Raw genomic sequence first — 56418 nt, 5'->3', positions numbered from 1 at the left:
AGTAACCCAGATACTAATAGTTTAGCGATTGTTCCTTTTGCGCGAGATGCTAGTACAAAGGAGGAGGAGGAATGAATTTATTTGTCAATCAAACAATTACCATTTATCAATTAAAAGTTCAAGGCATTCAGAACTCCTCCGTTATGCAAATCGGAAGTGCGGGTATGATTCGTCCGGTATCTAATCTTTACAATACGGGGGCTTATACAGGAGCAGCTCCACCAATATCGCCGCCATTGCCACAAACCGTTCAGCTTCCAGCTCCTTCATAATGACAAAGAAAGGAGGTACTGGATATGGATTCTTGGAAACAAATGATGGAGTGGAAGAAATTTGCTGATCAATATCTTGGACAAAACTTTTTTGGACCGTATCAGCAACCGGAGCAAGCACAATCGGAGCATAGAAATGAAAAAGAAGACGTTGATTTTCCGGCTGTTAATATATATGAAGCAGGTAATGAATTGTTATGTATTGCTGCAATCCCGGGGCTAGATAAAGCAGAAGATGTTGACGTATATGTGGATGATCGCTCTATCCATCTAAAAGGTAAAACACATTTAGTCGGAGGTAAGTATAAACCTACGAGAGAGGAATTTGGATCCGGGGCCTTTAATCGTGAGGTAGTTCTTCCTTATCGCGTGCGTAGCGATGCAATTGGAGCTACGTATAAGAAAGGATTTCTATACGTTAAGTTGTTACGTGTACCTGAAGAACAACAAAAGCCTCGAAAGGTGGACATTCGCCGTTTTGACGACTAAATCACCCTATAAAAAAGCGAAAATTGCTTTTTTATAGGGTGATTTTCGCTTCACATCTCATAGGGCACTATTCTTGTTTAATGGGAGGTTCTTCCTCGGGACCAACTTCTGGAGAATAGGTAATTTGTTTTAAATCATGTTCGTTTGCAATGGAGCCTCCTCCCATACCCTCATTAATCATTCGATCAATGTCTACATAAAATTCTTTTCGGCCTTCACAATCTTTATCATTTGTCATTTGAATCCCTCCTTTATCACCTATAATTTCCAAAATGGAAAGTGATTACACTGGTAAAAAAAAGAGAGAACACGTTGTATAAGGTTTGCCTTTTCCATAAATTCTCTAAATTCATAACATTTTATTAAATTTGTAAGAAACAAAGGAAATACTTAAGAATGTATCGTATAGTTTAAGTAAAAAATGATAGAGTATGAAAAAAGCGAAGGAGCTAAATGATGAATAATCACGAAATAGATTACAAAATATATGGCAGTGATATGCAATTTGTTGAAGTTGAATTAGATCCTAGTGAAACTGTAATTGCTGAAGCTGGAGCTGTCATGATGTTGGAAGAAAATATCGTTATGGAAACGATTTTTGGAGACGGATCTGCTCAAAAGTCTGGTTTTATGGGGAAACTTTTTTCGGCAGGTAAACGATTGTTAACAGGAGAAAGTTTATTTATGACAACGTTTACGAATGAGGGCAGTGGGAAAAAGCATGTCTCGTTTGCGGCGCCGTATCCAGGTAAAATTATTCCGATGGATTTAAGTGTTTACAATGGGAAAATCATTTGTCAGAAAGATGCTTTTTTAGCAGCAGCTAAAGGCGTTTCAATCGGCATTGAATTACAACGAAAAATTGGTGCAGGTTTCTTTGGTGGCGAAGGCTTTATTATGCAAAAGCTCGAAGGAGATGGCATGGCGTTTGTGCATGCGGGAGGAACTTTGCATGAAAAGAAACTCCAACCAGGAGAAGTATTGCGGGTCGATACAGGTTGTCTTGTCGCTATGACTCAAGATGTGGAGTATAATATTGAATTTGTAAAAGGAGTAAAAACAGCACTGTTTGGTGGCGAAGGCCTCTTTTTTGCGACATTGCGCGGACCAGGAACCGTTTGGGTACAATCCCTTCCATTTAGCCGCTTAGCAAGCCGTGTATTTGCTGCGATTCCTCAATCTAAGGATGAAGGAAGTGCTTTAAAAGGAATTTTCAATATTGTAGATGGTGATTAAATGTAAGACAGCACTGCTAAGGAGCAGTGCTGTTTTTTTATTCGTTTGGTTTATTGTCCTGTTCTTTGGCTAACTCTACACTTGGGTTTTCTGAACTTTGTTGAGCTACAGGGGGAGTGTTGGTAATCGTATTATTATTTTGCTTTGCCTGAAGCTCTACTAATTGTTGTAAGAGGGCATTACGTATGTGATCGTGGTGGTTTTTTCGTTTCATATAACCAAAAGATTTAAAGATAAAAATAATGACTAATACGGTAATAAAAAGTGCTACTAAAAGATAAAAAACGGTAAACAAGCCGAAAAAAGCGCCCAATAACTGCCCGGTAGTATCTGTTTTTTCTACAGTATCCATTTGTTCACAACCTTTCATTATTATACTATTTAATTAAATCATATTTTTAAACGTTTTTGGAGGTTTTTTCCTACCGGAAGTGCATTTCTTTATAAGATTTTAGAAGAGTTATTTTTGCCTTTTGCTGAACTTTGATACAATAGGACGTATAACTAATAGTATGAGGCAGGAATGACAATGAGTATATTATCTATAGAGCATCTTTCGAAAAGTTACGGCGATAAAGTATTGTTTCATGATTTATCATTTACAATCAGTGAGAAACAGCGGATTGGTGTCATAGGTGTAAATGGAACGGGAAAATCAACGTTATTAAAAATTATTGCAAATATTGAATCGGCAGATGCTGGTGAGCTTCTACATGCAAAAGATTTTCAAATCGAGTATTTACCACAATCTCCTTTTTTTGAAACAGAGGATACTGTACTTGAGGCGGTCTTTTTTGGGGATGCCCCTCTCATGAAACTTCAAAGAGAATATGAGCGTGCGATTGTAAAGTTAGAGAGAGATTCAATGAATGAAAAGCTTCAAAATCAATTGTTTCGTTTGCAACAACAAATGGATGCAATGAATGCTTGGGATGCGAACACAACGGCAAAAACCATCCTAACAAAACTTGGTATTACAGACTTAGAGCAAAAAGTTCGAACGATGTCAGGTGGTCAACAAAAACGTGTTGCGATTGCTAAAGCATTAATTCAACCGGTTGACTTGTTAATCTTAGATGAGCCAACCAACCATATTGATAACGATACAGTTGAATGGTTAGAAGATTTTCTAGGAAAGTATCGCGGAGCACTTCTTATGGTGACGCATGATCGCTATTTTTTAAATCGAGTGACCAATCGTATGATTGAACTTGATCAAGGAATGCTGTATAGCTATGAAGGGAATTATGAAACGTTTCTTGAAAAGAAGGCAGAACGACAAGAGCGTGAAGTCAGTTCCGAACAAAAACGACAAAATTTGTTGCGAAGAGAGCTAGCTTGGCTAAAGAGAGGTGCCAAAGCACGTACGACGAAACAAAAAGCAAGAATTCAACGTGCCCATACCCTGCAAGAACAAACAGGCCCTGAAGATAAAAAAGTAGTAGATGTTTCCATTGGTTCTACTCGTCTTGGCAAAAAAGTATTAGAAATTGAAGGTATTTCAAAATCATTTAACAATAAGTTGTTATTTAAAGACTTTAGTTATCTCGTTATGCCTCAAGATCGTTTAGGGATTATCGGCAAAAACGGTACAGGGAAGTCGACCTTATTAAATGTGCTGGCTGGAAAAATCCAACCGGATGAAGGGACAGTTGAAACAGGAAGTACTGTGCAATTAGGTTTTTACACACAAAATCATGAAGAGATGGATGAGAACTTACGGGTTATTGAATATATTCGTGAAGTGGCTGAAGTTATTCATACAAAAGATGGCCAAGCGATTACAGCTTCGCAAATGTTAGAGCGCTTTTTATTTACACCGAGTGCACAATGGACGTACATTTCTCGCCTTTCTGGTGGAGAAAGACGACGGTTGTATTTGTTGCGTGTGTTAATGAGTGAACCGAACGTATTGTTTTTAGATGAACCGACAAATGACTTAGATATTGAAACATTGTCCGTCTTAGAAGATTACTTAGAACAGTTTCCGGGCGCAGTCATTACAGTTTCGCATGATCGGTATTTTTTAGATCGTACCATGGACCATCTGTTTGCGCTTGAAGGCGATGGGGTTGTCCGTCGTTTTGATGGCGATTATTCCTCCTATCTAGAGCAAAAGCAGCAAGAAGAGGCACAAGAAATTCGTCCACAGAAAATTAGCGAAATTGAAAAACCAAAAAAAGAGAAACAACAGAAATTATCCTACAAAGAGCAAAAAGAATGGGATACGATTGAAGATCGAATTGCTTCTTTAGAAGAGAAGCATGAAGCGATTCAACAGCAAATTGATGGTGCGGGTAGTGACTTTGGAATTGTTGATGGCTTGTTCCGTGAACAGCAAGAAGTGGCTAAGGCGCTTGAAGAAGCTATGAATCGATGGGAAGAGCTCTCTGAGCTTGTTGAAGAAATTGAACGGAATAAGCAATGATTTTTTGCAAAGAAGAACACGGTTGTAAAAGACCGTGTTCTTTTTTTGAGCTTGGCTTGTAAGTCCGCTGCGCTAAGATGAGCGTCCGCGAAAAGTTCCAACCTGTCTTTTAAAGAAGAGAAGTCACTCAACCCACAAGCGGCCGCATGCCCATTGAATCCTTCCATCAGATCGGTTTGTTTCATCAGCAATTAAAACAGATTGAACCCTGTGATGCTGTGTCCGTGAGTTTGAAAACAGTGACGTTGAATCGTTGTTTATCGATCTCAAAAAACAGGTATAGTTCTCTAAAAAAATATGGAGGAGATCAAACTGGACGCATTCGTGAAAGCAATTGAATCTATTATAATGGATTTACCCTTAACCCTTATAGTACTGACTTTTACGTCGTTCTATATTGCAATGCGTTCAATCTATTTCTTTAGAATGTATAAACATAATCGAACGGCTAAGTTAGTCACATCCATTCTTTTTTTTCTCAATGCGATCTTGACGATTTTCTTTCTAATAATGGTTATTAAACGTACTTTTTATTTTTAATAGTTTCAAATCCATCCATAGGGGCTGATAAGATCATCTTATCAGCCCTTATTTGCGTGTTCTAGAGAGCTCGTCCGATGGTCCATTCTTCTCAGAGTCTTAGAATAGCACCAACGTGTATACGACGATAGAAATTAATAATAGAAAATATTTCATAACGTCTCCGCGTTAGGGGTCATTTATTTCGTTCGTCTTCTAGTTTCTTGAGTTTTGTCTCAAGATCTTTTTTTTGCATGGCGAGACAGAAAGGAACTTATTTTGAAATAACAGTAAACATCCCGGTCATAGTAGGAGTGTAATTTTTAAAATGATATTTTTCGTAGAAGGCTTCTTTGCCTTCTGATGCAAATAAACCGACAAAGGCTTGATTAGGGGCCTTTTGTTGAAGGTACGTCATCAAGCTATTCATAATTTCTTTACCGATTCCTTGTCCTTGATATGCTGGATGCACGACGACGTCTTGAATATAAAAATAGATTGCGCCATCTCCTACAATTCTCCCCATACCTATAATTTGCTTCTCATAATAAACGGTATAACTATATAGAGAGTTTTGCAGTGATTGCTCTGCTGCCTCAAAATTCATAGAGTCTGTCCACCCTACAGCATCACATAAATACTTATATTCTTCTAGGGTGGGTGGTGTTGTCTGATAACTATAGTTTTGCATCGTGATTCTCCTTTAACGTGTGATCGTAGTCTTAAGAAAATAGATTTTGAAGCCGATAGACAGGTAGAGTGTACTTTAAGTATAGATGATTTAGAAATAATGGTAAATGTAGGGTGCGGATGCCTCGTAAGTGAAACAAGTCATTTGAACAACGACGTACTTTTTTTCAAATATGACGTCTTAATCACTCTTTTTTCAAGGGTTGCATTCGCTACACAGTGTAAAAATGTAATTAAACCAAGTGAAGAACTTGGTGAAAGAAGGACAAAAGTCGGCATACTTTCTAAAAGAAGTAACTTTACAGCAAAGGTATTAATAGTAATTATTTACTATTAATTGAATTTATGCATATATTTATTTTGTTTTAAAGTGCCTTTAATACTGTTTAAATTTTGTAAAATTCACTTATTTTTAGTCCTAAAGTACAATCCTCAATCTCTGTTGGATATGCTATCTTATGTAAAGACAGAAAATTCACGCGGTTTAAAAAACAGGAGGGGTTACATTGGGGAAATGGTCAAAAAAAGCAGGGTCTTCACTCCTAATTACAGGATTAGCACTAGGAGTAATGTCACCAGCAGTGCATGCAAGTGAAGTATCACCTAGTAGTAATGGCGGAGAAAAAGTATTACCATCAATCGGGATTGATATGAATCTTGTTGATCAAGATGCGTTAGCAAAAGCATTAAAAAATCAAGGTCTTGTTGCAAAAAATGCTTCCAAAGAAGAACTGAAAGCTGCTGTTCAAAGATACATAGCGAAAAAGAACGCTAAAACAAGTGCAGATGCTTTTCAAATTAATAACAGCAAGAAAAACTTTGATTTAAAAGCAAAAGACTTTATGCGTAAGCAAAAAGAAAAGCTATCGAAATCATTGAATAAATCACACACTAAGATGAAAAGCGCACCACAATTTGCGGGATCATCTGATGGCACGATGAAAGTAGAGCCTGCAAAAGCGAAACCATACAATGGCGAAGTTCGCAAAGACAATGTACTTGTTTTGTTAGCTGAGTTCTCAGACTTCAAACATAATAATATCGTTCAACAGCCAGGATATATGTTCTCCAAAGATTTTAACCGTGCACACTATGAAAAAATGTTATTTGGCAATCAACAATTTGAGTTGTTTGATGGTTCAAAAGTGGACACGTTTAAGCAATTTTACGAAGAACAATCAGGTGGTAGCTATACTGTAGATGGAACGGTAACAGATTGGGTAACAGTTCCAGGGAAAGCAGCGGATTATGGTGATGATGCTGCAAGTGGTCATGATAATAAAGCGCCACTTGGACCGCGTGATTTCATTAAAGATGCATTAAATGCTGCTGTTAAAAAAGGACTTGATGTTTCACAATTTGATAAATTAGATCCAAAAGACCTTGATGGCGATGGAAACATTAATGAGCCAGACGGCATCATCGATCACTTAATGGTTATTCATGCAGGTGTTGGTCAAGAAGCAGGCGGCGGAAAGTTAGGTAATGATGCGATTTGGTCTCATCGCTCCGTAATCGGGAACCAACCTTATAAAATTCCTGGTACGAATATGAGTGCGTATGATTATACGGTAGAGCCTGAAGATGGCGCTGTTGGTGTATTTGCTCATGAATATGGTCATGACCTAGGTCTTCCGGATGAGTATGACACACAATACACAGGCGATGGTGAGCCAGTAGCTTCTTGGTCTATTATGAGTGGCGGAAGCTGGAATGGTCGCATTGCTGGTACAACACCAACAAGCTTCTCTCCACAAAACAAAGAATATTTCCAAAAGTTAATGGGTGGAAACTGGGCGAACATTCAAGAGATGAATTTTAATGATCTTGATAGCTTAGGGACGGTAGCGACGATTGATCAATCCGTTACAAAGTCTGATAAACCAGGCATCGTTCGTGTTAACTTACCTAATAAAAAGGTGAAAAACATTGAGCCGAAATTTGGCCAAAAGTATTACTACAGCACAAAAGGTGATGATCTTCATACTACGATGACAACACCTGAGCTTGATTTAACAAACGCTACGAAAGCTTCATTGAACTTTAAATCGCTGTATGAAATTGAAGCTGATTACGATTACTTGAACATTAAAGTTGTAAAAGCAGACGGTTCTGCAGATACGCTTGATGTATATGGTGACGAGCATACGGATAAAACTGCTGATTCTACAAAAGGTGAGTGGGTAGATAAAGCATACGATCTTTCTAAATATAAAGGTCAAAAGATTAAAGTAGTATTTGAATACGTAACAGATGGCGGTTTAGCGATGAAAGGTTTCGCAATGGACAACCTATCTGTAACAGCTGATGATAAAGTGATCCTTGCTGATGATGCTGAAGGTACACCGAAATTAACTTTAGCAGGTGCGATCGTTTCTGACGGATATGATTTAAAAGAAAATAACTACTATTTAGAATGGCGTAACTATGCAGGGGCAGACAAAGCACTTGAAGAGTCACGTGGGGTAAAATATAACACAGGTATGATGCTTTGGTACGCAGATTCTAGCTTTACAGATAACTGGACTGGTCCACATCCAGGTGAAGGTTTCCTAGGAGTAGTAGACTCACATCCAAAAGCAATTGTTGGAACATTAAATGGCAAACCAACTGTAGAAGATTCTACACGTTACCAAATTGCTGATGCTGCTTTCTCTTTTGACAAAGCACCAGCTTGGAAAATCAATTCTCCATCACGCGGTCTGTTTGACTATAAAGGACTTGATGGGGTAACGACATTTGATGATGGTCGTCAATATATTGACGAAACAGATTATAACGGTAGTTTAGAAGACGGCGTTATTAATGATGCTGGTCGCAAAGTGCCAAACCTTGGATTACAAATTCGTATTCTAGGTGAAGCGAAAGATAATTCTGCTGGATCTGTGTGGATTCGTAAAAAATAATACACATAAGAAAAGCGCTCCTATTGTGCAATAGGAGCGCTTTTCTTAGTGGATGGTTTCATGAAAAGGAATCTTTTTCAAAAAACGGTTTACTTTTATAGTTTTGTGGCATATACTGTAAATAGATTATATGGAGGAGGGATGTTTTATGATTTTTATTAGAGTGAACGACGCAAATAATTTAATAAAACAGCCCACTCATCGGAGCAGTTACGCTTTTTAGTGTATGTTGTCACTTCCATGAGAGATCGGTGGGCTGTTCATTACAGTACACGGGTGTCAAAATCGACAGTACAGATTAAAGGACCGATGTGAACGGTCTTTTTTTGTTTGTCTCAAATATGGGAGGAATAACTATTGGATTTACAACAATTAGGATGGACAACAGAGTTAGAAGAGAGATTTTCCATTGAATACGAAGGCGACTACATTGTCGGTCGAGTAGCCTTAGAGCATAAAAGAATGTATCGCGTGTTTACGGCCTATGGAGAGCTATTAGCAGAGGTTACAGGGAAGCTTCGGCATGAGGCAGCGACACGCAATGATTTTCCAGCTGTCGGCGATTGGGTTGTTTTAGCTCCTCGTTTACAGGAAGGAAAAGCAACCATCGTAGCAATTTTGCCTCGAAAAAGTAAATTTTCAAGAAAAATGGCAGGTGTTACGACGGAAGAACAAATTGTGGCGGCGAATATAGATACAGTATTTCTTGTGAATGCACTCACGCTAGATCTAAATGTACGCAGGATTGAACGCTATTTATTACTAGCTTGGGAAAGTGGTGCCAATCCCGTTATCATTTTAAGTAAAGCGGATCTTTGCCCTAATGTTGAAGAAAAGGTGCAAGCTGTAGAAGCGGTAGCTTTAGGTGTGCCTATTCATGTGATTAGTGCGGAACAAAATCAAGGGATAGAGCATTTAAAAACGTATGTTGAACCAGGGCAATCTGTTGCACTGTTAGGTTCTTCTGGTGTTGGTAAATCAACCCTTGTTAACGTTTTGTTCGGTGAAGAAAAACAAGCGGTCAAGCAAGTGCGCGAGGACGATGATAAAGGACGCCATACGACGACCCATCGAGAACTCGTCGTCATAAAAAATGGCGGTGTGGTTATAGATACACCGGGGATGCGAGAACTTCAGTTATGGGAAGCGGATTCGGGTATTAGTCAAAGCTTTCAAGACATTGAACAATTCATAGTACAATGTCGCTTCTCGGATTGTCGACATGAACACGAGCCAGGATGTGCTGTCATTGCGGCTATAGAGTCAGGAGAATTAGAACAACAGCGCTATTTTAGCTATCTTAAATTGCAGCGTGAATTAGCTTATCTTGCTCGAAAAGAAGATAAACGAGCCGAGCTTGCTGCTAAAAAGAAATGGAAAAAAATGACCGGTGATCGAACGCGACTCAATCGCCCATAAAAAAACGAGTAAGGCTCATTAACTGTAGCCTTACTCGTTTTTTTATTGAAGTTGATCCATTTCATGAACGACGCCGTCTAGCATAATAATGCGTGCTTCAAAAGCATCGCGAATAGCATTAGAAGCTTCCGTTAGTTTTTCAGGATCGCCACCGCATAAAGTATTCAAAAGGTTTTCTATTTTTTGTAAGTCGGGTTTGATAATAAAGTCTGAATGCTCTAGCCACGGTTTTAAGTTATGCTTCTTAAGAACAGCATTGATCTGCGAGAAAAAGTGTGGAAGAAACTTTTCGCGAGTAATACAAAATACAGCGGCTACTTCATGCGTTTTTCCGTGCATTGCCAGTTTTAATATTTTCTCTGTAAACGTAGCAATGCTGTCTGGTATTTCTTGTGCATGTAGCGAAAGAATCGGATCCTCAAGTTCTTGGAGACGTGTAATATAAGTAACGATGGGCATTGTATCCACACCACGTTCCTTACTTAATCGAACATATTCTTTAAAGGAATTCAAGTTACCATGCGTTTCTTTTTGGGCAACTAGTTCATTTATATAAGTGGTGTGCTCTGGATAAGGATGTGGCAGCCAAGGAAGGGTAACACAGCTCAAGTCCATTTGCAGCCTTTTTAATAAAGACATATAGTTCCATGTGCCGAATACTTGATGCTTTAAAAAAATTTGAAGGTGTTCGTCTTTCGAGAGCTTCTGAAAAAATGAATGCTGTAAAATCGTATCTTGTGTTGAATCAAATTGATCCATGGGAAAAGTCTTCATAGTTATGTCCTTTCTTTCCATAAGGTTTGATGTACAATAAGAGTGGTAATCACTACAGTAACGACAAATACGTAAAGGAGAGTTCGTATGCTTCAGAAATTCACAATTCAAAGCCACGCACGCGATGAAATGCTTGATATAACAGAAACGGTTAGAGCATACATTCAAGAGCAAGGCGTTACAAGTGGGTTAGTAACCGTATATTCTGTTCATACTACGGCTGGCATAACTATTAATGAAAATGCCGATCCAGATGTAAAGCGTGATATGTTGATGAGGTGGGATGAGGTATATCCGTGGGAACACCCTAATGACCGTCACGCTGAAGGAAATACGGCTGCGCACCTCAAAGCTAGTACCGTTGGCAGTTCGCAAAGTGTTATTATTCATGACAGTGAATTATTGTTAGGCGTTTGGCAAGGCATTTATTTTTGTGAATTTGACGGACCGCGTACTCGCTATTATTATGTCAAAGTAACAAAAGATGATGCGTAAGATGGAGGGGTTAGATGGTTAACGTTTTATTTGTTTGTCTAGGAAATATTTGCCGATCACCAATGGCAGAGGCAGTCTTTAAAGATTTAGTTGCCAAAAAAGGATGGTCTGAGTCAATTGCAGTTGATTCTGCAGGAACTGGAAGTTGGCATATCGGGGAACCTCCTCATAAAGGTACACAACAATTACTGAAAGAAAAAAATATATCAACACAAGGCTTGAAAGCCCGTCAAGTAAAGAAGGAAGATTTAGAGACGTACGATTACGTTATTGCGATGGACGCCAAAAATGTTGGTGACCTACAGCAATTGGCTGGTACGATTTCTGCAAAACATGTTGCGCGCCTTCTGGACTTCGTTCCTTCTTCACATGTAGAGGATGTACCGGATCCGTATTATACGGGAAATTTTGAAGAAGTATATGAACTTGTCGTCTCCGGATGTCAGGAACTATTAGCTGTTATTGCTCAAGAACACCAATTGTAGGAGGTGAGTTATGGCAATCATTACAGAATTAAGTGAGCGACCTCAATGGATAGAAGCTTTTTCGGTCATGAAACAATTACGTCCACATTTAACGGAAGCTTTGTTTTTAAACTTAGTAGAGGAAATGCATCATTCTGGATATACAATGTTTGGACTGTATGATCATTCGCGCTTGGAAGCTGTAATAGGTTTTACCATAACAACCAATCTTTATTATGGAAAGCATGTATGGGTTTACGATCTTGTAACAGAAGAGCGTTCGAGAGGAAAGGGCTATGGCTATGAATTGTTATCTTTTGTTGAGGCATTTGCTGTTCACAATAATTGCGAATGTCTTGCTCTTTCTTCAGGGGTACAGCGCTATGATACACATCGCTTTTATACAAAGAAAATGAACTATAAAGAAGTAAGTAAGGTGTTCAAAAAAGATTTTGGATAAAAAAAGAAGCGACCTTCCATGTTAGGAACGTCGCTTCTTCTCTCTCATTACGTATGCTTTCTCGTTCTACCCATAATCCAACTAACGATTGCAACAACGATAATCGCACCGATGATTGCTGGAACAATCGCAAAACCAGCTGCACTTGGTCCCCATGTTCCTAATAGCATACTACCGAGCCAAGCTCCTACAAAACCTGCTATAATGTTTCCTATAATTCCACCAGGAACGTCACGTCCAATAATAATTCCAGCTAACCAACCAATAATTCCGCCAATAATAAGTGCCCATAAAAATCCCATTTTTCGTTTCCTCCTTTTGTTTGATGAGGCTGTACCGTTAAGTTACCCCAGTACTTTTAGATTTAAACAAATAGAAAAATATGTTTTTTGCACTAAAGACAAGGGAATGTAGTAATTATTCTTTATCTCTAGATATAGATATTCTTGAAGGGAGTACAAGGTGATGGAAAAAACACAAAAAAAAGAAAGTGGCAAGCTTTTTCGTGGCATGCTAATGGGGGCAGCTGTTGGAGCTGCAATTGCAATGTTCGATCGTTCTACTCGTCAAAGGGTTAAAGATACAACGATGCGGCTGAAAGATCGTACACTTTCATTAGCATCTCAAATTAAACAGGACCCTAAGAGTGTTGCCAATGATGTGAAGCAAACGCTTCAAACAGCACAATCTGCGGTTGAAACAGTCGTTGAAGAAGTAAAGCAACTAGCTACTACTGTAGAAGATGTAAAGAAAAATTCGCGTGGTGTGCTTCAACAGGTACAGTCCGCTTCATCAGAAATTAAAGGTATGGGCGAAAGGCTCACAACAAAAGAACGAAGTTAGAGGAAATTATAAGGCGCGAGGTGGGAGATGAGACTTTATCAAGAGTTGAAGCATTTGTCGTGGAAAGCCTTCTTTTTAGAAATGAAGGAGAGTTTTATAAAAAGTAAAATTACAGGTTTAGCTGCTCAGCTCGCCTATTACTTTCTTTTATCGCTTTTTCCGTTTTTGATTTTCTTATTAACATTGGGCGGAATTTTTATTTCTCCTGAGGACGCCTTATCTATTTTGAATCACGTCATTCCTGGGCAATCGAGTAAACTCATTCAAGACAATATTTACGCGGTGCTGGAAACGAGAAATAATGGTTTGCTGTCCTTTGGAATCATTGCAGCTTTATGGTCTGCTTCAAACGGAGTTAACGCTTTAATCATGGCTTTAAATGAAGCATACGGGGTAAAGGAATGTCGCTCATTTGTGAAAACGCGGCTGTTGGCAATCCTCTTAACAGTAGGTGTTATTATTGCGATTGTAGTCGCCCTCATTCTTCCGGTTTTTGGGAAGGCTATTGGAATGTTTATTTTTTCTTATTTAGGACTGGATACGTATTTTTTAAATATGTGGGCATTGTTACGATGGGCTATTAGCTTTGTGATTATTGCTATTGTCTTTTCAATTTTATATTATACGGGACCGTGTAAGCGTCTCTCCTATAAAGATGTGTGTTACGGAGCAGTAGTGTCTACGTTGCTATGGCAACTCGTTTCTTTATGTTTTGCTTATTATGTGGACCATTTTGGCAAGTTTACATCTACCTATGGAAGTTTAGGCGCGATTATCGTCTTAATGCTTTGGTTTTACTTAACAGGCATTGTTATTTTAATTGGGGGATTAATAAATGCTATTCTCCATAAATTTAAAGTCGATCGCGTTTATGCTAAAGGGCTTTTAGAGGAAAAAGTGGATTGAGATCCTTTAGTATATTGCATGTGCTTTCTTCATAGAGATGATAGTGGAGTATATGAAGAAATGAGGAAAGCTTCATGCTTGCTAGTAAAAAACGAATGCTTTGGATTTTTGTCGTCGTTTATGCTGTGATGGTCCTTTATATAACCCTTTTTTCTTTTAACACGTACGTATACGGAAAAGCAACGAATATTGTACCGTTTGCGAGTATTCAGTTAATGTGGAGAAGTCAAAGTGTCCTATTAGTTTTAAAAAATATTGTCGGAAATCTTCTTCTTTTTTTTCCATTTGGTCTGTTATTACCGCTTATCTTCTCTAGTTTTCAACGCTTGAAGACGATTTTATTCGTTGGCTTCGGTGGTAGTTTCCTTATTGAAGTGATTCAGTATCAATGGGCAAAACGGATTTTTGATGTGGATGATATTATATTAAATGGCTTAGGGGCACTTCTAGGATGGTTGCTCGTAATGAGTATTCGTTCCATTCATACATTGATCGTGATCAATTCAAAAAAAGGCTGAAAAGGAACGCTCCTTTTCAGCTTTTTCATTATTTCGTTTCTTTTCCAAGAACACGGTTCACGCGTTTTGTTAGCATTTTCATCCCATCGCCACCTGCTTGGAAGTGACGGAGTTTTCCTTCTGCATCAAATACGTAGTAGGCTGGCACATATTGGTTCTCAAATGCATCCGTTAATGCATGTTGATTATCAACGAAAATAGGTTGGCTAATATCATGTTCCTTAGCCACTTCTTTTACTTGCTCAAGATCTAAATCTTTTTCAGAACGTGGCATGTGCACAGCAATAACATTCAATTCATCTTTATAGTCATCACGAAATTGATTAATGTTTGGCATTGCTTCTTTACAAAGTCCGCAGCTTACAGACCAAAAATGAATCAATGTTGGTTTATCACCGATTAAGTCTGCTTTTGTCACTTCTCCATTTAACCATTCAGTTGCACCTTTGAGTTCAGGCATATCCGCGCGTAATCTCATATTCCTATCTCCTTTATTGTGTATTAATTAATAATTATTATCATGTAAGTTCCATTATTATTATAAGGAATCTTCTCCAATAATGCAAAGAAATTGATTAGACTAATTTTTTAATGGTTTTGGTGCTGAGTCACCTTTATGCAGCCACGTCACGATAAATAATACGGCTAACATTCCACATATAGCATATACAAATGCGCCTGCATCAAAGGTTGCAATAAAGGTACCCCCGATGAGCGGTCCTGACATGCTACCGGCACTAAAAGCAATTCCGGCGAGAATATTCCCAACAGGCAATAAGTATGGAGGTAATAGATCGCTTAAATACATCATTCCTAATGAGAAAAGAGAGCCGATAAACATCCCAGCAATAAAAAATAGTACTAAGTAGATTAGCATATGTTTATTTGCTAATAGTGTAGAGGCAAATGCCATAAAGCCAATAACTAAACATATAAGCAATACTTTTCGTCTCCCGAATCGATCACTCCAAATACCAAGTGGTAACTGAAAAATAAGGCTTCCCATGATAAAAGACGGGAGTAGTATGGATACCCACTCTACAGCAATTCCTTGTCGCAAAGCGAAAACTGGGAAAGAACCATTTAAAAATGATTCAAGAAAGCCGTATCCGAAGGCGGGAAGTAAGGCTACCCAAGCGATCTTTAACACTTCTAAATAGCGTGTAAACACATTCATGCCAGCTTCTGTCGGTGTTCCTGTATCGGGAAGTTCATTTTTAATACATGTCATGATAAACAAGGATAGAAGGCAAAAGGCCCCAGAAATAATAAAAGGTAATGACTCATTCCAAGAAGCGAAACGGGTCATAAGCGGCCCAACACCAAATCCTGCTCCAAAGGCAATTCCATAAATGGCGATGTTACGTCCACGCTTTTCTTCTGGACTTTTAGATGTAACCCAAACTTGAGTAGAGAAATGTAACATATGATCTCCGACTCCGACAATCATTCGTAACGCAAACCAAAACCAAAAAGCTTTATACCAAGGAAATAAAAATAAGGAGAGCGTTACGAGAATAAGCCCCGTAACAATAATCTTTTTATAACCATATGTTTGTAAAGGCTTTTCTACAAAAGGTGCTACAAACATTATTCCCAAATAAAGAGCAATGGCATTTAGGCCATTTAAGGTCGCTGATGTACCAGCTTGTTCTAACAAAATAGCAATTAAAGGCAATAACATGCCTTGGGTAAAACCAGAAATAAATACGATACTGACGAGTACAGTGAATTTTGAACGTGTTAATACAGCCATGTAGTCTCTTTCCTTTTTTCAAGTTTCTTGTCCTATTTTACAATGAAAAAATGTACCATGGCTGTTTTTTTAAAGAAAAACTTTTCTCTTGCTGTTATAGAAAAAGGAAGCTGTGAAATGACAGCTTCCTCTATCTTTACATTTTTACTGTGACTGGTTCTTTTTCTGAAGAATTCATTAGGCGATAAACGGTCGGGGTAATTTCTAGCAAAATGTAAGTAGGATCGTCTGGACCACTAAACCAATGTTCCATTTTCTCATTCCACATTTTGTGCTTAAGCGCTTTGTCATCACGAATGGTGACCGTTCCTTGCATTTCAATATAAGGATCTGTGATTTTCTCATATCCTAAAAGAACGTGTACATGCGGATTTTCTTCAATTTCGTCCACCTTATGTGTTTCGCTACTAGTAGCTGTTAGCAATGTTGTCTGATTTTCTTCACGCCAAAATGTCATATAACGGGAATGTGGTTTGTTTTGAGAAACAGTGGAAAGTGTTCCAATTGGGTTCGTATCGATAATTTGTTTAATCTGATCTTTAAACGCTTGTTCATTCATCGTTCTTTCCCCTTTCAATTGGTTATAGTACATATCGTTCCACTAAAAGAGCAAGTGTAAACACATTGCTTTCATTGTGCTAAAAATTGTTAGCTTCTAGAGGGATAATTATTGTAAAAAGGAAAAAAATACGATTATAAAAGGAGGTAACGATGTGAAACGAAAGTTCATCATGTTTGGCTTAATTTTGTTCTTTTCTTTACCACATTACACCGAAGCTAAGGAAGCTCCAACTTCCATTAAAGTTCCAGCTTCTGTAGCTGATATATCAAAAGAGAATACTTACCCTAACTCGGCTCAAGATTTACCTTACCTACAACCGAGTAGCTTGGCGAAAGATATGTTAAAGACTTCTAGGGTTCCGATTGCTAATCCAGATCTTATTCGTCTTCTTAATGAATCAGTGATTCATCCGTCAAAGTTAGCAATTGGTTATCGCGCTCGCATCTTTTTGGGAGAATGGCCACTATCTTACGAGTCGACGAAAACAAGTGTGAATTGGGAATATAAGCAAGTGAACAGCAATCGAGTCGATAATCGTGGTGGGCAGCAAACAGCGCAATTACGCTATTATCAGCAAGAACACAAAAGAGTCAATGGGGGATTAACAGCAGAAATCCCTAATAGTGAAGCTGTTAAGAAAATGATGATGATAGCAGCAGAACAAAAAACGGACTTACCACTTGCATTTCAAACGAATATTGGAGCAGGCACGCGTAAAGGTAATGTGTATAACGTCTCTACAAGTCGTGTAGGTTATTTAACTGGGTACGTTCCAGCTGTTAATGAACGAGGACGAGTCACGTATGGCGAAGTTTATATTGTCTTAAAAGGAAGTAAAAAACGGATTGAAGTGAAAAATGTGACGCAACAAGGAATTGGTGCATGGATTCCGGTCCAAGAACATGTAGCGTTACGTTTTCATTCTTCTCATATGTAAAAGAAAAAACCTCTTAAAAAAGAGGTTTTTTCTTGTATACCTTACGTTGTTAATCAACCCATTCTTCGCTCCATTGTTGAATGGCAGTTATAACATTGCGTAAGGCAGTTCCTTTTTGGGTTAATTCATATTCTATGCGTACGGGAGTTTCTGGATAAACATGGCGAATGACAATTCCTGCTGCTTCTAGCTCTTTCATTCGTTCAGTGAGCATGCGATCACTCATGTCAGGAATTTGTTTCTTTATTTCTTTAAATCGCTTCGCTCCTCCCAATAGCACACGGATGATGAGGCCTGTCCATTTTTTGCCGATAATTTCAATGGCTACCTCGTATTTTGGACACATTGTGTTGTAATTCATATGACTTCACCTCAACGTAAGTTAGGATCACCTATAAAAAATGATACCCCTACGACTTACTATTGTAAAGTATATAACTTTTTAACCTAACTTAATTTTGGAAGTTAGTTGTGAAAAGTTGGTATTAGTATAGTACGCTTCTTTTACAAGTAAATTTGGACCGAGACATTTAACTGCTGGACAGTGACAGTTTAATGCTGAAGCTGTTTTTGATTGCATCCACTGATCATAAGCGTCTGTAAAAGTAGTGTCTTGAATGTTTCCAAGCGATGGTGTATCGCCAAAATCCGTTACAATGATTTCACCATCAAATATGTTCACATTCAAGCGGGATCGACCATCAGGATCATTTCGTACTGTAACATTTTTTTCGTTGTACAAGCGTTGTAGTAACGCAAGATCTTCTTGGTTAGTTGAACATGCATAGAAGGGGAGGGTACCAAATAGCATCCAAATGTTCGGATTTCTTATATCGAGTAGAGAGTGAATAGCCTCTCTTGTTTCTTCTAGAGGAAGAACTTCAAGGGAACTAGCGTAATCACTAGGATACATTGGATGAATCTCATGCCGCTGACAGCCCATCTCTGCAATATGTTCATGAATGGTTGCTAAGTAAGGAAGGGTTGATTTGTTAAGCATCGTTTCAGCTGAAACAATGATGCCTTGCTTTGTAAGAGCTTGAGCATTATCAACCATCCGATCAAAGAGCGCAAGACGCTGTGCATAAGAGGGCTTTCGTTCCATATGAGCAAAGCCGATTTCTATAAAGTCTTCTGGTCTTCCCCAGTTATGAGAAATATGTAAGACGTCTAAATAGGGCAAAATAGCATCATATCGAGCTAACTCTAATGTTAAATTTGAATTGATTTGCGTGCGTGCGCCTCGAGATGAAGCATATTGAAGTAGTGGAACAACATAGTTTTCTACCGACTTTTTAGACATCATTGGCTCACCGCCTGTAATCGAGAACGAGCGTAGGTGAGGGATTTCATCTAATCGTGAGATCATCAGATCAAGTGGCAGAGGTTCTGGGTCCTTTACACTTAATGTATAGCCGACAGCACAGTGTGCACACCGCATATTACACAGTGTCGTCGTCGTTACTTCAATATTGGACAAAACCATGGAACCGAATTCTTCTACATCCATATAAGCTTCCCACGGATCATAGGTAACCGTAATAGGTTTCTTTTGAATCATGTTTTATTACTCCTTTTAATTTGGACAACTAAATACACCATATGATAACGCAAAGTGGCGCAAAGAAAAAGAGCAGAAGCAATTGGCAGTGGAACGAACGTTTGATAAAGTAGGATAGAAAGGAGCGAGTATAATGGGTAAAGGAACACAAGATAAATCATCACAAAAAGAATATATCGTTAATCGTGTAGACATGTTATTGCAAGTTTTAGATACGATTGACGCTGAAACAGCAGGAGTAGAGGAAATTGACCGCATTATCGGCATGTTAGATGATCTTGAGCTGAAATGTAAACAATTCCGTTATGACTGGGAAAAGTCGGAGAAAGACGAAAAGTAAGCGCTATTATTTCCTTTTTGCTATAATGAAACTGTTTAAATATAAGAACAATTTCTTCATTAAGAGGGGTTAGAGAATGGAAAAGTTTCAAGAAAGCATGTATAAGCTGATCGTAGAAACATCAACGAATTTACCGAAAGACGTGCGCCGTGCTATTGCAAAAGCAAAAGCGAAAGAAAATGCTGGTACGCGAGCGGCAATGTCGCTTGATACAATTACACGAAATATTACAATGGCCGATGACAACGTGTCACCTATTTGCCAAGATACTGGGCTACCGACTTTTAAAATAAAAGTGCCGGTGAATGTAAATCAAATTGAAATGAAGAAAGCAATTCGTCAAGCTGTTGCAGAGGCAACAGCACAAACAAAGTTGCGTCCAAACTCTGTTGATTCCATTACGGGCGACAATAGCGGTGATAACCTTGGTGAAGGAACGCCGGTTATTAAATTCGAACAATGGGAAGAAGATTATGTAGATGTGCGCCTCATACTAAAAGGTGGCGGTTGCGAAAATAAAAACATTCAATATAGCCTACCAGCAGAACTAGAAGGCTTAGGGCGTGCGGGCCGCGATCTTGACGGCATACGTAAATGCATTATGCACTCTGTCTATCAAGCACAAGGACAAGGTTGTAGTGCAGGCTTTATTGGCGTCGGTATTGGTGGTGATCGTACGAGTGGATATGAGCTTGCTAAGGAAATGTTATTCCGCTCTGCTGATGACGTTAATCCTAATGAAAACCTTCGTCAATTAGAAGAATATGTAATGGAAAATGCTAATAAACTTGGCATTGGAACGATGGGCTTTGGCGGAGAAACGACGTTACTTGGCTGTAAAGTTGGTGTTATTAACCGTATTCCAGCAAGCTTTTTTGTTTCCGTTGCCTACAATTGTTGGGCATATCGTCGTCTCGGTGTGAAAATTAATCCGGCTACTGGGGAAATTTCTGAATGGCTCTATCAAGAAGGTGAATCTGTTGATTTTGCCAAGCTTCAAGAAGAAGCAACAGCTGAGATTGCGGCAACAGAAGAAGTACGCAACGTTACTTTGCAAGCACCCATTTCTGAAGAGGAAATCCGCGCGCTCAAAGTAGGAGACGTTGTAACGATTAATGGTATGATGCACACGGGTCGCGATGCCATTCATAAATATTTAACCGATCATGACGCACCAATCGATTTGAACGGTCAAATCATTTATCACTGTGGACCTGTTATGGGTAAAGATGAAAATGATCAGTGGGTTGTAAAAGCTGCCGGACCGACAACTTCTATTCGTGAAGAACCGTATCAAGGTGATATTATGAAGAAATTTGGTATTCGTGCTGTGATTGGTAAAGGCGGCATGGGGAAAAAGACACTTCAGGCTCTTCAAGACCACGGTGGTGTGTACTTGAATGCTATTGGTGGAGCAGCGCAATATTACGCTGAATGCATGGAAAAGGTGGAAGGTGTTGACCTAATGCAATTTGGTGTACCAGAAGCTATGTGGCATATTAATGTGAAAGGCTTTACGGCAGTAGTAACGATGGATTCTCACGGTAATAGCCTTCACCAAGAAGTAGAAAGCTCTTCATTAGAACGTTTAGCACAGTTTAAAGAACCTGTTTTTAAATAATAGAGAATAAAGAAATGAGCGAAGCAATTTTGTCGCTCATTTTTTTCTTGAATCTTCCTCGTATGAAGGAGGTTATTCTTTTAGAGACTAAGAAAAGAATAACCGCTTGAAAAGGAGGAAGTAGCATGAAAAAATGGTGTAAAATCAGCGTATTAGCATTTGTGATCAGTATGTGTTCCATGCAAGGTGTGCAAGCGGAAAGTACAGCACCTAACGTGCGTCATGAATGGTACTTTGTGAAAAAAGGAAAAGAAATACCACCTACAACAGATGCAAAGTATGAAAAGCTGATGAAAGATTATGATGGCATGTTCATTGGAGACCCAAGTAAAAAAGAGATTTATTTAACATTTGATAACGGATATGAGAATGGTTATACAGATGATGTATTAAATGTCTTAAAAGAAAAGAAGGTTCCAGCAGCTTTTTTTGTAACAGGCCATTTTATTAATACGTGTCCTGATCTAATTAAACGTATGGCTTCTGAAGGCCATATTGTTGGGAATCATACAAATCATCATCCAGATATGACCCAAATTAATTTTGAGCGAACGCAAAAAGAATTAGCGTATGTAAAAGATCAGTACGAACAACTAACTGGTAAAAAAGATATGAAATACATTCGACCCCCACGTGGTGTGTTCAGTGAACGGTCTATTGCTCGATCAAAGGAACTTGGCTATACCCACGTCTTTTGGTCGCTCGCTTTCTTTGATTGGGATGTGAATCGCCAGAAAGGGTGGCAATACGCCTATCAATCGATTATGAAGCAAATTCATCCTGGTAGCATTTTATTGCTTCATACCGTTTCACGGGATAATGCCGAAGCGTTAGGAAAAGTAATTGATGACTTGAAAAAACAGGGCTATACCTTTAAAAGCTTAGATGATTTTAAAGCATCGTCAAAGTAATTTCACAAGCCAATGAACGGACACCCTCGCTGAGTGGTGTCCTTATTTTTCTTTGCTGATAGAAATGCTATAATGGAGCGAAAAATAATCTTTTGAAAAGATGTGAACGTAATGACAAGAGAAATGGTAAAAGCGCCATTGAAGATTGGACAAACGCTTCCTCTTTCTATTAAGCGATTAGGTATTAATGGAGAAGGGATTGGCTTTTATAAACGAACCGTAGTATTTGTCCCAGGAGCACTTCCTGGGGAGGAAATAACCGTTTCTATACAAAGAGTGTTTCCAAATCGAGCAGAAGGAACCGTTGTCGACATTAAGAAAAAGTCGCCACAGCGTGTCGTACCGCCATGTCCAATTTATGAGGAATGTGGGGGCTGTCAGCTTCAACATTTAAGTTATCATGGCCAACTAAAGGAAAAGAAAGATATTGTTCGTCAAGCATTTGAACGGTATACGAACATAAAACAAGGCAAGCTACCGCTTAAGCCAACCATAGGTATGGACAAGCCGTTTGAATATCGCAACAAGAGTCAATTGCCGGTTGCAATTGAAAAAGGAAAGGTTATTGCGGGCTTGTATCGTTTAAATACACATCGATTGATTGATCTTGATCAATGCTTAGTCCAGCATCCACAAACTGTTAAAGTTACCAATGTGGTAAAGAGAGTGTTGCAAGATTTGAAAGTCCCTATTTATCATGAGAAAAAAAATCGCCATGGCATCCGTACCATTGTTGTACGTACAGGATTTGAAACGGGTCAAACACAGCTCGTGCTCGTTACTGCAGACCGTGAATTGCCAAGACAAAAATTATTGGTTCAAGAATTAACGAAGCGTTTACAAGACGTAACTTCCATTGTACAAAATGTTAATTCGAAAAAGACATCACTCGTTTTTGGTGACGAAACCATTGCGCTCTATGGTCCGGAAACCATTAAAGAAAAACTTGGGGAACTTTCTTTTGATTTATCAGCGCGTGCCTTTTTTCAATTAAATCCAGAGCAAACTGTAACGCTCTATGACGAAGCTAAGAAAGCGGCCAACCTGACTGGAAAAGAAAAAGTGGTTGATGCGTATTGTGGAGCGGGAACCATAGGATTATGGTTAGCACCATTTGCAGCTGAAGTGCGAGGAATGGATGTTATAGAAGAATCGGTACGTAATGCGAAAGAAAATGCTGAGCGCCAAGGGTTTACCAATACTCATTATGAAACCGGCAAAGCTGAAGTGGTTCTTCCGAAATGGGCCAAGGAAGGTTTTAAACCCGATGTGATTGTAGTAGACCCTCCTAGAACAGGTTGTGATGATGCATTTCTTAAAACAGCTAGTGCTATGAAGCCGAAGCGATTAGTATATGTGTCATGTAATCCATCTACATTAGCAAAAGATGTTGATACACTGATGAAAAATGGGTTTGAAGTGGAAAGCATTACCCCAGTTGATATGTTTCCACAAACCGCTCATGTTGAGGTCGTATGTGCATTAACTTATAAGGGATAGGGTTTGTAGAGGTATATTTCGTGTGAGTGCTCACATGTTGACCACACTTTTATTTGATGATTATAAAAGCGGCTATAGCCAAATGCTATTGCCGCTTCTTTGCGTTCAGTAAGTCTCTTAGTAGAAAATATTTGAAAAATGTGTATAAGTAGGTATTTCCTGTGGATAGGTTTAAAAAATGCTATATACCCTAAAGTTGTGACAAAATTCGCTATGTTTCGCTTCTTCTGAAGGTAATGAATTGCTCTTTAATTATGACATATACACACTATCCACAGAGTTATCCACTGTTTGAGTACGTGTTAAATAATTACAATTAAAAGAAAATGAAGTTATTGTTGAAAATGAGGAAGTGTTTATCCACAAAATTAACAGCCTGTGGATAAAAATACCCACAGGCTTTCTACTACATTTGACGTTCGTCAGCAGCTTCTGCTCGTTCTAATGCTTCGCGATCATCCTCATCGGCTACTGCTGCAGAATATTCAACATCTACTCCAGCAGACTGTTCCAAATCTGTTTTTGTTAATCCGTCTGGATGTTCCTCATTATTATATTTTTCCCTTTTCATAAAATGATTAAACCTCCTTATTTATTGCTCTTCTGTGCAGAAGGTGAGTTGTCGATTGTACTGTTTGCTGTTTTGAATTCTTCTGCATAAATGACTTCTTGAGCTTTTGTTAAACCGGCATTGCGTTCGGTTGCTTGTTGTTTTTTACTTTTCATTCATACGCCCCCAAAAATTACATAATAAAAAAAGGAAAGCTTAAATGATAAGCGTTCCTTTTATAGTTTGGCTCAGGAATGAGCAAATTATTTATGCTTCTTTTAGATGATCATCTTCAGCATACTCATGAAGATGTCGAAGGTGATGAAGCATATAATTGTCTTTTTCAATCTGATATAAATGGAAAATGTCTTCTCGTTCATTGATCTGCTGTAGGAGATCAGGACGTACTTCATCGGCTTTTGTTACATACGGCAACTTTTCAGCTGCTTTTTGTGAACGTAAGTTAGACTTTCGTATCGTCATGAAAATCGTCTGAATCTCCTTTTCGTAAAATAGTTCTGAAAAGAAACTTTCCTTCGCTAACTGATTATACCCTTTTCCGAAGTAAGGCTGGCCAATCCATGTAGCAAGAAACCCGGCAGATTGAGTCACATTAAAAAGGCTAATCGTGCCAATTGGATTATGCCATTCATCTAGAATTGTCCGTGAAATGGTTTCTCCGCGTTCTTCTTCTTCCATTGTTTTTTTTGTTAAGAATAAGAACTCTTCGAAGCACGTTGTTTTCTGACGGACAAAAGGGAAGACATCAGGGTGCGACATTAAATTGAAAAGAACATGACAGTCGTGTAAATCACGCTTTTTTAACAATTTAATTCCTCCCGGAGGGTGCAGACGGATCCCCGTTTCACCCTCGAATTAAAGTATTGATTTTAATTCGGGGTGGGAATCGAACCCACTAGGACCAGAATTTCTGGTGGCGCACCAATTGCCTTCCCATCGATTGTATTCATTTGTATAATTGCATCATAAAATATTTTTCCGAAAAATGAAATAGGTTTTTTCTTTATTTTTCATTAAAAAATTTTGGGATTTTTGTAAATAATTTTCCCATTAATAATCGTTAGTATATTGTGTGAAGAAAAGTGAAAAGGGTGCTCTGACCAAATGGAAAAATCTGCGTCTTTTCCAGGCTCAAGACTTCCAATTCTATGATCAACACCAAGGTTCCTTGCTGGATGAATCGTAATTCCTCGCAACGCTAATTCTTCGCTTAACCCTTCACGAACAGCTAATGCCGCGCAGACGTTTAAATATTGAATGGGCGTATAGGGATGATCGGTTGTAATTGAAACTTCGATGCCGTGCTGAGCTAAAATTCGATATGTTTCCCATGTTTTATTTTTAAGCTCAATTTTTGAGCGGCGTGTTAACGTAGGACCGACCGAAACTTTAAGATTGCGTCCCGCTAGTTCTGAAGCCACATGGTGTCCCTCTGTGCAATGCTCAATGCGTAAATCAAGTCCAAATTCATCCGCAAAACGTATGGCTGACAAAATATCATCTGCTCGATGCGCATGAATACGCACGGGAATTTCACGTTGGAGAGCAGCTTGAATGGGTGCAGTTCTTAAATTGGTGGGCATGGAAGAGTGCTTTGCCTCATAAAACGTTTCTCGAAGCATGCCCATTATGCCCATCCTGGTAATGGAATTATTATCTTTTCCGCTATGAATTCGTTTTGGATTTTCACCAAGTGCCATTTTTAAGCCCGCAATTTCCTTAATGATCATTTTTCGAATATCTTTTCCAAACGTTTTAATAACGGAGGTCGTGCCACCAATGACATTTGCACTTCCAGGCATAATATGAACCGTTGTAATACCATGTTGGATAGCATCAATAAATCCACTATCCAGCGTATGACAGCCATCGATGGCGCGAATGTGAGGGGTCATGACTTCATTCGTTTCATTTGCGTCATTTCCAGCCCAACCGGTTCCTTCATCATATAGGCCTAAGTGAGTATGTACATCAATGAAACCGGGTAATAAATGCATGCCATCCAAACGAATGACTTGATCGTACGTGCCTGATAATGATCGACCGATGGCGACAATTTTGTCATCTTGAATAAGAATATCTCCTTTTGGTAGGGGAGGAGAAGTAATTGGATAGATTTTTGCGCCCGTTAACAAAGTTCGCATTGGTTTTCCTCACTTTTATTTAGTAATTAATAGTTGTTGTAAAGCGCCCTCTAAGCGGGGGAAATCAAATTTAAAACCGTGCTGTAACGCTTTTTCTGGATAAGCATGCTGACCTTCAAGAATAAGGACACTCATCTCACCAAGAACAGCTTTAATCATAAAGGCTGGAGCAGGAATCCAGTGTGGTCGTTTTAAAACTTCGCCGAGTTCTTTCCCAAACTCATTATTATGTTCTGGAAATGGCGCTGTAATATTTAAGGGCCCCTCGATAGGAGAGGAAAGCGCAAAACGCATTAGGCGTGCCGCATCTTTAATGTGAATCCAGGAAAGCCATTGCTTACCAGAGCCAATACGACCACCTGCGAAAAATTGATAAGGTTTCATCATTTGTGGCAAAGCACCTTGTTTGCTATCTAAAATTACGCCAAAGCGACTAAATACGGTACGAATGCCAAGCTCTTTCGCTGCACTTGCTTTTTCTTCCCATGCCATCGCAACTTCTGTTAGAAAATTTTTATTCTTTGGTGTTGAGCGTTCAGTGAACCGATCATATTCAGATACCCCATAATAGCCAACTGCCGAAGCATTTACGAGCACTTCGGGTGTTTTCTTTAATGTCTTTAGAATTCGAAGTACTTCATTGGTCGCTTGCATACGGCTGTCCATAATTTTTTGTTTCTTCTCATCGGTCCACCTACCAAAAATACTTTCTCCTGCCAAATTAATAAATCCATCTATTCCTTCAAGTTCTTTTTCAGGAGAGGCATTATCTGAAAGCCATTTAATATAGTGTAAGTTTGCTTTTTCACTTTGTTTCGGTGAGCGCGTCAATATATATACTTCATGACCATACTCTAAAAGTTCTTCTGTGCATGCAGCGCCAATAAGGCCTGTTCCTCCTGTAATGGCAATTTTCATCGTATAAGAGCCTCCTATATAGTCTATTCTTTTTATTTTGTTCTAATATTATGAATATTTGTTATAATTGGATTAGTATATTATACCAATTATTTTAAGGGGGAGACTATGGAAACACAACCAAACATCATTCAAAAGAAAAAAAGATCAACAACAATGGTGTTACTTTGGATCGCTATCGCACTTCTTGGTGGGTTTAGCTTATCCATTATTGCTTTACAGCGTGATGAACATATTAATGCGATTTGGTTCGTCGTGGCTTCACTTGCTACGTATGCAGTAGCATATCGCTTTTATTCCCGTTTTATTTCAAATAAAATCTTTGGATTAAATAAAAAGCGAGCGACGCCTGCACAACTGTATAACGATGGTAAGGACTATGTGCCAACAAATAAGTGGGTTTTGTATGGTCATCACTTTGCAGCGATCGCTGGAGCGGGTCCACTTGTAGGTCCAACTCTTGCCGCTCAAATGGGTTATTTGCCAGGTACCATTTGGATTATTGCTGGTGCTGTGCTGGCAGGATGTGTTCAAGACTTTGTTGTCTTAATTATTTCCATGAGACGTAAAGGTAAATCAATTGGTGAAATTGCTCGTGAAGAAATTGGTCCTGTTGGCGGCTATTTAGCACTTGTAGGAGTATTTGCTATTATGGTCATTTTAATCGCTGTGCTAGGGATTGTCGTTGTTAATGCTCTAAAAGCGAGTCCATGGGCAATGTTTACAATTGCTATGACGATTCCAATTGCTCTCTTTATGGGTGTTTATATGCGCTTTCTTCGTCCAGGTAAAATAGGAGAAGCTTCGATAATTGGCTTTGTTTTGCTCGTCTTAGCACTTGTGAGTGGACAATGGGTTGCAGATTCCGCAACGTTAGCACCACTATTTACTTTTGAAGGAAAAACAATTGCTTACATGATGATTGGCTACGGATTTCTCGCTTCCGTGCTTCCAGTCTGGCTTTTGCTTGCACCACGTGATTATTTAAGTACATTCCTTAAAGTAGGCGTAATTGCCCTGCTGGCCATTGGTATTATGATCGTTCTTCCAGAAATAAAAATGCCTGCTATTTCTCGATTTGTGGATGGTACAGGTCCAGTATTTTCTGGAAATCTTTTTCCGTTTTTATTTATAACTATTGCATGTGGAGCAGTATCAGGCTTTCACTCTTTAATCTCATCAGGAACGTCACCAAAGCTTATTGCTAATGAAAAGCATGCGAACATGATTGGTTACGGTGGAATGTTAACAGAATCATTTGTTGCTATTATGGCTCTTGTGGCAGCCACTTTACTTTCACCAGGTGTTTATTTCGCGATCAATGCACCAAGTGCAGCGATTGGCACAGACGTTGCGACGGCTGCCACGACCATTTCTTCGTGGGGCTTTTCCGTGAGCGCTGATGAAATTAATAACATTGCTTCGCAAGTGGATGAATCAAGTATATTATCACGAACAGGAGGCGCACCATCCCTTGCTGTGGGAATGGCACAAATCTTTTCAAAAATTATTGGTGGACCTCAGCTAATGGCATTTTGGTATCACTTTGCCATCCTTTTTGAGGCTGTATTCATACTAACAACGATCGATGCAGGAACACGTGTCGGGCGTTTTATGCTTCAAGATTTGCTCGGTAACATTTGGAAGCCGATTGGTCGTATTAATTGGATGCCAGCTGTATATGCAACGAGTGCGCTCGTAGTCGCGGGGTGGGGTTATTTCCTAGTGGTTGGTGTAACGGATCCACTGGGCGGCATTAATACGCTCTGGCCTCTATTTGGGATTACCAATCAAATGTTAGCCGCGATTGCACTAATTGTAGCAACAACTGTCATTATTAAGTCCAATAGAGCCAAATACTGTTGGGTGACAATGGCACCTTTAGCATGGTTACTCATTGTTACGATGACAGCAGGCTGGCAAAAGATTTTTTCACCATTGCCGAAAATAGGTTTCTTAAAGCAAGCAGAAGTGACCCAAGCTGCGCTTGATGCCGGAAAACTACCAGCTGCCATTCCGAATGCAGATGCAGCGAAACAAATTATTTTTAATAATCAGCTAGATGCGGTATTGACGGGTATATTCATGCTCCTCATTTTAGGTGTATTGTTAGATGCTATGCGGATATGGTATAAAGTACTAATTAAAAAAGAGCAGCTTCCAACTTCTGAAGAATCGTTTAAAGAAAGCACAATAAGTGAGGTGTCTTAATTGCCTACCTTTATGAAAAAAGTAAAGCAAGGATGTCGGGCATTGCGGAATATTGGGAAGGGAGTATCTAACTTTCCGGATTATAAAGCCTATGTCCAACATTTACAGGAAAGTGATCCGTCCATTATTCCGCCGACAGAAGCGGAATTCTTTAAAGACTTTTTAGATCAGCGATATGGTGCATCTGCTAAACGATGTTGTTAATCTTAAGTTTGAATTGTAGACTGACGTCCTATGCTACACTAGATACATGAGGTGATTCATATGGCAGTCATTACGAAGATTACAACGCAAAAGAAAAATACCGAACGGTTCAATGTATATATAGATCAAGGAGCTGGAGAGGAATATGCTTTTAGTGTCGATGCGGATATTCTTATTGCTTATAAATTAAACAAAGGAATGACCATTGATGCTAAGGAAATGACGACCATTTTGCACGACGATGCAATCAAAAAAGGCTTTAATCAGGCTCTTCGGTTTTTATCATTTCGAATGCGTTCACAACAAGAAATTGCAGATTTATTGAAAAAACAAGAATACAGTGAAGAAGCGATTGCAGCCATTTTGCAAAAGTTAGCGCAATATGGTTATGTAAATGATGAAGAATTTGCTAAAATGCTCGTTCGCACGAAAAAGAATACAAGCAATAAAGGTCCGGTTATTATTTCGCGTGAACTTCTACAAAAGGGTGTTTCTGAACGCATTGTTCAAGTGGCATTATCAGAGTATTCTTGGCAAGAGCAGGTTGATACTGCAGCTGCCTTTGCGGAAAAAAAAGCGGCGCAAACAAAAGGACAATCACAACATGAACGAAAAAATAAAGTCATGTTACAACTTTTGCAAAAAGGATTTTCAAAAGAGGTTATTAACGAGGCGATGACCGCGGTAGACTTTGAAATGTCTCATTCAGAAGAGCGAGAGGCGCTTATAAAGCAAGCTACAAAAGCGCACAAGCGCTACAAAAAATTTTCAGGAATGCAATACACCATGAAAATGAAGCAGCACTTGTACGGAAAAGGCTTTCCAATAGCACTTATTGAGGAAGTATTGAATTCAGGGGTTATCGATCAATAAAAATTTCTGGTCGGCCGTCTGCTTCCTCATATATTTTGTGTGCAACCATCTTAGGATCTTTTAAGCGCGTCTTATCAGCAATATGCTGAGAATGGTCCCAAAAAGGAGTATTCATACCGCCCATATAAACGGCTGTTACATTGATTCCCGTATTTTCAGTTTCTTTTTGCAAGCTCTCTGTAAAGCCGCGTACAGCAAATTTTGAAGCGCAGTAGACTGTCTCATTAACTTTTCCTCGTAAACCGGCCGTAGAAATGATGTTCATAATCTGACCGGATTGATGTTGTTTGAAATAAGGAAGAAGGGCCATTGTAGGATAGATGGTCCCTTTTATATTACTATTTAACATCTGTTCCACGTCGAAGGCCGTCATGGATTCTAAAGGTCCAAATATTCCTGTACCAGCATTATTAATTAAAAATTGAACGTGATTATTCGTCAAAATCACTGAAAAAAGTGAAGATACATCTTGCTCACAAGACATATCACACACATAATACTCTACATCAGCACCAGCCTTAGCTAACCTTACTGATTGCTGTTGTAACGTTTCTTCTGTTCGACCAACAAGAATAACTTTATACTTGTTAGCAAATTCCGATGCTAAAGCTGCTCCTAATCCGGAGCCTCCACCTGTTATAATGACAGCTTGTTTCATGTCGTTCTCACCTCTCATATGTTTGGCTTCCATTACAATGTCTATTATACTGTAAGAAGCAGAACGGAGGGCTTTCATGGAGAAAAGATATAGTGAAATGTCAGAAGCAGAGATTAAGGCAGAAATTGCACAGTTACACGCTAAAGCGCAAAAAGCAGAACAAATGGGGATGGTAAGCGAATTTGCTGTTTATGAACGAAAAATTACGATGGCAAAATCTTATTTATTAGATCCTTCTGTATTTATAGCAGGTGAAACGTATACGATTAGTAGTGATGCAAGCTCATCATTTAAAATACTGTATATGAATGGTATTTTTGCTTGGGGTTATCGTAATAGCTCACATGAGCTAGAAGCATTTCCAATTGCATTGTTGGAAGTGACTCGTCCTTAATGAAAGAGAAAGAAGCGGTATAAGCCGCTTCTTTCTTAATTCTACTAACGCTTTACGTGTTTGGATGCAGCACTTCTTGGCTAAGAGAGCAATCCATAACCGAAAGAGTTAGTGAGTATCATCTCGGTGCCGATTGGATGAAAACATTCGCTCCTGTGGACGGTCGCGAATTGATCCATCACTACGCTTAGAAGAATGTTCTTCTTTTGCTCTCGGTTCACCTGAGAAGGAAATCCGATGGGGAAAGTTGCTTGCTTTATTTCGCAATGTAAGCCCTCCTTATAATCGGTTTCCCTCTTAGTATGAGTGGAATAATCGCCTTTCATGTAATGAAATAATGCATTAAATATTGGATATGGAGGAAAGTGAAAATGGAAAAGCAGTTTGAAACATTAACGCGAGAGCTTATGAATAGAAACCATGATTTAACGTATGAGGAGGCAAGAAGTTGGATTGAAGGACTTTGGGAGGATTTTGAAACAACCCGTGCTAAGGCTGGGTATGGCTATGAAGGAAAAGGCAAAACGGAAGCAATGGTTATTCAGTGGATTAACAGTTACGGAAGTAAACTTCACTTATACGAAGGAAGATTTAAGCATTTAACAAAAAAGTGATGAGGCGTAAATAAACCTCATCACTAATTTTTTATAAGCTTGGATGGCGTTATGTCCATTTTTTTACGCAAACGATCTTCGCTGTAAACCCACCCTGTATAAGAAGTAACACACTTAAGTTGATGATCCAGTTGCACGAGTGCCACGAATGGGTAATGACCTTTGCTACGATAGCGAAGATCGATAAAGCGCACCTCGTAGCCTAACGAATTTCGTTCTGCCTCCCAACGATAAACAGGGGAGAACGATAAAAAAGCGGAGATGTTTTTATCGTTCATAGCTGCGTGCATAATCGGCGTATTAGGAATTGCCATTCGATCAAACGTATCAAGAATTGTTAAAACACCATGTGTCATATTGGCGACGAAAAACTGACGTTTCGTTTTTACGGCAATGTGATAGTGACTCCATTTTAAAGACGGTGATATAATGACATCTTTCGTTTCAGGTATTTGTGTTGCCACTGCTCGTGCAACGCGATGACGGCTCCAAATTCTGGCGATATAGTAAGCGATTAAAAGCACATAGAGAGCTGCGAAAATAATTCCAGGCTGAAAACCAACATACCATAGTGCTAAGGCAACGAGATGTGTAATGAAAATAAAAGGATCAAAAATATTGATAACACCAAGTGCTACCCACCGTTTTGAAAAAGGATACAGCGCTTGTGTTCCATAAGCATTAAAGATATCAACAAATACATGAATGATCACGGCAATCGATGTCCACAGCCAAAGGTGCAAGCCGTTGCTTTCTGGAAAGAACAAATGAATAAAAGGAGCAAGCAGAGCAGGCCAAATCAATAGAGCAGGCACCGAATGAGTAATACCGCGATGGTTGCGTATATAAACAGCGTTATTTTTTAACTTAAGAATTGTATCAAAATCTGGTGCCTGTGAGCCTACAAGCGTTCCAATTAAAACAGCTTGGGCGGTGATTGGGTCAGCGGAAACTACCGGATCTAACATGGCTAATCCGCCAAGTCCGAGTCCCATAACGATATGGGTTCCAGTATCCATTACACCCACCTCCTATGTTATAGTGTGTACAGGCTTTATCTTATTGTAGTGAGGTTAGAGAAATGAAGCAAAGAATAAGCGTATTTATTGAATATAAAATTAAAGAACATGTCATTGAACAATATGAAAGTCAAATGGAAAGGGTGCTTTTTGAAATGAAAAAAGCGGGTATTACGAACCTTTCCTGGATGAAAGCATATGATCAACCTTTTTTGTACGTTGAAAGCTTTGATGTCAGTAGTATTGAGGCTTACAAAACCATCAAAGCACAAAGGCTTCAAGAAAATCATGCTGTTTATGGAGAACTCCATTCCCTTATTCATGGAGGGGTGGGAAAAATACACTGTTGGGCATTTCTACCACAAGGGAGTGTGAACCGATGAGTGTAGCTGAAATTACAGCGTCTTTTCCGATTGAAGCGTTTCGAGAAGATCTTATTTCATGGTATAAGGACAATAAACGTGATCTACCTTGGCGAAAAGACCAGGATCCTTATAAAGTATGGGTATCAGAAATTATGCTCCAACAAACGAGAGTGGATACGGTCATTCCTTACTTTCAACGCTTTTTAGCCCAATTTCCTACTTTAGAACATTTAGCTCAAGCAGAGGAAGAAAAGGTTTTAAAAGCATGGGAAGGTTTAGGTTATTATTCCCGAGTTCGTAATTTACAAACCGCTGTCAAAGAAGTATCAACAAGCTATGGTGGACAGGTACCTTCTTCTCCTGAAAAAATTTCAAAATTAAAAGGTGTAGGTCCCTATACTGCTGGTGCTATTTTAAGTATTGCTTATGGAATTCCAGAACCTGCAGTAGATGGGAATGTTATGCGGGTATTATCGCGAATCTTAATTGTGGAAGATGATATTGCAAAAGCAAAAACTCGTGTACTATTTGAAACACTTGTTCGCGAACTAATTAGTAAAGAAGACCCTTCCTCTTTTAATCAAGCGTTAATGGAGCTTGGTGCTTTAATTTGTACACCACAATCACCTGCTTGTCTTCTTTGTCCTGTGCAAGCACATTGTCGCGCCTTTGAACAAGGACGGCAAAAAGAACTACCTGTTAAAGTAAAGAAAATAAAAGTGAAAACCGTTGATCTTGCTGCTGTTTTATTACGCAATCAAGAAGGACGCTATTTAATTCATCGCCGACCTAGTGAAGGATTGCTAGCTAACTTATGGGAATTCCCCAACTTACCAGTGCGCTATCGAGGGAAGGATGAAGAACAGACGCTTGTCTCTTTCTTAGAAAGTGAGTGGGAAGTTGAAGCAACAATCGGTGAAGCAATCAGTCGGATCTCCCATATTTTTTCGCATTTGAAATGGGACATTCAATTGTTTACAGGATATGCACATACTAAAGGAAGAGAACAAGAAGATTTACGGTGGGTCACACTCAGTGAAATGGAGCAATATCCTTTTTCTGTCTCTCACCAAAAAATAATAAAATTAGCTAAAGAGGTGGAGTAAATGAATTTAGGATTAGACGGAAAAAAAGTGCTTGTTACAGGAGGTTCCAAAGGGCTTGGCCTAGGTATTGCCAAGCTTTTTCTAGAAGAGGGGGCACAAGTTGGTATTTGTGGACGCAATGAAACGTCTCTTCAGGAAGCGAAACAACAGATACCATCATTAGAAATTTTTCAAGGTGATGTAACGAACGAACAGGATCGTCAAGCACTTATCGATGCCTTTCTTGACCGCTTTGGTACGATTGATGTGTTAATAAATAATGCTGGTGGAAGCAACGGAACAGACAGTATGAACACGCCACTTGCACAATTTGAAGAGTCCCTTCAATTGAATTTTTTATCGGCAGTCGCTATGAGTAAGCTTGCTGCAACAACGATGATGACTCATAACGAAGGTGTGATTGTTAACATTTCCTCTGTTTTCGGACGCGAAGCAGGTGGGAAACCTACGTATAATGCTAGTAAAGCAGCCATGATTTCTTTTACTAAATCATTGGCAGATGAATTAATAGGGCAAGGCATTCGTGTTTGTGGTGTCGCGCCAGGATCAGTACTTCATCCTACAGGAAATTGGCAAAAACGATTGGAAGAAAATCCTGAAAAAATTAAGACATTCGTAGAACAAAGCATCCCTGCAGGGCGCTTTGGTACCGTAGAAGAAATCGCAAATACAGTTGTATTTCTTGCATCAAAACGAGCTTCTTGGGTAAGTGGAGCCACGCTTAATGTCGATGGTGGACAATCTAAAAGTAACTTTTAATACAGTAGGATGGGACATGGTTTGTCTCATCCTACTTTTTCTTTTAGTGGTTTTAATCGGCAGGTGTAATCGTACCGTGTTCATAACTTGCTTCACTGGAGGCAAGTCCACCACGAGCCTTGATCTCCTCTATAATATCGCGATGAATGGCTACACCCTCTGCATTTAGAAACGGTGTTATTTGTTGAAATGACGAATGAAAGTGGGCAAGCTCAACATCGCTCCATTCTTTTTTAGACATCATTCCTAATTGTGTTAAATCCCGACCAACATACATGTAGTTCCTCTCCTTTCATGTCCTTATAGTAAGTAGAGTACCCGACTAATAAGAAACACAATCCTCCTCTTTAAGGGAAAATATAGATCGCGTTTGGAGTAAAAAAATGGTTACATAAAACAAAAAGAGACCGGTTACATTAAGGTTCGTGGAGGTGATATTCATGGACAAAAAAGCGAACAAGAAAAACGCTCAAAATGCAATGCAACAAAACCAACAGTCCCAAGCTGGCCAATACGGCGCTGAATTCGCTAGCGAAACTGACGCACAAAACATGCGTCAAAAAAACGCTGGAGCAAAAGCTCGTAAAGGACAACAACAATAACCCTCTATCCACTAATACCTCTTGTGCTTAGGCGCAGGGGGTATTTTTGGGTTTTTATCCTACATAATGCGGGTATTTAATGCTTGGCTAAAAAAATGGGCAAGCTTTTTTTCAAGAATTGGGGTAACTATCATTTCCAAACTATTCTTAAAACGATATAATGTAGAAGAGAAAATAACGTAAAGTACAGGATTCATGGGGATGGACAGAGCCGGGCAGGGCTACACTAATGGAGAGACGACATAATGAACGAAATTGTATGGAAAGCTAGTGAGTTACCGAAGTCTTTTTATTATATTTAAAAAAGGGTATATGGAAAAGCTGGTGCGCATTAGCTTCCGGAATTGCGAAGAAAGGAGAGGCATATGAGTTTTCCCACACCCGGAAGTATTATTGATATACAAAGTTACAAGCATAACGGAACACTTCATCGCACTTGGGAAGATACGGTTATTTTAAAGGGAAATTCATCCGTAGTGATTGCCGGAAATGATCGGATTCTCGTTACAGAGTCAGATGGAAGGCAGTGGCGGACAAGGGAACCTGCGATTTGTTATTTTAATGCGCAGCAATGGTTCAATGTGATCGGAATGATTCGCCAAGACGGCTTTTATTATTATTGTAATTTGGGGACACCTTATATTTGGGATAACGAAGCACTGAAATATATAGATTATGATCTCGACATTAAAGTATTCCCCGACATGTCATATATTTTGCTCGATGAAGATGAGTACAACCTTCATAGGCAAATGATGAACTACCCACACGAATTAGATTATATTATAAAGAAAAATCTTCAAGATTTAATGTCCATGATTAACCAGCGTAAAGGACCATTTGAGCCCGGGTTCATTGAGCAATGGTATGAGCGTTACCTAGAATTTAGATAAGGATCAGTAAGCATCTCATTACAAAAAATAATGAGGTGCTTTTTCGTCTGTAAGTATCATAAGTCACGATATCCCCTTCTTTTTGCATTTTTTAGTATGATGGATATGTACACATTGACCTCGGTAAAAGGGGAAACCTAATGGAAGTGACTATGTTTATTTACTTATGAGAAAGGAAGGTGAGGACTTGAATAGTATTCGACGGTACTTATCATTTGTAAAACCATATCGTAAGCAAATTAGTTGGACAATCGTAATCGGGTTATTGAAGTTCGGTATTCCTTTGCTCATTCCACTCATTTTAAAATATGTAGTAGATAATATTATTAGTGCAAGCGGGATCTCTGAAACCGATAAGCTTATTCGGCTCGGTTGGTTATTAGGTGGTGCAGTATTTGTTTTTGGCATTATTCGTCCACCAATCGAATATTACCGCCAATACTATGCACAATGGGTTGCTAGTAAAGTGTTATTTGATATTCGTGATAAACTCTTTCATCATATCCAACGGCTTTCTCTTCGCTTTTATTCCAACAATAAGTCTGGTGAGATCATTTCTCGTGTTATTAATGATGTGGAACAAACAAAGGATTTTGTAATTACCGGTCTTATGAACGTATGGTTAGATATGTTTACGATTGTGATTGCCATTATAATCATGGCAACGATGGACGGTTGGCTAACGTTAGCTGCGCTTGCTATGTTGCCTTTTTACGGTGGATCGGTTAAATACTTTTATGCTCGACTTCGCGGTTTAACGAAAGAACGCTCGCAAGCATTAGCGGAAGTTCAAGGCCATCTTCATGAACGTGTGCAAGGAATGTCAGTTATTCGGAGCTTCGCTCTGGAGGATTACGAACAGCAGCGATTTAATAAACGAAACGGTCGTTTTTTAGAAAAAGCAATGGCACAAACATCATGGAATGCGAAAACATTTGCGGTTGTTAATACAATAACTGATTTAGCACCTTTGCTCGTTATTGGGATTTCAGCGTATCGAGCCATTTTAGGCCATATTACGATTGGGGAAGTAGTGGCGTTTGCTGGCTACATGGATCGACTATATAATCCGTTGCGTCGTCTCGTTAATTCATCGACTACGCTAACTCAAGCACATGCATCCATGGATCGCGTTGTAGAATTTATGGACGAAGAATATGATATCAAGGATGGAAAACATGCGGAATCTCTTGATCATGTCGACGGAGCAATTTCTTTTGAACATGTTTCGTTTCGCTATAACGATCATGAACCGGATGTTTTAACAGATATTAATTTAAGTGTAGAAAAAGGAGAAACCATTGCGCTTGTTGGAATGAGCGGTGGAGGTAAGTCGTCTCTTGTGAGTTTAATTCCTCGTTTTTATGACGTAACAGGCGGTAGAATTTTATTAGATGGTGCCGACATACGTTCTTATAAAGTCCGAACATTGCGCGATAAAATAGGGATGGTGCTTCAAGATAACATTCTATTTAGTGAATCGGTAAAAGAAAATATTTTAATGGGGAATCCAGAAGCGAGTGATGAGGAAGTCGTGAGCGCAGCTAAAGCAGCCAATGCACATGACTTTATTCTCGGTTTACCTCAAGGCTATGATACGAAAATTGGAGAACGGGGCGTGAAATTATCAGGTGGTCAAAAGCAACGATTAGCGATTGCCCGTGTATTTTTGAAAAATCCACCTCTTTTAATTTTGGATGAAGCGACGTCAGCGCTCGACTTAGAAAGCGAGCATTTAATCCAAGAATCGTTAGAAACGTTGGCAAAGGATCGAACAACATTTATCGTAGCCCATCGCTTAGCGACTATTACCCATGCTGATCGCATTGTGGTTATTATCGATGGACAGATTGCGGAAAGCGGCACACATAGTGCCTTAATGCGACAAGAAGGAGCCTATTATAATTTATTTAACGTGCAGGCTTTTGATTAAGAAGAACGCGAATGAAGTAGCAGCAAGTCGTCTACTTCACTCGCGTTTTTTCATGTTCCTAAAAAAAACATGTTAGATGCTAAATCGTAAAAAAATATTTTTTTTTTACGATATCGACAGTTATTGCGGTGTTAAAAGCTTGGAAAAGAACCAAATACCTAGGGATTCATCTAAAAAAAGAGAAATAAGTACTGAAAATTTATATTTTTTAGAAAATTAATGATTGTCAAAATTTGTGACTAGTGTCATAATTTCAGTAGAAGTATCCTACAAATTGTTCACTGTGTAAAAAAATGTCACCGTAGAAAAGGGGTGTAAGGAAGTGAGCAGTCCTGTCTTGAACGTACACCGTTTAAAAACAGCGTTTGCTACAGACGATGGTGAAGTAACGGTAGTTAACGACATTGATTTTCATGTAAATGCAGGAGAAGTATTAGGAATTGTAGGGGAATCCGGATGTGGTAAGAGTGTTACCTCACTTTCAGTTATGGGGCTTTTACCCGCTAATGGGAAAGTTCATGGCGACATTGTATTTAAAGGAGAAAATTTAGCCCGCGCATCCGATCAAAAGATGCGGAGTATTCGTGGGAATGAAATTGCCATGATTTTTCAAGAACCGATGACGAGCTTAAATCCAGTCTTTACGATTGGAAGTCAGCTAATCGAAGCATTAAAGATACATAAAAAAATGTCCAAAAAACAAGCACAGCAACTTGCAATTGCAAAGTTAAAAGAAGTGGGGTTACCTCGTGCAGAAGAGTTAATGAAAGATTTTCCACACCAACTCTCAGGGGGTATGCGTCAACGTGTAATGATTGCAATGGCGATGATGTGCTCACCTCAACTATTAATAGCAGACGAACCTACCACCGCACTCGATGTTACGATTCAAGCCCAAATTTTAGAACTCATGACAAAACTAAATAGCGAAACAGATACAGCTATTATGATGATTACGCATGATTTAGGAGTAGTTGCTGAAATGTGTCAGCGCGTTGTTGTTATGTATGCTGGGAAAATTGTTGAAGAAGCAGATGTAGTGTCGCTTTTCAAAAATCCTAAGCATCCTTACACCGTCGGACTCATTCGGTCCGTTCCTGATATGCGTGGAAAAAAAGAACGACTCTATTCGATTCCAGGAAATGTACCAAAGCCTGGAAGTATCCAAACAGGATGTCAATTTGCACCACGCTGTGAGCATGCGATGGAACGCTGTTTTCAAGAAACACCAGAACTTACATCGTTAGCAGAAGCGCAAAAAGTACGCTGCTGGCTATACGTGGAATCGAAAGGGGAGGGTGCGGTTGATCGAACCATTAGTTAAAGTGGAAAATTTAAAAAAGCACTTTCCTATTAAGGGTGGAGTACTTGGATCAACAGTCGGTCAAGTGAAAGCGGTAGACGGAGTCTCCTTTACAATAAAGAAAGGTGAAACACTTGGCCTCGTTGGTGAAAGTGGCTGTGGCAAATCAACGACTGGACGCATGTTGCTTAGGCTCCTCGAACCGAGTGAAGGGAAAGTATATTTTGAAGGAAAAGACATTCTTTCCCTCTCCTCTTCAGAAATGCGGAAGATGCGTCGCGATATGCAGATGGTGTTTCAAGATCCATATGCGTCACTAAACCCCCGTCATACTGTGGAGAAAATTTTAGAAGAGCCTTTAATCGTTCATGGCATGCGCAATCGCCAAGAACGAAAAAAACGAGTGAAAGAATTGTTGGAAGTAGTCGGACTAAGTAGTTATCATGCCGGTCGCTACCCGCATCAATTTAGTGGTGGTCAGCGGCAACGTATCGGTATTGCTCGCGCCCTTGCCGTGAATCCAAAACTAATTATTGCCGATGAACCAGTATCAGCTCTGGATGTTTCCATTCAGTCTCAAGTATTAAATTTGCTTCAAGATCTACAGAAGGAATTCGATCTTACGTATTTATTTATTGCGCATGATCTTGGTGTCGTTCGTCATATTAGTGATCGTGTCGGCGTGATGTATTTAGGAAACATTGTAGAGTTATCCACAAGTGAAGAGTTGTATGACGAACCATTGCATCCGTACACTCAAGCTCTTTTGTCTGCTGTACCTATTCCTGATGTTGATGTAAAACGCGAACGCATTATTTTAAAGGGTGATGTCCCAAGCCCATCCAATCCGCCTAAAGGATGTGCATTTCACACACGATGTCCTCAAGCGATGGAACGATGCGGAAGCGAACGTCCAGCATTTCAAGAAATGAAGGATGGCCACTACGTTGCTTGTCATCTTTACGGATGATAGCTCGTACATATAAATGTAGGCAAATTTATAAATGAAAATGGGGGGAACGTGATGAAGAAAAGTTTATTCGCGCTTGTAGCTTTCATTTTGATTTTATCACTCGGATTGGCAGGTTGTAACTCTTCAAAAACATCCAGTGACGGTAATGGCAAAAAAGGTGGAGATGGCGGAGGTGTAATGATTTACGGAAAAGGTGGCGATGCAGTAGGGCTTGATCCTGCGCATGAAACAGATGGCGAATCCTTTATCGTAACTGAACAAATCTTTGAACCACTTTTAAGTTATAAAAAGGAAAACACAGATGTTCAACCTGGTTTAGCAAAAAGTTGGGAAATTTCAAAAGATAACTTAAAGTATACGTTAAAGCTGGAAGAAGGTATTAAGTTTCACGATGGTACGGACTTTAACGCGGAAGCTGTTGTTAAAAACTTCGAGCGTTGGATGAACGGTGATGCAGCTAAATTCCCGTATTATGCATCAATGTTCGGTGGCTATAAAAAAGACAAAGCACATGTTATTAAAGAAGTAAAAGCGGTTGATAAAAATACTGTTCAATTTACATTAAAGCGTCCCCAAGCACCGTTTTTGAAAAACTTAGCGATGAGTCCGTTTGCGATTTCAAGTCCGGCAGCGATTGAGAAGTACGGTGATAAAATTGGACAAAATCCAGTCGGGACAGGACCATTTAAATTTAAAGAATGGAAACGTGATGCTACCATTACCGTTGTTAAAAATGATAGTTACTGGAAAAAAGGCTTACCGAAACTAGATGGTGTGACGTTTAAAGTGATCAAAGATAACTCAGCTCGTATGAACGCGCTCACAAAAGGCGAAGTGGATTTAATCGATAACGTAAATCCAAGTGAGCTTGATAAAATTAAATCCAATAACAAGCTACAAGTGTTCGAACGTCCTTCTATGAATGTTGCCTATTTAGGTTTTAATACTGAAAAAGCTCCATTCAATAAAAAAGAAGTGCGTCAAGCTATTAACTATCTTGTCAATAAAGATGAATTAATTAAGAACTTTTATAATGGCACAGCAGAAGCGGCAGCAACACCACTACCGTCTGCTATAGCTGGTCAAAATAAAGATGTAAAAGACTATGGTTACAATGAAACGAAAGCAAAAGAATTACTGAAAAAAGCTGGTTTAGAAAAAGGATTTAAAATGGATCTATGGGCAATGCCAGTATCACGTCCTTACATGCCAGACGGAAAGAAAATTGCAGAAGCGATTCAAGCAAACTTGAAAAAAGTAAATATCGACGCGAATATCGTAACCTTTGATTGGGGCGTCTATTTAGAAAAGATTCGTAAAGGTGAGTCACCAGCGTTCTTAATTGGTTGGACAGGAGATAATGGAGACGCTGATAACTTCTTATATTCATTGCTAGATAAAGATACAATTAACTCAAATAACTATTCTCGCTACAATAGTCCTGCTGTTCATAAACTATTAATTGAAGCACAGTCAACAGCAGATGAAGCGAAACGTGAAGTGTTGTATAAAAAAGCAGAGAAAATTATTCATGAAGATGCGCCGTGGGTTCCGCTTGTTCACGCAAAGCCAATCCTTGGTGGAACGAGCAAAATTAAAGATTTCTATCCACATCCAAAGGGATCCCAGTCTTTTGTAGAAGTATCTATGACGAAGTAAAAAAAGGCAAAGGGGAGTCGATCAGATCAGCTCCTCTTTTCTTTTTTCTTCTTACAAATTTTTAAGAGCAACTAAATTAAATCTATACATAAATGAGGTGTGGACATGCTGTCATACACGATCCGAAGAGTTGGTCAGCTCATTCCTGTTCTTCTCGGCATGGTGTTTATAGTGTTTATGATGATTCGAGCCATTCCAGGCAATCCGGCACAACTTATTTTAGGACAACAAGCCTCAAAGCAAGCAATTGAAGAACTCACGAAGCAATTAGGCTTAACGGAGCCTTGGTATACGCAGTTCGTGGAGTATATGAAAGGATTGTTCCAAGGTGATCTTGGGATGTCATTAAAAACGCGAAATCCCATTAGTGATGAACTATGGCCGCATTTAGCAGCTACAATTGAACTGGCATTTGTGGCGATGATTATTGCCGTTATTATTGGAGTTAACGCAGGAATCATATCGGCGTGGTTGCAAAACTCTTGGTTTGATTATGGTGTAATGCTGATTGCTTTAATAGGTATTTCAATGCCAATCTTCTGGTTTGGTTTAATGGAACAATATTTCGTTTCCATACAGTTAGACTTGCTACCAACAACGGGTCGTGAAGATGTCCGGGCACCGATTGAAGCCATTACGAATTTATATTTACTAGATACGTTAATACAAGGGAATTTTAGTCAGTTTATCGAAGTGGTCAAACATTTAATTCTTCCTGGAATTGCTTTAGGAACCATTCCCATGGCCATTATCGCTCGTATGACACGTTCGAGTATGCTTGAAGTAATGAAGTCAGATTACATTCGAACGGCTCGCGCAAAAGGATTAAAGATGCCGCTTGTTGTGTACAAGCATTCTTTGAAAAATGCAATGATTCCAGTCGTTACCGTCATTGGTTTGCAGGCAGGCTTACTTCTTGGTGGAGCAATTTTGACAGAAACTATTTTCGGATGGCCTGGTATAGGAACGTACATCTACGATGCAATTTCATCACGTGACTATCCTGTCATTCAATCGGGCATTCTCGTTATTGCTACGTTATTTGTATTCATTAATCTTATCGTCGATCTTTTGTATGCTGCAATTGATCCGCGAATCAAATACTGATAGGGGGAGTTTTTATGGCTGAACTGGCAGGAACAACACCACCAATAACGAACCCAACAGCAGCACAAGAGGAGCGGGTGATTTCACCTTGGAGAGATGCCTGGCGCTCGTTTCGAAAAAATAAACTAGCAATGGCAGGCATGTTTCTTGTGGCTTTCTTTATCCTAATTGCAATAATCGCACCACTGATCGCTCCCTATAGTTATGATGTACAAAAAATGGCGGACAAGCATTTAGCGCCATCAGCGGCCCATTGGTTTGGCACTGATGAGTTTGGTCGTGATATTCTAACAAGAATCATTTATGGTGCGCGTATTTCTATTTGGGTTGGATGTATTTCTGTAGCAGGCTCTGTTATTGTTGGCTCTACTTTAGGGGTAATAGCAGGTTATTATGGAAGATTTATAGACATGATTATTTCACGCGTTTTTGATATAATTCTGGCTTTTCCAAGTATTTTATTAGCCATTGCCGTCGTTTCTGTACTAGGACCGTCGCTTCGAAATGCGCTCATTGCGATTGCGCTCATTAACGTACCGATCTTCGGACGCCTTGTGCGCTCAAAAGTATTAAGCGTCAAGCAAGAAGAGTATATATCGGCAGCTAAGGCAATTGGTATGAAAGATTCCCGTATATTGTTTCAACACGTGCTACCTAATAGCATGGCACCTATTATTGTGCAAGGAACGCTCGCGATTGCGACAGCCATTATTGAAGCAGCTGCTCTTGGCTTTTTAGGACTAGGTGCGCAGCCTCCGACGCCTGAGTGGGGTAAGATGCTGGCCGATTCCAAAGACTTTATTTTAGACGCTCCGTGGACAGTTATTTTTCCAGGACTTGCGATTATGTTAACCGTGCTTGGTTTTAATTTAATGGGCGATGGCTTGCGTGATGCACTCGATCCTAAAATGAAAAACTAATAGAACGACGAATAAACGAGCAAAGGAGGATCATCCTTTGCTCGTTTGTTTATTCTTTATTCACTTTGTCCTTCTTTCAAATTCAACTCATTATCATCCGTATGGAAGTTTTTAAAGCTTTCTACGAGGCGATCTAAATGCTCAAGTTGATCGCTATAATCAATAATAAGCGCAAAAATAGGGAAAAGATGCATCCATTTTTCATTTTCAGGTGTTGTGTAGTAGCTCATAAATGTACTCATGAGCTGGTTTTTATGTTCGCAATACTCTTCGTACATACACGCTGCATGCTGAGAACGAATTTTTCCTGTATATTTTAAAAGAATTTGTTCATGGTACGTTGTTAAGAAATCGAGTTGCTCTGTCATTAATGTTTGCAGCGGTTCAGGCATACAAATTAATTCATTTTCATTGCGATTTAATTTACGCAACAGTTCAAAAGATTTTTTTGTTGTAAAAATCATTTGCCGATAAATGACAAGCTTACGTCCCTTCGTAAATTGATGTGCTTTAAAATACGTACGATCTTCTTTATACAGTAGATAAAGTTGATCCATTTTAATCATACGGTCTTTCATTGCACCAATGTCATCTTTCGCTGCCGCATACTCGGTAGCATGTCGGCTGATCATGCGCATCCATTTAATAATGTCATCTGTTAAATGAGAGATGCTGAAGTAAAGCTTCGTTTCATGCTTTGGTGGCATAAATACTAAATTAACGATAAAGGCTGAAACAACACCGAGCATAACGAGTAAAAAGCGTCCGAGTGCAAACGAAACGAAATCGCCAGTTTGGCTTTCCATGATTGCGATGACCGTTACAACTGCGAGGGAAATCGTCTTTTCAATTTTTAATTTTAAGTTAACCGCTATAACGAGGATTACAACAAATCCTATAACAAAAGGAGAGTTTCCGATTGTTAAGACGGCTACAATGGCAAAAATCGCACCAACAATATTACCTTGTACTTGGTCAATAATCGTTTGATACGACCGATAAATAGATGGCTGAATGGCAAACGTAGCGGCAATAGCAGCAAATACTGGTGTGCTTAAGCCGAGTAGCGTCGCTAAATAAATGGCCATCGTAATGGCTAACCCCGTTTTTATCATGCGGGCTCCAAATTTCATGTGAAGTCAAGTGTTCCCTTCTATAAGTAAGATAAGATAAAACAGTTCTTAATCTTGACCACTATACAATGTTTCCCATTATTAATCAAGTATTCAACGAAGGCAATTTTATGAAATCAATTTATAAAAAAAACCTGCACAATCGCGCCAATGAGCGCATCGTGCAGGTTTTGATTAATCATGATTGTGAAAGCTTTTTAAACGAACGTTTAACAGCTTCTAACGTGGCAACAATATCTTCCTCTGTATGAGCGGTTGTTAAGAACATTGCTTCATACTTCGACGGAGCTAAGTTAATGCCTTCTGCAAGCATGGCTTTAAAGTATCGACCAAACATTTCACCATCTGTTTGTTCGGCTTGCTCGTAGTTAACAACTTTTTCATTTGTAAAGTAGACAGTAAGGGCCCCTTTTAGTCGATTAATCGTAATTGGTATGTTGTATTCCTTCGCATGCGCGAGAATGCCTTCTTCAAGCTGTTTACCGAGCGCATCCATTGCCTCATAAACACCTTCTTGTTGCAATACTTCTAAGCAAGCAATTCCTGCTGAAATGGAAGCGGGGTTACCAGCCATTGTTCCTGCTTGATAAGCAGGTCCAAGTGGGGCTACTTTTTCCATGATTTCTTTTTTGCCGCCGTAAGCCCCGATTGGCAGGCCACCACCAATAATTTTACCAAGTGCCGTCATGTCAGGTTTTACTTGCAATAAGTCTTGGGCACCACCGTACATAAAGCGGAAAGCGGTAATTACCTCATCATAGATGACGAGGGCACCGGCTTCGTGCGTTAATTCATTAACAGCTTTAAGAAAGCCTTCTGCAGGCTCTACAATTCCAAAGTTTCCAACGATCGGTTCAACAAGAACCGCTGCGATTTCTTGACCCCAACGATCAAGCGCTTCTTTATAGGCTTCAATGTCATTAAACGGAACGGTAATAACTTCTTGAGCGATACTTTTTGGCACACCAGCTGAATCAGGTGTACCTAATGTAGATGGACCAGAGCCGGCCGCAACGAGTACAAGATCAGAATGCCCGTGATAACATCCTGCAAATTTTATAATTTTATCACGCCCTGTATAGGCACGTGCTACCCGAATGGTCGTCATAACGGCCTCGGTTCCGGAATTTACAAAGCGAACTTTCTCCATTGCTGGCATTGCTTCTTTTAACATTTTCGCAAATTGCACTTCAAGCTTAGTAGGTGTTCCGTATAGTACACCATTTTGAGCTGCCTTTATGATCGCTTCTTTAATATGAGGATGAGCATGTCCTGTAATAATGGGACCGTATGCAGCTAAGTAATCAATATAACGGTTACCGTCTTCATCCCAAAAATAAGCACCATTAGCACGCTCCATAAATACAGGAGCACCTCCACCTACTGCTTTAAAAGAACGAGACGGACTGTTTACACCGCCAACAATATGTTTTTGTGCTTCACTATATAATCGTTCTGAATTCTCATGGTTCATCTAATAATCTCCTCCTTATTTCCATCTGTTATTGTAGCACGTTTAGGTAACTGTCTGCATGAGAAGCACATGGTCATAATGGGAGAAAGAGGGGCTTTGTGTAAAAAGAAGCTAGTGGAATTTGTAGCAATGCGCAACATGAGATAAACTAATGGTTGCTGAAGAAAAAAAGAGAATATGCTGGAGGCAGAGGATGAACTATATTATCGATGTGAATGGGCTGCGCAAGGAATTTAAATCGCACGCAAGCCGTTCGGGGTTAAAGGGAGCTTTTCGTGATCTGTTTACAAGGAATTATTCTACGAAAACGGCCGTAAACGGGATATCTTTGCAAATAAAGCCAGGAGAAATGGTCGGTTATATTGGTGAGAATGGTGCGGGTAAATCAACAACGATTAAAATGTTAACAGGCATCTTAACGCCAACATCTGGAACGGTAAGCGTAAATGGGATGGATCCTCATAGAGATCGTGAACAATTTGTGCGAAGTATTGGGGTCGTGTTCGGTCAACGCTCCCAACTATGGTGGGACATTGCTGTTCAAGAGTCTTTTCGATTATTAAAAAAAGTATATAACGTTTCTGATGCGTTCTATGAAACGCATATGGAAGATGTTATTTCGACATTAAATATTGAACCATTGCTCAATCAACCGGTTCGAAAACTTTCACTCGGACAGCGAATGCGCTGTGAGCTTGCTGCGGCACTTATTCATAATCCACCGTTATTATTTCTTGATGAACCAACGATTGGTTTAGACGTGCTTGTAAAACTGAAAATTCGTGAGTTCTTAAAGAAAATTAATGAGAAGTATGGCACGACCATTTTATTAACAACGCATGACTTATCGGACATCGAGGCGTTATGTGAACGGGTTATTATGCTAGACGAGGGAAATATCATCTATGATGGCGCTCTTCAGCAGTTGCGAGAAAACTGGGGAGAAGGCAAGCAAATACAATTTGTTTTTTCTGAGGAAGTGTCACTACAAACGTTGCAACAACTTACGGCTGGTTATCTCGTTGTATGGGAACAAGGGGACAACGGCGCAAGCTGGACAGCTTCTATTGATGACGATGAAGACATCATTTCGGGTGTTATTGGTAAAGTGGTTAGTAGCATTAAAATCATAGATTTAAAAATGGCTGAAACGACAACAGAAGAAATTATCCGCAATATTTATGAAGAAGGAGCCATTCGGAATGGCTAAATATATTGAAATGATTCGCATTCGATTTTTAATGATGCTGGCGTACCGAACAAATTATTATAGCGGTATTCTAATCTATAGTATTAACATCGGTGCCTATTACTTTTTATGGAGTGCTATATATGGAGATAAAGGCAGCATTCAATCCCTTTCCATTGGCCAAATGACCACATATATTGCAGTCGCTTGGATGGCGCGCGCCTTTTATTTTAATAATATAGACCGAGAAATTGCTATGGAGATTAAAGAAGGGAAAGTAGCCATTGAGATGATTCGTCCCTACAATTATTTAACGATGAAGATGATGCAAGGGCTTGGTGAGGGGATTTTCCGCATTTTATTCTTTTCCTTACCAGGTATGGTTATTGTATATTTCTTGTTTCCGGTCTCCTTTTCTGCACATCCGTTAACATGGGTGTATTTTCTAGGATCAATCCTATTAAGCTTTATGATTAATACACAAATTAACTTGCTAACAGGGATTGCAACGTTCTTTCTATTTAATAATGCCGGTTTAATTCGAGCGAAACGAGTAGTCATTGATTTGTTTTCAGGTCTTATTCTTCCGATTAGCTTCTTTCCAGGTTGGGCACAAACCGTCATGGATTACTTACCCTTTAAAGGAATCAGTTACATTCCAAGCATGATTTTCACGGAAGGCTTTCAAGGTGTACAAATTTGGAATGGTCTCATGAATCAAGCGGTATGGGTCATTCTCTTATTCTTGCCAATTGGTATGCTGTGGACGCTCGCGAAACGACAACTGATTGTACAAGGGGGTTAAGAGATGTCATATGTATCAATTTTCTTTCAATATGCTAGTCAATATTTAAAAACGAGATTAACGTATCGCGCAGATGCGCTCGTCGAAATTATATCTGACCTCCTATCACAAGCTGTGAATCTTATCTTTATTCTCGTCGTCTTTGGCCATACGAGTTTATTAAGTGGATGGTCTCGAGATGAAATGATTTTTATCTATGGATTTTTCCTTGTTCCATTTGCTTTATTTGGTGCATTCTTTAATATTTGGGATTTTACCGATCGTTATATTGTAAAAGGGGAAATGGATCGTATTTTAACGCGGCCTATTCATAGTTTATTTCAAATTATTCTTGAGCGTATGGAGCTGGAATCTTTATTTGGAGCGGTCACTGGTATCGTTATTATGATCGTATCAGCTAGCCAGCTTCACCTTACCTTCCATTGGTATGATTTGTTTGTTTTCCTTCTTTTAGCGTTTAGTGGGGCTATGGTATATGCAGGGATCTTTATTTCGCTAGCTAGCATAGGCTTTTGGTCAGATAGTCGTACTGATATTATGCCGATGATGTACAATATCGGTAACTACGGGCGGTATCCTGTTAACATCTATAATAAAGTCATTCGTTGGGTTTTAACATGGATTCTACCATTTGCTTTTGTTGGTGTTTATCCTTCTGCCTATTTTCTCGGTAAAGAAGAATGGTACACTTACACGTATTTAACACCGGTAATCGGCATTGTTTTCTTCTTCATTTCCCTTTTTCTTTGGAACAAAGGGGTGACTAAATACCGAGGTGCTGGGAATTAAAAGGAAAAAAGCGTTCTTTACACAGAACGCTTTTTTATTTTTCCTGAAAATTTAGAAAATAGTGTAAATTCATTGGGAAAAACGAACTGAAATTTCAGACAATTACACATAGTTATTTAAACACATTAATAATATAATTTCTATATTATTGGGTGATAGTGTTCATCTTTATCGAAATATGTAATTTTTTCTTTATTTTCTGCTAATTTGCGTCTAAACTTAGGATATCTTAAATCAAAGGAGAGATTGATATGTTCAAGAAAATCCTTACTGTAGCAGCAACTTTACCAATTGTCGTTTCTTTAGCTTCACCAGCACAAGCAGCAACTAAGCCGGTAACTAAAACAGATGTAGCACCGAAAGAAATTATTGTGAAATTCAAAAAAGGTGTTTCTTCTTCACAAGTTGCTTCTATCAACTCTGCTTCTAATGTAAAAGTAGTTGAAAGTACGAAAGATTATAAAGTCGTAAAAGTAAATGGAAGTGTGGATCAAGCCATCGATCAACTAGAGTCTGATAAAAATGTAGAGTACGCAGAGCCGAACTATACATACAAGGCGACATTTACACCAGATGATACAGAATTTAAAAATCAATATGCACCTCAAACAATTGGTGCTGAAAAAGCATGGGACGTAACAAAAGGTTCAAAAGATGTAAAAGTAGCAATTGTTGATACAGGTGTTGACGCTAGTCACCCTGACTTAGAAGGAAAAGTTCTTAAAGGAAAAGACTTTGTTGATAATGACGATGATGCAATGGATGAAAACAAGCATGGTACGCACTGTGCAGGAATTGCAGCGGCAGCTACGAACAACGGTAAAGGAATTGCTGGTATGGCACCAGATGTATCTGTCCTTCCAGTCCGTGTTCTTGATGCACAAGGTAGCGGTTCTCTAGATAACATTGCTAAAGGTATTAAGTATGCTGCCGATCAAGGAGCAAAAGTTATCTCACTAAGCCTTGGAGGACCTGGTTCTTCTAAAACGCTTGATGATGCGATTGAATATGCGTCTCAAAAAGGTGCAGTAATCGTAGCAGCAGCTGGGAACGAAAGCACAGATAAGAAAAGCTATCCTGGTGCTAATGAAACGGCAATTGCCGTAGCTGCAACAGACGAAAATGATGCGCTAGCTGATTTCTCTAACTATGGTGACTGGGTAGATGTAGCCGCTCCTGGTGTTGATATTCTTTCTACAGTTCCTGGTGGTAAATTCGAGAAATTATCTGGTACTTCAATGGCTACACCACTTGTAGCTGGTTTAGCGGGTCTTCTTGCATCACAAGGAAAAGATGCAAGCCAAATCCGTAAAGACATCGAAGGTACAGCTGATAAAGTTGATGGAACAGGCGACAAATTTAAATATGGCCGAGTAAATGCTGCTAAAGCAGTAGCTGCTAAATAAAATTACGAAAACAATTGGCTAAAAACGAACGAGTCCTTTAAAAACAGGTAAACCGCAGTGGAGTAGAGTCTCCATTGCGGTTTTTTAAGTATTAATAGCATCTTTGATTGATAGAGATTGTCCTATAATAGAGCAATTGTGCATACATCTTTACTGTAAGGTGGTGTACTATGGGGAGCGTTATTTATGTTTTCATTGTACTGATTGCAGCACTTATTATTTTTAAAAGCTTACAATTGCTTTTTTTACATCCTATAATAAAGCTTCAACTCATGTCTCTTGAACATTTATTTGTGCTCGTTCTTGTTTATATTACAATTATTTTAGGATTTGGCTTAATATATACTTCATTTATGTTAATGGATATTCATGTGATTGAAAAAGGAGGCGTCATCCTTAGTCACTTTTATTTTTTTCACGTACTAGATGATGCGATGTATTTTAGCTCGATGACAATGCTTTCAGTTGGTTATGGTGACATTACACCCATAGGCGTCGGCAGGTGGCTTTCTATTCTCGAAGCACTTATTGGCTATTTACTTCCTGTTGCTTTTGTTTTAACATCAGTGATTGAAAAAACATCAAAAAGGTTGTAGATTGCTCAGCAATTGGTTACTCTTCTACTATAGAAGGTGACTAACAGGAGGAGTATCTATGACGATAGCGATTGGCTCAAAAGCGCCAGTATTTACTTTGCCAGCAAGTGATGGGAGCAACTTTTCATTAGAAACATTAAAGGGAAAGTATGTTGTACTCTATTTTTACCCAAAAGATATGACGCCAGGCTGCACAACACAAGCATGCGATTTTCGTGATCAACATGAGGAGTTTGCTGCACTCAATGCCGTAATTGTTGGGGTTAGTACAGATCCAGTGAAGCGGCACGAGAAGTTCATTGATAAATACGGTTTGCCATTTACCCTTTTAGCAGACGAAAATCACGAAGTTGCAGAAGCATACGGTGTATGGAAACTAAAGAAAAATTTCGGAAAAGAGTACATGGGCATTGAACGATCAACGTTTGTCATTGATCAAGAGGGTGCACTCATTCAAGAGTATCGCAAAGTAAAAGTGAAAGATCACATTCGTGAGGTTCTAACATTCTTAAAAGAACAATAACGAAAACGAGAAATCGCCTTTCTTCTTATATATAGGAAGAAAGGCGGTTTTTTTGCATTTATTGCTCCTGAAGTTCATTAATAGGTACTTCTTGAGACTGTAGAGGTTGACGGTTCATATGTACCCTTGCTTTTTGACTCGCTTCATCAATAGACTCAATCCAAACGGACGTCCCTTGGTGTTTTACTTCGATATCACTAGGTGATGAAATAATTTGTTTGGCGCGTTCTACATTCATCTTAATCACTCCCTTTTTTTTTAAGAAGTATACCCAGATTCACTTTTTTATAACCTCAGGATATGATTCGTGCTATGATAGAATTATTAAAATTTTAAAAAAGTAATATACATAGAGGAGAGATTGTTATGAAAGATGCAAGAGTAGAAAAACTGGCTCAGACCTTAGTTCATCATTCCCTACAGTTAAAAGAAGGAGAACGCGTCTTAATTCGTGCTCAGTTAACAGCTCGTCCGCTCGTTAAAGCGCTCATTGAAGAAGTTTATGCAATTGGTGCTTATCCATATGTAAGACTTCAAGATGATGAAATCAATCGTTACCTGTTTACAGGAATGCAACCGAAGCAAGTTGAGACCTTAAAAAAATGGGAACTGCAAGAAGTAAAAGATATTGATGCGTTTATTGCCATTGAAAGCTCTAATAATGACGCTGAACTTTCAGAAGTTCCGGCAGAAAAGTTTCGCTTAATTGGCGAATACAATAAACCTGTCCAAAAAATGCTGATCAATGAACGACGCTGGGTGTTGTTAAATTATCCATCACAAGGTTTAGCACAAAAGGCGAAAATGAGCTTTGAGTCATTTGAGAATTTCTTATTAGATGTATGTAATGTAGATTATAAAAAAATGTTTGATGCGCAGCAGCCGTTAAAGGAATTAATGGAACGAACGGATTCGGTTCGAATTGTTAGTCCAGGCACAGATCTTACGTTCTCAATTAAAGACATTCCAGCTGTACCATGTGCCGGTGAAAACAACATTCCGGATGGAGAGGTATTCACAGCACCTGTTAAAGACAGTGTAAATGGGACGATTACGTATAATACACCGTGTCCATACCGTGGCACTGTGTTCCAAAACGTTAAATTAACGTTTAAAGACGGTAAGATTGTAGAAGCAACTAGCGACAACGAAACGGATAAATTGAATGAAATTTTTGATACAGATGAAGGTGCACGTTTCGTTGGTGAATTCGCAATTGGCGTTAATCCAATGATTGAACATCCAATGGGTGACATTTTATTTGACGAAAAGATTTGTGGCAGTATTCACTTTACGCCAGGTGAAGCATATGAAGAAGCGGATAACGGCAACCGTTCATCTGTTCATTGGGATATGGTGTTAATTCAACGTCCTGAATACGGCGGTGGAGAGCTTTACTTTGATGATGTATTAATTCGTAAAGACGGCCTATTCGTAATACCTGAGTTAGAAGGATTGAATCCTGAAAACTTAAAGTAAACGAAAGCCTTACAGCGTCGTATGAAAGAAAGCGACGTTGTAAGGCTTTTTAACTTTATAATAAAGAGGAATGGATTGACAAAATAGGCGTATTTCGTTTACACTATTTATAAAAATTACAATGTAATAATATCTTTTGAGAGCGAGGTGCATGACGATGTCGGAAGTTCGCATCAATGAAGCCATTGAAACGTTAAAACAGTCTGGAGTACGCATCACTCCTCAACGTCATGCGATTTTGGAGCATTTGATTCAATCAATGACACATCCAACCGCTGATGAAATATATAAGTCTTTAGAAGGTAAATTCCCGAATATGAGTGTTGCGACCGTATATAATAATTTACGTGTATTTAAAGAGGTTGGACTTGTAAAAGAATTGACGTATGGAGATGCTTCTAGTCGCTTTGATTGTGTTACAACGGATCACTATCACATTATTTGTGAGGGATGTGGCAAGATTGTTGATTTTCATTATCCAGGTTTAGACGAAGTGGAATCACTCGCCGAATCAGTAACTGGATTTGAAGTAGGTCATCACCGTATGGAGATATACGGAACTTGTCCAAGTTGTAAAACTCAACAACATCAAATAAGCTGAACCAGCTTTGAACTGGATCAGCTTATTTTTTTGCGAGCTTTTTCATACCTTTTCGGGTATTATATTGATCGTCAAACTCTAGCCCCTCAAGGTTTTTATCTAACGTTAATGGTTGGTTACATGCCATGCATGCATCTGCGCGCCCGAGCACTTTTGTAATTTTATTGCAGTTTGGGCAAACGACCTGAACAGCTTTCGTAGACATCATTCCAATCCAAAAATACACAACAGCACTGGAAAGAGTAGCAAGAAAACCAATCATCATGAAAATCGTCATAATGAGAAAATTGGTTTTAAAGTATATCCCAGCATACATAATGATGATGCCGATGAAGACAAGACTTAACGCAAACGTACGAATCTTATTAATCTTACTCGTATATTTAATCATGTTTGTCCCTCCTACTTACAGTATACAGCCCCTTGGAAAAAAAGAAAGGAATTTCAAGAAATGTGTTGAATTGTGTGGGAGACTTACTACAGAACGGGAGTTGAAGGCATGGAGGATTTATTACGTCCCCTTTATCAAGAAAGAGCGAGCAATGAAAATACGTTAGGTGTTCTATTAATTGAGAAAAATAAGCCATTTAATCCATTAACGGATAACTTTGATTGTATTTTATTTATTATCGTGGAGAAAGCCCCAAAACAATGGACCGTTAAGCATTATCAATTTGATCATAAAAAAGCAGCCCTTTATATAGTAGATGAGCAACAACTAAATGAATGGCTTCTCCTAGGATCCAATCGTCGGGTAGTTGAATGGGTAACCGATGGAAAGGTATTGTTTAATCGAAACGAATACGTGACGAACTTACGAGATCGCTTGGATCAATTTCCGGTTCAAGAACGCTCTAAGAAAATGACGATTGAATTTGGTAAGCTGTTACGCCGTTTTTCTGATGGAAAAGCACTTTTTCATAACGGACAATATCTTGATGCCTATAATCATGTGTTACATGCCTTACACCATTTGGCGCGATTAGCCATTATTGAAAGAGGATTTCATCCCGAAATTACCGTCTGGGATCAAGTAAGGCTTATGGAACCTCAAATCTATAAACTATACGAAGAATTAATTACGGGCGCCGAGTCTATCGAAAAACGAATTGAACTTCTGTTGATTGCAGGAGAGTTTTCAACAGGAGCTAAAGCAAAGCAAGGTGCAGGCCATCTGCTGCACATCTTCCATGAGCAAGAGGAGTGGACGATTGCTCAGTTAATGGAACATAGTGAAATTCAAGATTATGCAATTGATTTAGGAATCTTATTAGAGTACTTAATTGATAAAGAACTACTTGGCGTAATTACGAGGGAAACAAAAGGTAAAAAGCTCTATCATCGCCACTATTGTTCACGTTGATAAAAAGTTTATGATTTTTTTCGGAAAAAGTGTTGACCTCAATTTTTAACCGTGATATAGTATTACTTGTCGCTGATACGACGCGACGCACGAAAGAAAAAACGAATTAAAAAAAGAGGTTGACACTTCAACCGAAAGATGTTATCCTAATAAAGTCGCTGAAACAAAACAAGCGATTAACGGAAAACAAAATGTTCTTTGAAAACCAAACAAAAGCCAGAGTAAGT

General features: G+C 39.1%; 66 protein-coding genes (1 of these 66 only partly in view). 43 read left to right on the top strand and 23 right to left on the bottom strand.

Going from position 1 to position 56418, the window contains the following annotated elements; translation table 11 throughout:
• The 3 genes in view from A374_RS13475 to A374_RS19575 are tightly spaced (at most 24 nt apart) and all read left to right on the top strand, a layout consistent with a single transcriptional unit that may run on beyond the window.
• A protein-coding gene (locus tag A374_RS13475; protein ID WP_007202777.1) for a spore germination protein GerPE crosses the window boundary here: on the top strand, nt 1-75 show its 3' portion. It extends 369 nt beyond the left edge of the window; only the last 75 of its 444 coding nucleotides appear in the window; its start codon lies off the left edge, out of view; it ends in the stop codon at nt 73-75.
• Nucleotides 72-272, top strand: coding sequence for a spore germination protein GerPB (locus A374_RS13470; RefSeq protein ID WP_007202776.1), 201 nt, complete (start codon nt 72-74; stop codon nt 270-272). Before A374_RS13475 ends, A374_RS13470 begins: the two co-directional genes overlap by 4 nt.
• 24 nt (nt 273-296) lie before the next feature.
• Nucleotides 297-761 (top strand): Hsp20/alpha crystallin family protein, encoded by a 465-nt coding sequence (locus A374_RS19575; protein ID WP_007202775.1) that lies wholly within the window; start codon nt 297-299, stop codon nt 759-761.
• A gap of 67 nt (nt 762-828) precedes the next feature.
• Here the strand turns inward: A374_RS19575 and A374_RS20925 are convergent, their stop codons facing one another.
• Nucleotides 829-999 carry a hypothetical protein gene (locus tag A374_RS20925; RefSeq protein WP_169314001.1) on the bottom strand — a complete coding sequence of 57 codons (171 nt, stop codon included), beginning with the start codon at nt 997-999 and terminating at the stop codon, nt 829-831.
• Nucleotides 1000-1217: 218 nt separating this feature from the next.
• Here A374_RS20925 and A374_RS13460 point away from each other — a divergent pair, with 218 nt between their 5' ends.
• Nucleotides 1218-1997 carry a TIGR00266 family protein gene (locus tag A374_RS13460; protein WP_007202774.1) on the top strand — a complete coding sequence of 260 codons (780 nt, stop codon included), beginning with the start codon at nt 1218-1220 and terminating at the stop codon, nt 1995-1997.
• A 37-nt stretch (nt 1998-2034) separates the two neighbouring features.
• Here A374_RS13460 and A374_RS13455 read toward each other — a convergent pair whose 3' ends face one another.
• Nucleotides 2035-2349 (bottom strand): hypothetical protein, encoded by a 315-nt coding sequence (locus A374_RS13455; protein WP_007202773.1) that lies wholly within the window; start codon nt 2347-2349, stop codon nt 2035-2037.
• A gap of 177 nt (nt 2350-2526) precedes the next feature.
• On the opposite strand from A374_RS13455, the gene A374_RS13450 reads away from it, so the two are divergent.
• On the top strand, nt 2527-4425 hold the full coding sequence (locus tag A374_RS13450) for an ABC-F family ATP-binding cassette domain-containing protein (RefSeq protein WP_007202772.1): 1899 nt from the start codon (nt 2527-2529) through the stop codon (nt 4423-4425).
• A 793-nt stretch (nt 4426-5218) separates the two neighbouring features.
• On the opposite strand, the gene A374_RS13445 is transcribed toward A374_RS13450, so the two are convergent.
• On the bottom strand, nt 5219-5635 hold the full coding sequence (locus A374_RS13445) for a GNAT family N-acetyltransferase (protein ID WP_007202771.1): 417 nt from the start codon (nt 5633-5635) through the stop codon (nt 5219-5221).
• Between the two features lie 505 nt (nt 5636-6140).
• On the opposite strand from A374_RS13445, the gene A374_RS13435 reads away from it, so the two are divergent.
• Both A374_RS13435 and rsgA read left to right on the top strand, forming a co-directional pair.
• On the top strand, nt 6141-8540 hold the full coding sequence (locus A374_RS13435) for an immune inhibitor A domain-containing protein (RefSeq protein WP_007202769.1): 2400 nt from the start codon (nt 6141-6143) through the stop codon (nt 8538-8540).
• A gap of 357 nt (nt 8541-8897) precedes the next feature.
• The gene (gene rsgA, locus A374_RS13430) at nt 8898-9959 is read left to right on the top strand and encodes a ribosome small subunit-dependent GTPase A (protein WP_007202768.1); all 1062 of its coding nucleotides are present in this window, start codon (nt 8898-8900) and stop codon (nt 9957-9959) included.
• Nucleotides 9960-10001: 42 nt separating this feature from the next.
• On the opposite strand, the gene A374_RS13425 is transcribed toward rsgA, so the two are convergent.
• Nucleotides 10002-10733, bottom strand: coding sequence for a DUF3050 domain-containing protein (locus A374_RS13425; protein ID WP_162098299.1), 732 nt, complete (start codon nt 10731-10733; stop codon nt 10002-10004).
• Nucleotides 10734-10820: 87 nt separating this feature from the next.
• On the opposite strand from A374_RS13425, the gene A374_RS13420 reads away from it, so the two are divergent.
• From A374_RS13420 to A374_RS13410, 3 genes are read left to right on the top strand one after another with little or no spacing between them, the layout of a single operon-like run.
• A complete protein-coding gene (locus A374_RS13420; RefSeq protein ID WP_007202766.1) occupies nt 10821-11228 on the top strand; it encodes a secondary thiamine-phosphate synthase enzyme YjbQ in 408 nt (135 codons plus the stop codon).
• A gap of 14 nt (nt 11229-11242) precedes the next feature.
• Nucleotides 11243-11713 carry a low molecular weight protein-tyrosine-phosphatase gene (locus tag A374_RS13415; RefSeq protein WP_007202765.1) on the top strand — a complete coding sequence of 157 codons (471 nt, stop codon included), beginning with the start codon at nt 11243-11245 and terminating at the stop codon, nt 11711-11713.
• A 10-nt stretch (nt 11714-11723) separates the two neighbouring features.
• Nucleotides 11724-12152 carry a GNAT family N-acetyltransferase gene (locus A374_RS13410; RefSeq protein ID WP_007202764.1) on the top strand — a complete coding sequence of 143 codons (429 nt, stop codon included), beginning with the start codon at nt 11724-11726 and terminating at the stop codon, nt 12150-12152.
• A 47-nt stretch (nt 12153-12199) separates the two neighbouring features.
• Here A374_RS13410 and A374_RS13405 read toward each other — a convergent pair whose 3' ends face one another.
• Nucleotides 12200-12454: a GlsB/YeaQ/YmgE family stress response membrane protein gene (locus A374_RS13405; protein WP_007202763.1), complete on the bottom strand. Its 255-nt coding sequence runs from the start codon at nt 12452-12454 to the stop codon at nt 12200-12202.
• 163 nt (nt 12455-12617) lie between these two features.
• On the opposite strand from A374_RS13405, the gene A374_RS13400 reads away from it, so the two are divergent.
• The 3 genes from A374_RS13400 to A374_RS13390 all read left to right on the top strand — a co-directional run bounded on the left by A374_RS13400 (nt 12618) and on the right by A374_RS13390 (nt 14419).
• On the top strand, nt 12618-12995 hold the full coding sequence (locus A374_RS13400; RefSeq protein ID WP_007202762.1) for a YtxH domain-containing protein: 378 nt from the start codon (nt 12618-12620) through the stop codon (nt 12993-12995).
• Between the two features lie 27 nt (nt 12996-13022).
• The gene (locus A374_RS13395) at nt 13023-13901 is read left to right on the top strand and encodes a YihY/virulence factor BrkB family protein (protein ID WP_007202761.1); all 879 of its coding nucleotides are present in this window, start codon (nt 13023-13025) and stop codon (nt 13899-13901) included.
• A 74-nt stretch (nt 13902-13975) separates the two neighbouring features.
• Entirely contained in the window at nt 13976-14419 is a 444-nt protein-coding gene (locus tag A374_RS13390) for a VanZ family protein (protein ID WP_007202760.1), read from the top strand.
• Between the two features lie 28 nt (nt 14420-14447).
• On the opposite strand, the gene A374_RS13385 is transcribed toward A374_RS13390, so the two are convergent.
• The 3 genes from A374_RS13385 to A374_RS13375 form a co-directional block, all read right to left on the bottom strand.
• Nucleotides 14448-14897, bottom strand: coding sequence for a TlpA disulfide reductase family protein (locus A374_RS13385; RefSeq protein ID WP_007202759.1), 450 nt, complete (start codon nt 14895-14897; stop codon nt 14448-14450).
• A gap of 102 nt (nt 14898-14999) precedes the next feature.
• A complete protein-coding gene (locus tag A374_RS13380) occupies nt 15000-16175 on the bottom strand; it encodes an MFS transporter (RefSeq protein ID WP_007202758.1) in 1176 nt (391 codons plus the stop codon).
• A gap of 136 nt (nt 16176-16311) precedes the next feature.
• The gene (locus A374_RS13375) at nt 16312-16734 is read right to left on the bottom strand and encodes a pyridoxamine 5'-phosphate oxidase family protein (RefSeq protein WP_007202757.1); all 423 of its coding nucleotides are present in this window, start codon (nt 16732-16734) and stop codon (nt 16312-16314) included.
• Nucleotides 16735-16888: 154 nt separating this feature from the next.
• Here A374_RS13375 and A374_RS13370 point away from each other — a divergent pair, with 154 nt between their 5' ends.
• Complete coding sequence (locus tag A374_RS13370) at nt 16889-17674, top strand: YfkD famly protein (RefSeq protein ID WP_007202756.1); 786 nt, start codon at nt 16889-16891, stop codon at nt 17672-17674.
• A 49-nt stretch (nt 17675-17723) separates the two neighbouring features.
• Here A374_RS13370 and A374_RS13365 read toward each other — a convergent pair whose 3' ends face one another.
• Both A374_RS13365 and yfkAB read right to left on the bottom strand, forming a co-directional pair.
• Nucleotides 17724-18035: a winged helix-turn-helix transcriptional regulator gene (locus A374_RS13365; protein WP_007202755.1), complete on the bottom strand. Its 312-nt coding sequence runs from the start codon at nt 18033-18035 to the stop codon at nt 17724-17726.
• Nucleotides 18036-18116: 81 nt separating this feature from the next.
• Complete coding sequence (gene yfkAB / locus A374_RS13360) at nt 18117-19235, bottom strand: radical SAM/CxCxxxxC motif protein YfkAB (RefSeq protein WP_007202754.1); 1119 nt, start codon at nt 19233-19235, stop codon at nt 18117-18119.
• A 133-nt stretch (nt 19236-19368) separates the two neighbouring features.
• Here yfkAB and A374_RS13355 point away from each other — a divergent pair, with 133 nt between their 5' ends.
• From A374_RS13355 to rlmD, 4 genes are all read left to right on the top strand, one after another.
• Nucleotides 19369-19575, top strand: coding sequence for an SE1561 family protein (locus A374_RS13355; protein WP_007202753.1), 207 nt, complete (start codon nt 19369-19371; stop codon nt 19573-19575).
• A gap of 76 nt (nt 19576-19651) precedes the next feature.
• A complete protein-coding gene (locus A374_RS13350) occupies nt 19652-21196 on the top strand; it encodes a fumarate hydratase (RefSeq protein ID WP_007202752.1) in 1545 nt (514 codons plus the stop codon).
• A 125-nt stretch (nt 21197-21321) separates the two neighbouring features.
• Complete coding sequence (gene pdaA, locus A374_RS13345; protein ID WP_007202751.1) at nt 21322-22107, top strand: delta-lactam-biosynthetic de-N-acetylase; 786 nt, start codon at nt 21322-21324, stop codon at nt 22105-22107.
• A 111-nt stretch (nt 22108-22218) separates the two neighbouring features.
• Nucleotides 22219-23607 (top strand): 23S rRNA (uracil(1939)-C(5))-methyltransferase RlmD, encoded by a 1389-nt coding sequence (rlmD, locus tag A374_RS13340; RefSeq protein ID WP_007202750.1) that lies wholly within the window; start codon nt 22219-22221, stop codon nt 23605-23607.
• 406 nt (nt 23608-24013) lie between these two features.
• On the opposite strand, the gene A374_RS20090 is transcribed toward rlmD, so the two are convergent.
• The 5 genes from A374_RS20090 to A374_RS13325 all read right to left on the bottom strand — a co-directional run bounded on the left by A374_RS20090 (nt 24014) and on the right by A374_RS13325 (nt 27240).
• Entirely contained in the window at nt 24014-24178 is a 165-nt protein-coding gene (locus A374_RS20090) for a YfhD family protein (RefSeq protein ID WP_007202749.1), read from the bottom strand.
• A 17-nt stretch (nt 24179-24195) separates the two neighbouring features.
• A complete protein-coding gene (locus tag A374_RS20665) occupies nt 24196-24333 on the bottom strand; it encodes a YfhE family protein (protein ID WP_156793221.1) in 138 nt (45 codons plus the stop codon).
• Between the two features lie 91 nt (nt 24334-24424).
• A complete protein-coding gene (locus A374_RS13335; RefSeq protein WP_007202748.1) occupies nt 24425-24985 on the bottom strand; it encodes a GNAT family N-acetyltransferase in 561 nt (186 codons plus the stop codon).
• A 206-nt stretch (nt 24986-25191) separates the two neighbouring features.
• Nucleotides 25192-26322 (bottom strand): amidohydrolase, encoded by a 1131-nt coding sequence (locus A374_RS13330; RefSeq protein ID WP_007202747.1) that lies wholly within the window; start codon nt 26320-26322, stop codon nt 25192-25194.
• A 15-nt stretch (nt 26323-26337) separates the two neighbouring features.
• Nucleotides 26338-27240, bottom strand: a complete 903-nt coding sequence (locus A374_RS13325) for a TIGR01777 family oxidoreductase (RefSeq protein WP_007202746.1) — start codon at nt 27238-27240, stop codon at nt 26338-26340.
• Nucleotides 27241-27348: 108 nt separating this feature from the next.
• On the opposite strand from A374_RS13325, the gene A374_RS13320 reads away from it, so the two are divergent.
• Genes A374_RS13320 through recX form a run of 3 tightly spaced genes read left to right on the top strand, consistent with a single transcriptional unit; the run spans nt 27349 to nt 30528 of the window.
• On the top strand, nt 27349-29451 hold the full coding sequence (locus A374_RS13320) for a carbon starvation CstA family protein (RefSeq protein WP_007202745.1): 2103 nt from the start codon (nt 27349-27351) through the stop codon (nt 29449-29451).
• Nucleotides 29452-29655, top strand: a complete 204-nt coding sequence (locus tag A374_RS13315; protein WP_007202744.1) for a YbdD/YjiX family protein — start codon at nt 29452-29454, stop codon at nt 29653-29655.
• Between the two features lie 60 nt (nt 29656-29715).
• Nucleotides 29716-30528 (top strand): recombination regulator RecX, encoded by an 813-nt coding sequence (gene recX, locus A374_RS13310; RefSeq protein ID WP_007202743.1) that lies wholly within the window; start codon nt 29716-29718, stop codon nt 30526-30528.
• On the opposite strand, the gene A374_RS13305 is transcribed toward recX, so the two are convergent.
• Entirely contained in the window at nt 30515-31186 is a 672-nt protein-coding gene (locus tag A374_RS13305; RefSeq protein WP_007202742.1) for an SDR family NAD(P)-dependent oxidoreductase, read from the bottom strand. The two genes, recX and A374_RS13305, sit on opposite strands and share 14 nt — an antisense overlap.
• Before the next feature lie 76 nt (nt 31187-31262).
• Here A374_RS13305 and A374_RS13300 point away from each other — a divergent pair, with 76 nt between their 5' ends.
• Nucleotides 31263-31580, top strand: coding sequence for a YfhH family protein (locus A374_RS13300; RefSeq protein WP_007202741.1), 318 nt, complete (start codon nt 31263-31265; stop codon nt 31578-31580).
• Nucleotides 31581-31688: 108 nt separating this feature from the next.
• Here the strand turns inward: A374_RS13300 and sspK are convergent, their stop codons facing one another.
• The gene (gene sspK / locus A374_RS13295; RefSeq protein WP_007202740.1) at nt 31689-31847 is read right to left on the bottom strand and encodes a small, acid-soluble spore protein K; all 159 of its coding nucleotides are present in this window, start codon (nt 31845-31847) and stop codon (nt 31689-31691) included.
• 104 nt (nt 31848-31951) lie between these two features.
• Here sspK and A374_RS13290 point away from each other — a divergent pair, with 104 nt between their 5' ends.
• Entirely contained in the window at nt 31952-32194 is a 243-nt protein-coding gene (locus A374_RS13290; RefSeq protein ID WP_007202739.1) for a YfhJ family protein, read from the top strand.
• A gap of 23 nt (nt 32195-32217) precedes the next feature.
• Here the strand turns inward: A374_RS13290 and A374_RS13285 are convergent, their stop codons facing one another.
• Complete coding sequence (locus A374_RS13285; protein WP_007202738.1) at nt 32218-33213, bottom strand: metal-dependent hydrolase; 996 nt, start codon at nt 33211-33213, stop codon at nt 32218-32220.
• A 62-nt stretch (nt 33214-33275) separates the two neighbouring features.
• Here A374_RS13285 and A374_RS13280 point away from each other — a divergent pair, with 62 nt between their 5' ends.
• Genes A374_RS13280 through A374_RS13270 form a run of 3 tightly spaced genes read left to right on the top strand, consistent with a single transcriptional unit; the run spans nt 33276 to nt 35443 of the window.
• Nucleotides 33276-33596, top strand: coding sequence for a hypothetical protein (locus A374_RS13280; protein WP_007202737.1), 321 nt, complete (start codon nt 33276-33278; stop codon nt 33594-33596).
• On the top strand, nt 33593-34684 hold the full coding sequence (gene mutY, locus A374_RS13275; protein ID WP_007202736.1) for an A/G-specific adenine glycosylase: 1092 nt from the start codon (nt 33593-33595) through the stop codon (nt 34682-34684). The genes A374_RS13280 and mutY overlap by 4 nt, the downstream gene beginning before the upstream one ends.
• Entirely contained in the window at nt 34685-35443 is a 759-nt protein-coding gene (locus A374_RS13270; protein WP_007202735.1) for an SDR family NAD(P)-dependent oxidoreductase, read from the top strand. It begins immediately after the preceding gene.
• A gap of 52 nt (nt 35444-35495) precedes the next feature.
• Here A374_RS13270 and A374_RS13265 read toward each other — a convergent pair whose 3' ends face one another.
• Nucleotides 35496-35720: a hypothetical protein gene (locus A374_RS13265; protein WP_007202734.1), complete on the bottom strand. Its 225-nt coding sequence runs from the start codon at nt 35718-35720 to the stop codon at nt 35496-35498.
• 163 nt (nt 35721-35883) lie between these two features.
• Here A374_RS13265 and A374_RS13260 point away from each other — a divergent pair, with 163 nt between their 5' ends.
• The 8 genes from A374_RS13260 to A374_RS13225 all read left to right on the top strand — a co-directional run bounded on the left by A374_RS13260 (nt 35884) and on the right by A374_RS13225 (nt 44833).
• On the top strand, nt 35884-36045 hold the full coding sequence (locus tag A374_RS13260; RefSeq protein ID WP_007202733.1) for a gamma-type small acid-soluble spore protein: 162 nt from the start codon (nt 35884-35886) through the stop codon (nt 36043-36045).
• A 365-nt stretch (nt 36046-36410) separates the two neighbouring features.
• Entirely contained in the window at nt 36411-36938 is a 528-nt protein-coding gene (gene ntdP / locus A374_RS13255; RefSeq protein ID WP_007202732.1) for a nucleoside tri-diphosphate phosphatase, read from the top strand.
• A gap of 187 nt (nt 36939-37125) precedes the next feature.
• Nucleotides 37126-38871, top strand: coding sequence for an ABC transporter ATP-binding protein (locus A374_RS13250; protein ID WP_007202731.1), 1746 nt, complete (start codon nt 37126-37128; stop codon nt 38869-38871).
• A gap of 322 nt (nt 38872-39193) precedes the next feature.
• Nucleotides 39194-40195 (top strand): ABC transporter ATP-binding protein, encoded by a 1002-nt coding sequence (locus A374_RS13245; RefSeq protein ID WP_007202730.1) that lies wholly within the window; start codon nt 39194-39196, stop codon nt 40193-40195.
• Nucleotides 40176-41144, top strand: coding sequence for an ABC transporter ATP-binding protein (locus A374_RS13240; RefSeq protein WP_007202729.1), 969 nt, complete (start codon nt 40176-40178; stop codon nt 41142-41144). Before A374_RS13245 ends, A374_RS13240 begins: the two co-directional genes overlap by 20 nt.
• A 54-nt stretch (nt 41145-41198) precedes the next feature.
• Nucleotides 41199-42806 carry an ABC transporter substrate-binding protein gene (locus A374_RS13235; RefSeq protein WP_007202728.1) on the top strand — a complete coding sequence of 536 codons (1608 nt, stop codon included), beginning with the start codon at nt 41199-41201 and terminating at the stop codon, nt 42804-42806.
• A gap of 105 nt (nt 42807-42911) precedes the next feature.
• The gene (locus tag A374_RS13230; protein WP_007202727.1) at nt 42912-43913 is read left to right on the top strand and encodes an ABC transporter permease; all 1002 of its coding nucleotides are present in this window, start codon (nt 42912-42914) and stop codon (nt 43911-43913) included.
• A gap of 14 nt (nt 43914-43927) precedes the next feature.
• A complete protein-coding gene (locus A374_RS13225) occupies nt 43928-44833 on the top strand; it encodes an ABC transporter permease (protein WP_007202726.1) in 906 nt (301 codons plus the stop codon).
• A 56-nt stretch (nt 44834-44889) separates the two neighbouring features.
• Here A374_RS13225 and A374_RS13220 read toward each other — a convergent pair whose 3' ends face one another.
• Together A374_RS13220 and A374_RS13215 are read right to left on the bottom strand one after the other, a co-directional pair.
• Nucleotides 44890-45966: an FUSC family protein gene (locus A374_RS13220; protein ID WP_007202725.1), complete on the bottom strand. Its 1077-nt coding sequence runs from the start codon at nt 45964-45966 to the stop codon at nt 44890-44892.
• Nucleotides 45967-46144: 178 nt separating this feature from the next.
• Nucleotides 46145-47440 carry a glutamate-1-semialdehyde 2,1-aminomutase gene (locus tag A374_RS13215; protein ID WP_007202724.1) on the bottom strand — a complete coding sequence of 432 codons (1296 nt, stop codon included), beginning with the start codon at nt 47438-47440 and terminating at the stop codon, nt 46145-46147.
• 193 nt (nt 47441-47633) lie between these two features.
• On the opposite strand from A374_RS13215, the gene A374_RS13210 reads away from it, so the two are divergent.
• The 6 genes from A374_RS13210 (at nt 47634) to bcp (ending at nt 52748) form a co-directional block, all read left to right on the top strand.
• Nucleotides 47634-48650 (top strand): ABC transporter ATP-binding protein, encoded by a 1017-nt coding sequence (locus A374_RS13210; protein ID WP_007202723.1) that lies wholly within the window; start codon nt 47634-47636, stop codon nt 48648-48650.
• Entirely contained in the window at nt 48643-49434 is a 792-nt protein-coding gene (locus tag A374_RS13205) for an ABC transporter permease (protein ID WP_007202722.1), read from the top strand. The genes A374_RS13210 and A374_RS13205 overlap by 8 nt, the downstream gene beginning before the upstream one ends.
• Nucleotides 49435-49437: 3 nt before the next feature.
• On the top strand, nt 49438-50223 hold the full coding sequence (locus A374_RS13200; RefSeq protein WP_007202721.1) for an ABC transporter permease: 786 nt from the start codon (nt 49438-49440) through the stop codon (nt 50221-50223).
• Nucleotides 50224-50474: 251 nt separating this feature from the next.
• Complete coding sequence (locus A374_RS13195) at nt 50475-51629, top strand: S8 family peptidase (RefSeq protein WP_007202720.1); 1155 nt, start codon at nt 50475-50477, stop codon at nt 51627-51629.
• A gap of 170 nt (nt 51630-51799) precedes the next feature.
• Complete coding sequence (locus A374_RS13190) at nt 51800-52225, top strand: ion channel (RefSeq protein ID WP_007202719.1); 426 nt, start codon at nt 51800-51802, stop codon at nt 52223-52225.
• A 58-nt stretch (nt 52226-52283) separates the two neighbouring features.
• Nucleotides 52284-52748: a thioredoxin-dependent thiol peroxidase gene (gene bcp, locus A374_RS13185; protein WP_007202718.1), complete on the top strand. Its 465-nt coding sequence runs from the start codon at nt 52284-52286 to the stop codon at nt 52746-52748.
• Between the two features lie 58 nt (nt 52749-52806).
• On the opposite strand, the gene A374_RS13180 is transcribed toward bcp, so the two are convergent.
• Entirely contained in the window at nt 52807-52986 is a 180-nt protein-coding gene (locus A374_RS13180; protein WP_007202717.1) for an H-type small acid-soluble spore protein, read from the bottom strand.
• A 128-nt stretch (nt 52987-53114) separates the two neighbouring features.
• On the opposite strand from A374_RS13180, the gene A374_RS13175 reads away from it, so the two are divergent.
• Nucleotides 53115-54227, top strand: a complete 1113-nt coding sequence (locus tag A374_RS13175; RefSeq protein WP_007202716.1) for an aminopeptidase — start codon at nt 53115-53117, stop codon at nt 54225-54227.
• A 157-nt stretch (nt 54228-54384) separates the two neighbouring features.
• On the top strand, nt 54385-54828 hold the full coding sequence (gene perR / locus A374_RS13170; RefSeq protein WP_007202715.1) for a peroxide-responsive transcriptional repressor PerR: 444 nt from the start codon (nt 54385-54387) through the stop codon (nt 54826-54828).
• Between the two features lie 22 nt (nt 54829-54850).
• On the opposite strand, the gene A374_RS13165 is transcribed toward perR, so the two are convergent.
• On the bottom strand, nt 54851-55219 hold the full coding sequence (locus A374_RS13165; protein ID WP_007202714.1) for a YgzB family protein: 369 nt from the start codon (nt 55217-55219) through the stop codon (nt 54851-54853).
• A gap of 108 nt (nt 55220-55327) precedes the next feature.
• Here A374_RS13165 and A374_RS13160 point away from each other — a divergent pair, with 108 nt between their 5' ends.
• On the top strand, nt 55328-56191 hold the full coding sequence (locus tag A374_RS13160; RefSeq protein WP_007202713.1) for a nucleotidyltransferase-like protein: 864 nt from the start codon (nt 55328-55330) through the stop codon (nt 56189-56191).
• The last annotated feature ends 227 nt before the right edge of the window (nt 56192-56418 follow it).

The sequence above is a fragment of the Fictibacillus macauensis ZFHKF-1 genome, assembly GCF_000269865.1.
GTDB lineage: Bacteria > Bacillota > Bacilli > Bacillales > Fictibacillaceae > Fictibacillus_C > Fictibacillus_C macauensis.
Note: the sequence above shows the minus strand (reverse complement) of the source record. Positions and strands in the feature narration are given on the sequence as shown.

Coding starts and splice junctions, on each gene's coding strand:
- A374_RS13160 (WP_007202713.1), top strand. CDS start 55,328: ATGGAGGATTTATTACGTCCCCTTTATCAAGAAAGAGCGAGCAATGAA.
- A374_RS13200 (WP_007202721.1), top strand. CDS start 49,438: ATGTCATATGTATCAATTTTCTTTCAATATGCTAGTCAATATTTAAAA.
- A374_RS13385 (WP_007202759.1), bottom strand. CDS start 14,897: ATGAGATTACGCGCGGATATGCCTGAACTCAAAGGTGCAACTGAATGG.
- A374_RS13330 (WP_007202747.1), bottom strand. CDS start 26,322: ATGCGAACTTTGTTAACGGGCGCAAAAATCTATCCAATTACTTCTCCT.
- A374_RS13410 (WP_007202764.1), top strand. CDS start 11,724: ATGGCAATCATTACAGAATTAAGTGAGCGACCTCAATGGATAGAAGCT.
- A374_RS20090 (WP_007202749.1), bottom strand. CDS start 24,178: ATGAAAAGGGAAAAATATAATAATGAGGAACATCCAGACGGATTAACA.
- A374_RS13450 (WP_007202772.1), top strand. CDS start 2,527: ATGAGTATATTATCTATAGAGCATCTTTCGAAAAGTTACGGCGATAAA.
- bcp (WP_007202718.1), top strand. CDS start 52,284: ATGACGATAGCGATTGGCTCAAAAGCGCCAGTATTTACTTTGCCAGCA.
- A374_RS13460 (WP_007202774.1), top strand. CDS start 1,218: ATGAATAATCACGAAATAGATTACAAAATATATGGCAGTGATATGCAA.
- A374_RS13220 (WP_007202725.1), bottom strand. CDS start 45,966: ATGAAATTTGGAGCCCGCATGATAAAAACGGGGTTAGCCATTACGATG.
- A374_RS13380 (WP_007202758.1), bottom strand. CDS start 16,175: ATGGCTGTATTAACACGTTCAAAATTCACTGTACTCGTCAGTATCGTA.
- perR (WP_007202715.1), top strand. CDS start 54,385: ATGTCGGAAGTTCGCATCAATGAAGCCATTGAAACGTTAAAACAGTCT.
- A374_RS13420 (WP_007202766.1), top strand. CDS start 10,821: ATGCTTCAGAAATTCACAATTCAAAGCCACGCACGCGATGAAATGCTT.
- A374_RS13470 (WP_007202776.1), top strand. CDS start 72: ATGAATTTATTTGTCAATCAAACAATTACCATTTATCAATTAAAAGTT.
- A374_RS13425 (WP_162098299.1), bottom strand. CDS start 10,733: ATGAAGACTTTTCCCATGGATCAATTTGATTCAACACAAGATACGATT.
- A374_RS13390 (WP_007202760.1), top strand. CDS start 13,976: ATGCTTGCTAGTAAAAAACGAATGCTTTGGATTTTTGTCGTCGTTTAT.
- pdaA (WP_007202751.1), top strand. CDS start 21,322: ATGAAAAAATGGTGTAAAATCAGCGTATTAGCATTTGTGATCAGTATG.
- A374_RS13235 (WP_007202728.1), top strand. CDS start 41,199: ATGAAGAAAAGTTTATTCGCGCTTGTAGCTTTCATTTTGATTTTATCA.
- A374_RS13365 (WP_007202755.1), bottom strand. CDS start 18,035: ATGAATTACAACACAATGTGTCCAAAATACGAGGTAGCCATTGAAATT.
- A374_RS13320 (WP_007202745.1), top strand. CDS start 27,349: ATGGAAACACAACCAAACATCATTCAAAAGAAAAAAAGATCAACAACA.
- ntdP (WP_007202732.1), top strand. CDS start 36,411: ATGAGTTTTCCCACACCCGGAAGTATTATTGATATACAAAGTTACAAG.
- A374_RS13210 (WP_007202723.1), top strand. CDS start 47,634: ATGAACTATATTATCGATGTGAATGGGCTGCGCAAGGAATTTAAATCG.
- A374_RS13375 (WP_007202757.1), bottom strand. CDS start 16,734: ATGAATGAACAAGCGTTTAAAGATCAGATTAAACAAATTATCGATACG.
- A374_RS13260 (WP_007202733.1), top strand. CDS start 35,884: ATGGACAAAAAAGCGAACAAGAAAAACGCTCAAAATGCAATGCAACAA.
- A374_RS13405 (WP_007202763.1), bottom strand. CDS start 12,454: ATGGGATTTTTATGGGCACTTATTATTGGCGGAATTATTGGTTGGTTA.
- mutY (WP_007202736.1), top strand. CDS start 33,593: ATGAGTGTAGCTGAAATTACAGCGTCTTTTCCGATTGAAGCGTTTCGA.
- A374_RS13265 (WP_007202734.1), bottom strand. CDS start 35,720: ATGTATGTTGGTCGGGATTTAACACAATTAGGAATGATGTCTAAAAAA.
- A374_RS13285 (WP_007202738.1), bottom strand. CDS start 33,213: ATGGATACTGGAACCCATATCGTTATGGGACTCGGACTTGGCGGATTA.
- A374_RS13350 (WP_007202752.1), top strand. CDS start 19,652: ATGGAAAAGTTTCAAGAAAGCATGTATAAGCTGATCGTAGAAACATCA.
- A374_RS13175 (WP_007202716.1), top strand. CDS start 53,115: ATGAAAGATGCAAGAGTAGAAAAACTGGCTCAGACCTTAGTTCATCAT.
- A374_RS13230 (WP_007202727.1), top strand. CDS start 42,912: ATGCTGTCATACACGATCCGAAGAGTTGGTCAGCTCATTCCTGTTCTT.
- A374_RS13205 (WP_007202722.1), top strand. CDS start 48,643: ATGGCTAAATATATTGAAATGATTCGCATTCGATTTTTAATGATGCTG.
- A374_RS19575 (WP_007202775.1), top strand. CDS start 297: ATGGATTCTTGGAAACAAATGATGGAGTGGAAGAAATTTGCTGATCAA.
- A374_RS13190 (WP_007202719.1), top strand. CDS start 51,800: ATGGGGAGCGTTATTTATGTTTTCATTGTACTGATTGCAGCACTTATT.
- A374_RS13215 (WP_007202724.1), bottom strand. CDS start 47,440: ATGAACCATGAGAATTCAGAACGATTATATAGTGAAGCACAAAAACAT.
- A374_RS13415 (WP_007202765.1), top strand. CDS start 11,243: ATGGTTAACGTTTTATTTGTTTGTCTAGGAAATATTTGCCGATCACCA.
- A374_RS13305 (WP_007202742.1), bottom strand. CDS start 31,186: ATGAAACAAGCTGTCATTATAACAGGTGGAGGCTCCGGATTAGGAGCA.
- A374_RS13290 (WP_007202739.1), top strand. CDS start 31,952: ATGGAAAAGCAGTTTGAAACATTAACGCGAGAGCTTATGAATAGAAAC.
- A374_RS13280 (WP_007202737.1), top strand. CDS start 33,276: ATGAAGCAAAGAATAAGCGTATTTATTGAATATAAAATTAAAGAACAT.
- A374_RS13270 (WP_007202735.1), top strand. CDS start 34,685: ATGAATTTAGGATTAGACGGAAAAAAAGTGCTTGTTACAGGAGGTTCC.
- A374_RS13165 (WP_007202714.1), bottom strand. CDS start 55,219: ATGATTAAATATACGAGTAAGATTAATAAGATTCGTACGTTTGCGTTA.
- A374_RS13225 (WP_007202726.1), top strand. CDS start 43,928: ATGGCTGAACTGGCAGGAACAACACCACCAATAACGAACCCAACAGCA.
- A374_RS13195 (WP_007202720.1), top strand. CDS start 50,475: ATGTTCAAGAAAATCCTTACTGTAGCAGCAACTTTACCAATTGTCGTT.
- A374_RS13400 (WP_007202762.1), top strand. CDS start 12,618: ATGGAAAAAACACAAAAAAAAGAAAGTGGCAAGCTTTTTCGTGGCATG.
- A374_RS13445 (WP_007202771.1), bottom strand. CDS start 5,635: ATGCAAAACTATAGTTATCAGACAACACCACCCACCCTAGAAGAATAT.
- A374_RS13455 (WP_007202773.1), bottom strand. CDS start 2,349: ATGGATACTGTAGAAAAAACAGATACTACCGGGCAGTTATTGGGCGCT.
- rlmD (WP_007202750.1), top strand. CDS start 22,219: ATGACAAGAGAAATGGTAAAAGCGCCATTGAAGATTGGACAAACGCTT.
- A374_RS13180 (WP_007202717.1), bottom strand. CDS start 52,986: ATGAATGTAGAACGCGCCAAACAAATTATTTCATCACCTAGTGATATC.
- A374_RS13355 (WP_007202753.1), top strand. CDS start 19,369: ATGGGTAAAGGAACACAAGATAAATCATCACAAAAAGAATATATCGTT.
- A374_RS13325 (WP_007202746.1), bottom strand. CDS start 27,240: ATGAAAATTGCCATTACAGGAGGAACAGGCCTTATTGGCGCTGCATGC.
- A374_RS20665 (WP_156793221.1), bottom strand. CDS start 24,333: ATGAAAAGTAAAAAACAACAAGCAACCGAACGCAATGCCGGTTTAACA.
- recX (WP_007202743.1), top strand. CDS start 29,716: ATGGCAGTCATTACGAAGATTACAACGCAAAAGAAAAATACCGAACGG.
- yfkAB (WP_007202754.1), bottom strand. CDS start 19,235: ATGATTCAAAAGAAACCTATTACGGTTACCTATGATCCGTGGGAAGCT.
- A374_RS20925 (WP_169314001.1), bottom strand. CDS start 999: ATGACAAATGATAAAGATTGTGAAGGCCGAAAAGAATTTTATGTAGAC.
- A374_RS13300 (WP_007202741.1), top strand. CDS start 31,263: ATGGAGAAAAGATATAGTGAAATGTCAGAAGCAGAGATTAAGGCAGAA.
- A374_RS13395 (WP_007202761.1), top strand. CDS start 13,023: ATGAGACTTTATCAAGAGTTGAAGCATTTGTCGTGGAAAGCCTTCTTT.